Origin of the sequence: Cupriavidus pauculus (assembly GCF_008693385.1) — a bacterium.
Taxonomy (GTDB): domain Bacteria; phylum Pseudomonadota; class Gammaproteobacteria; order Burkholderiales; family Burkholderiaceae; genus Cupriavidus; species Cupriavidus pauculus_D.
On record NZ_CP044065.1, the window covers coordinates 1,481,826 to 1,538,610 of the forward strand.

Below are 56,785 nucleotides of genomic sequence, written 5' to 3' on the forward strand. Positions count from 1 at the left end.
GACCTCGTGGATGCGGCGCTGAGCGGCCTCGATCTGGGCGAACTCGTGACCATCCCGACGCTGCAGGACGACGCGGACTGGACGTCGTGGGAAGCCTATCGCCGTGCGCTGGCGCCGAAGTTCGCCAACGCCAGGCCCGCGCCCCGCTACGCCGTTGCGGCAGCCAAAGCCTGAACCCGGCCAACGCGCTGGCGCAAGCTGGCGCGGAAGTCGATACGGTGGCAAGCTTCCATGGCAACGTCATGGGGCAGCTTGACGCCTTATCGCCATGGATTCGAATCATCGGAGGAGACATGCCCTACCTGCAGCTGGACGTCAACGACCATTACTCGACCGAACAGAAAAAACGACTCGCGGCACGCATGAGCGAGACCTATGCGGCCATGATGTCGGTGGATATCCGCCGCATCTCGGTGGCCATTCGCGAGCTTGGCGAAGGGGGCGTATGGCGCATTCCCGAAGTCGGGCAGGAGCCGACGCCCGTCGCGCTCATGATGCTCGACATCCGGAAAGGCCGTCCGCCCGAACTTCGTATGGAAGTCGCCAAGGCACTCTGTGCGCACTGCATCGAGATTCTGGGCCTGCGTGAGGACCGACTCAATGTCGAATTCACCCAGCATTCCGGGGACGAGATGTACCACCCGACGCTGGGCGGCTATAGCCCCGACTGGCAGCCTGGCGAGGCGTGAGCCTTACCCCGCGCGCGCTCACCGACGCCGATATACGGTGTTCCCCTTTATTGGCCATCCTTGGGCGCGTATTGCATCTCGCCCCTGCCGAACGACCAGTCCTCGCGGGCAACGTCGATGAGGTTGATCCAGACGTCGTCGATACGCATGCCCGTCTTCGCGGCGATGCCCTCGGCCACGGCCTTGTAGAAGGCCTTTTTTACGTCGGTGCTCCGGCCCGCATTCCACGTGATCTGGATAAACACGATATTCGGCGTGTAGCTGACACCGAGATAGCCTTCCTGCGGGTAGATCAGTTCATCCTCGGCATGGCGCGTCACGATCTGAAACTTGTCGTGGGCGGGAACGTTGGCGACGGACGTCATGGCGTCGTAGATCACGTTGCCGATGGCGCGCACGGTGTCGGCGGATGCGGTTTTGGCGATGTTGATGCGGGCGAGAGGCATGATGGCTCCGGGATGATGAAAGTCACCGTACAGGTGGAGGTGAAACAGTAGGCCGGGCCATACGATTCCTCAAGCGAATGTTTTTCATCTTTAGTATGCTGATGGCGCATGACTAAAATCGATGCCATATGCTTGAAGAACTGAAGGCCTTTATCGCCGTCGTCGATCACACCTCGCTCACCAGGGCGGCGGAGAAGCTCTACCTCACGCAGTCCGCCGTCTCGCGCCGCGTCCAGCAGCTGGAAGACTTGCTGGGGACGACGCTGCTCGACCGGTCGAGCCGGCCACCGAGCGTCACCGCCGTGGGGCAGCGCGTCTATCAGTCCGGCGCCGCGATCCTGCGGGACCTCGACCGCCTGATGCGCATTACCAAAGATGACGAGGAGCCCAGCGGCACGTTCCGAATCGGCCTGCCGCAGGTCATTGCGGACGTTGCATTGTTCGAGATCGCAAGGCGCCTGAAGACGAGCTTCCCCCGGCTCGAACTGCGGTGCCGCACCGAATGGAGCGCAACGCTGCAGCAGGCAATCGCCGCCGGCGATCTCGATGCCGCGATACTGATGCTGCCGATCGGGACCATGCCGTTAGACGGCATGGAGGCCGAGCACATCGCGAGGTTCGACGTATTGATCGTGCAGAGCAAGGCCACGCCGCTCGTGACCAGCCCCGCGCGCATCGCCGAGCTCGCCGACCACGAGTGGATCCTGAATCCGCAGGGGTGTGGCTATCGTGCATTGCTGCAAGGCGCGATGGAGGGCGTGGGCAAACAGCTGCGCCTTGGCGTCGACGTCCATGGGACCGAGACACAGCTGCATCTGGTCGCGGCCGGCATGGGCCTGGGACTGGCACCGCGCAGCCTGCTCTCGGCCAGCAGCCATTTGCCGGCGCTGTCCGTCGTGGATGCCATCGACATCTCGCTCGTTTTCGACCTGTGGCTGGCGCATGCGAGAACGCTCGGCAATCTCGCGAAAGCGCTCGGCGTCCTTCATCAAGCGCTCGTCGATCCCGTGCAGCCGGCCTAGATTGCAAACTTGGCACGATCCGGATGGCATTCGCACGCCGGGTTCGTATCGCAACGTATCCCGCCGCCCTGCTCTGGCCACATGGGCCGCGAAATCGCTTACCGTTGTTCCGCTCCGGCCGAATCGGAGCGTATCGCCGCTTTCTCGGGACAATGGACAAGCCGCTTCTGACGTTGACTTACGACCAGCTCGATCAATGGATCGAGTCGTTACAACCCGCATTGCTTGCGGAATCGTTTACAGCAAGCATCGGCATTCTTCGCGGCGGTGCGCCGCTGGCGCTGATGGTGTCGCACGCCATTGGCGTGCCGGTGGCGTTCGTCGGCTATGAGCGTCAGGCACGCAAGGTCTCGTGGCAGTCGGCCACACCGATGCCACCGCCGGGCTCGAAGGTCCTGCTCTGCGAGGATATCGCCGGCCGGGGCTTTACGCTGGCCGACAGCAAGGCGTTTCTCGAGAGGCACGGTCTTGTCGTCAGGACATTGACGGGCGCGTTCGATGACATCAGCCGCCTCCGGCCGGACTATGCCAACGACGCACGGGGCTACTTTACGATCTTCCCGTGGGAGCGACAGGCTTATACCGCGGGATATCGCGCGGACTGGGAACGCATGGCATCAGGCGCGGCGGACAGGATGGCGGAAGACCACGAATACGCGGCCTATGCCATCGACCTCGACGGCATTCTGCTCCCCGACGTGCCGCTATCGCGCTACGACGACCTCGCTTCGGCATTGCGCGAGCGCGACGCCCTGCTTCCCTTCGAGGTGCTGCCCACCCGCCGCCTGAAGAACGTGCGGGCCGTGATCACGGGGCGTCCCGACATCGACCGGGACCGCACCGAAGCATGGCTGCGCCGGCACGGTTTCGACCATCTGGACCTCGTCATGCGACCCCGCGATCAGGACGACAGCCCCGCCAGCACCGCCGCGTACAAGGCCGCCGCCGCGCGCCGCTGCGGCGTGACGCACTTTATCGAAAGCGATCCGGTGCAGGCGCTGCTGATTGCAAAAGAGGAACCTCTTTTGCGCGTGGTCTGGTGGGACGCCGCAAACCGAAGCGGCATGCTGATCAATACCGTCGGATGGAACGCCACGGCCGTCCCTGCTTGATTACAGCGTCCAGCCCCCATCGATGGTCACGCTCGTACCTGTGACATAGCGCGCGTCGTCGCCCGCCAGATACGACACCAGTCCCGCGATTTCCGAGGGCTGGCCGACGCGCTTCATCGGGCTGATGCCCTTCAGGGCGTCGATGGCACCGGCATTCATATCGGTATCCGTCGGGCCCGGCTGGACATTGTTGACGGTGATCCCACGCGGCGCGAGGTCGAGCGCAATACCTTTGACCATGCCGGCCACGGCGGTCTTGGTCATCTGGTAGACGCTGGAGCCGGCGAAACCACGGGTGTGAATCGCGACATTGCTGCCGATGGTAATGACGCGCGCGCCATCGGCGAGGTGCGGCACCGTTGCCTGAATCGAGAGGAATACCCCGCGCACGTTCACGTCGAGCATCTGGTCGAGCTCTTCCAGCTTGACCGCATCGATCGCACCGACGCGGAGCAGTCCGGCATTGACCACCACGACGCTCAGTGTGCCGACCTGCGCCACCGCTTTCGCGACCGCATCGCGAATCTCGGTCGGGTCGGCACTGTCGGCGCGGATGGCAAACGCTTCGCCACCGTCCGCGGAAACGCGATCCACCAGGGCCTGCGCCTTGTCCGCGCTCGACATGTAGGTGAACGCCACCACGTATCCATCCTTCGCGAGGCGGGCGACAGTCGCCGCACCGATGCCGCGCGAGCCGCCGAACACGAGAGCGGCCTTGCGTGCCGCGGAAGTTGTCTGTTGCATTGTTTGCTCCTTTATTGACTATTCAGTCCAAAATAAACCAAAAAAAACGGCCACATCGCGGGGTGCGTGCCGATGCGTGCCGATGCGTTTTATGCCGCCGCCAGCCGGCCGACCACGAAGTCGGCAAGCTTGTGGAGATCCCCAACGCTGGCCCCCGCGCGCGCCGCGACCTGAAAGCCGGTCATCGTCGTCTGCACGAAGGCCGCGCCTTCGACGGGATCGACGTCTGGATCGATCTCGCCGCTGCGTTGCCCCTCTCGAATCCGTTCCGCGATATGCGCGCCGAGCGTCTGGGAAATCTTCTGCGCCAGCTGGCGCAGCACCGCCTCGCTCGTGCCGAACTCGCCCACCGCGCTGACGCCCAGGCAGCCGAGCCCGCGCAGCGCATCGTCCGCGGGTGCCAGTCCCCGCAGCAGTTCCCGAATGCCATCGAGCGGCGACGCCGGACCGTTCAGGCGCGTGAGATGCGCGCCCAGCATGTTCTGCTGGTAGGTCTGCAAGACCTCCAGATACAGCTTCCACTTGTCGCCGAACGCGTTGTACATGCTCTGCCGGCCGATACCCATGGCCTTGAGCAGCTCGTCCGTGGACGTCGCGGCAAAGCCTTTCTGCCGGAACAGGGTCATGGCGCTGGTCAGCGCGGCATCGCGATCGAATTCTCTTGGTCTCACCATGGAGGCAAGACTATACGTTGTAGACTGATTAGTCAAGAACGTTGAACTCGCGGGTCTCGGGCGAGCCGGGCATATCGGGCGCAGCGGACAAGCTCCTCCGCGTAAGGCGCGACGACCAGCACCAGGATGGCGACAAGCAAACCGGCGATCTCCGCGGCGGGTAAAGGTACCGCTTTCAATGCGAGCGAGTAATCGGGCGTTGCGGGTCCGGCTCCGAACAGTGCGAGGAACTGCTCCCAATGCACGCTGGCAATCAGCGCCACCGCGGCCAGCGGCAGGACTTCGAGCAGGCTGTGCATGTGCTGCTCGATCGGCCGGATGGTGCGGTGATTCGTGGCGTAGGCCACATCGATCCAGGCCGTGACGGCGTGAACGGCTGCGCCGGCGAGCATCGCGGCGAAGACCATGGCGTTGATTTCCAGAAAGAGCGCCATCAGCACCGGAATGCCGACCTCGATCATCATTGCGCTATGCATGGCCGACTCGCGCAGCCCGGCATTGCGTTCGATCGCGGTCCGCCGATGGCACCACCAGTCACCGAGGCCGGCCAGTATCCACAACGGCACGAGTCCGTACATCAGGATCGTGCGGACGGCGTCGACCATGGGTGCTCCTTCGCTGCGTTATCCGTCGTCTCTGGCACGCGCGGCCGGCACGACTTCCGCCCACATCTCGCGGGCCGTGGCGCGCAGCACGGCCCGGCTCTGCGAGTCTCGGCTGACCATCGCCTTCAGATAGTTGCGGACCGCCTCCGCCGGCATATGCGGCGGAACCGGCGGCACAGCCGGATCGGTGAGCACGTCGAGCACGACGGGCCGTTTGGCCGCCAGCGCATGCTCCCACACGGGGCCCAGCGCATCCGGCGTTTCCACGCGGATGCCTTCGAGCCCCAGCATTCGCGCGTAGGCCGCGTAATCGAACGGCGGCACCGTTTGCGACGTGTCGAAGCGCCGGTCGCCGGCGAGGGAGCGCTCCTCCCACGTGACCATGTTCAGATCGCCGTTGTTGAGCACGAGCACGATCAGCCTCGGGTCGGACCACTCGCGCCAGTAGGCCGCGACCGTGATGAGTTCGTTGATGCCGTTCATCTGCATGGCGCCGTCCCCTTCCAGCGCGAGCGCCGGACGATCGGGGAAGCAGAACTTCGCGGCAATCGCGTAAGGCAACGCCGGTGCCATGGTCGCGAGGCCACCGGACAACGAACCCTTCATCCCTCGCTGCATGCGGATATCGCGCGCATACCAGGTGGCGGCCGTGCCCGAATCCGCGCAGAGGATGGCATTCGCGGGCAGACGCGACGACAGTTCCCAGAACACCCGTTGCGGGTTGATCGGTACCGCATCGTCGAGCGCGCGCTTCTCCAGCACGCGCCACCAACGCTCGGTATTGGCTTCGACTTCCTCGCGCCAGGCGAAGTCGGTACGGATGTCCAGCAGCGGCAACAGCGCGGCGAGCGTCTCTTTTGCATCGCCGACCATCGGCACTTCCATCGGATACCGCATGCTCAGCTTGCGGCCATCGAGGTCGATCTGCACGCCGCGCGCCTGGCCCTCCTGAGGCAGGAATTCCGAGTACGGGAACGAAGAGCCGACCATCAGCAACGTATCGCACTCGCTCATCAGCTGCCAGCTGGCACGTGTCCCGAGCAGGCCGATACTGCCCGTGACATAAGGCAGGTCATCGGGCAAGACCGCCTTGCCGAGCAGCGCCTTGGCGACGCCCGCGCCAAGCCGCTCCGCCACGGCGATCACTTCGTCGGTGGCGCCGAGCGCGCCCGCCCCGACGAGCATCGCGACCTTCTTGCCGCCGTTGAGCACGGCCGCGGCGCGCGCGAGCGTCTCGGCATCGGGCACCACGCGCGGCTTGACGTAGCCGACGCCGCTATGCACGGTGCCATGCTCTGCCGGCGGCGTGGGTACGGCGTCCATCTCCTGCACATCGTTCGGCAGGATCACACAGGTGACGGTACGCTGGTCGAGTGCAATACGTAGCGCCCGATCGACGAGATGCCGGACCTGCCCCGGCGTCACGGCCATCTGCACATATTCGTGCGCGACATCCTTGAACAGCGACAGCAGGTCGACTTCCTGCTGATAATCGCCGCCCAGCGCGGCAAGGCGCTGTTGCCCGATCAGGCAAACCACGGGCTGGTGATCGGCCTTGGCGTCGTAGAGTCCATTGAGCAGGTGGATCGCGCCGGGCCCCGACGTGGCCATGCAGACGCCGACCTCCCCGGAAAATTTGGCGTGCGCGCAAGCCATCATGGCCGCGCTTTCCTCGTGACGCACCTGAATCAGCCTCGGCCCGTCTTTCCGCGCCCGGTCGAGCGCGCCGAGCATGCCGTTGATCCCATCGCCGGGATAGCCATAGATGCGTCCGATGCCCCAGGCACGCAGCCGCTCGAGAATGAAATCTGCCACGGTGGCCATGTGGAACCCCTCAGAAAAGCCGTCAGCGATGCGGAGATTGGTAGCGTGCGCGGGCGCTCTTTACACGCAGGGGGTAAAGATTGCCCGTCTCCGCCGCCGGCGGCCCGGCAGGGGAAGCGTCGCGGCGGCTCACCAACCGGATGCCGAACATCGGTGCGAAATGCATGCCATGTCCGGCCTGCGCTTCCGCCGCGTCGTGTAGACGCGTGCGTGGGGCGGGGCCTATGTGGCGGCCCAGCCGTGCACCTCGAGCACCGCATCGGCAAACGCTTCCGGCGCCTCCTGCGGCAGGTTGTGACCCGCGTTCTCGACCAGGCGGCGCTGATGGCGCCCCGTGAAGCGGCTCAGGTTGGCCTGATTGTTGGCCTGATCGTTGGCCTGATTGCCCGCGGGTGGCATGACGCCGTCGGCGCCACCGTCCATCGTGATCGCGGGTACCGTGATCGATGGGCTGGCCGCGAGGCGGCGCTCGATGTCGTCGTAGCGCGGGTCGCCTTCCACGAGGCCGAAGCGGTGACGGTAGGAATGCACGACGACGTCGACGAAATCGGGATTGTTGAACGACGCGGCCGAGCGCGCGAAGGTGTCTTCCGCGAAATGCCACGTGGGCGACCACAGGGACCAGAGCAGACGGCAGAACTCGCGCCGGTTCTCGCCGAGTCCGGCACGGCCCCGTTCGCCGTGGAGGTAGTACTGATACCAGAGCCGGTACTCCTGCTCCGGCTTCAGCGGCTGCATGGCGGTGGCCAGATGCTGGATGTTGTAGCCGTTGACCGAAACCAGCCCCTGCACGCGCGACGGATAGAGCGCCGCCACGATGCACGCCGCGCGGCCGCCCCAGTCGTATCCGCCCAGACAGGCCCGATCGATCCGCAATCCATCGAGCAGCGCAAGCAGGTCGGCGCCCAGCGCCGCCTGTTGGCCGGAACGTGGGGTGTCCGCCGAGAGGAAGCGCGTGGGGCCGTATCCGCGCAGGTATGGCCGGATGACTCTCGCGCCCTGACGCGTGAGGCGCGGCACCACATCGTCGTACGTGTGGATGTCGTACGGGAACCCATGTAGCAAGACGACCGGCCATCCGCCCGCATCGCCCTGTTCGTCATAAGCGATATCCAGCAGATCGGTTTGGATATGTCTGAGCATGACGCCTCCTGCTCGCGCGGCCCTCAGCCATGCATCGGGCACTGGTTGAAGCGCTCACGGAAGTCGGCGGAGGCCTCGTACACGTGCTTGCGCACGCGCATGATACCGCCGAGCGGGCGGTGCGCGGCCAGGCCATGCCACGGATTGAACGACATGCAGTCGTCGATCGCCGTGACGCGCGACTCGGCCCACGTATCCTGCGGCTGCGCGCGAATGCGTGCCACGGTCAGGTAGGGACTGGTGTCCTCATCCCACTCGACCGACGCATCCTCGATGGGCATCGCCTCCGCGCTGGTGGCCAGCTGCACGCGGACTTCCCATTCCGCGCCCTGCCGCGCGAAGAATGCGTGAACGGCCTCGCGCAAGGCGTCGGGATGATCGCGCAACGCGATGCGCGCATCGGCCAGCGCCGCAATCTCCGGAGACACCGGTGTCAGGCTGAGCTTTGCGTAATACGGGCCGTACAGCACCGGCACGCAGGTATAGAACGTTTCGCCGAGGATATGCGTGGGCGGATGGCCGCCCAGGCTTTTCAGCGTCGCGCTTTCGCCGCCGACCGCTTCGATCGCATGCTCGACGCCGCGCAGCATTGCCGAGAGCGCCTTTTTCGCGCGCGGTGCGCGGTCCGTCGTCTTGGCCAGCAGACTCAGGTTCGCGAGCAGCTTCGCCGGGGTCGCGGCGGAAAAAGCCGGTGCATTCACCATGACGAAGTTCTGCGTCGCCCTGCCCTCGCTGCCCGGCAACCGCTCACCGGACACATCGCTGACCTTGATGGCCAGTCCGCGCGGGGTCGAGACGCTGTCGTCGAGAATATCGCCGGGATTCGTGGAGAGCCGCATGACCACCGGATACAGGCCGGGCTTTGCAAACAGGCCGTGCGCGAGTTCGGGCGGCAGGCCCTCGAGGATCTCGATCTCGCCATCGAGCACGCCATGGCATTTCGCATGCACGCTGCGCACGGCGTACCCGTAGTCACGCGCGGTCGTCTGCTGGATCTCGTGCAGCACCTCCATCAGCTTGATCACCGTCGTAGCCTCGTCCTCCGGCACCTGTTCGAAGCTGGGGTCGAAGGGAAGCGGGCGGATGGGAAACGGGGCGGACATGGAGGCTCCAGGCGGAATCGGATCGTCACGGGAACGCAATCTTCATTCCAGCGGCGCGCGTTACCTGCCGCGGCGATGGCCGCCCCGCGCGCACGCAGCATTTACATCGGCCGATCGGGATTTGCCGGTACGTTTTGCTCGACCTGGCCACTGGCGCCTTCCCCTCCCCCGTTCCAGTTCGCGGAACATCCATGCGAATCCGCGCGCGTCGCCCAGAATCGTTTCAGGCCGCAATGACGGTCTGGCGATCGCTGTCTGGCGGTCCATGACAAGGAGACGACAATGACGATAACCCTGCGACGCGCGCTCGCTCGCGCACCGGCTGCTGCAGGCGCTGGTGGACGAGCGTTATGTCGTGCGGGTGCCGCCGGCCAGCTACACCGTGTCCATCAAGCTGTGGGAACTGGGATCGGCGGCTCTCTGGAGCTTCGACCTGCGGCGGCATGCCGACGCGCTGATGGAAGCGCTGATGCAATCCACGGGCGAGTCGGTGCACCTCTCCGTACTGGACGGACGCGAGGTCGTGTACGTCCACAAGGTGGAATGCCCGAACCCGATTCGCGCGTATAGCCAGATCGGCGGGCGCGCGCAGGCGCATTGCGTGGCGACGGGCAAGGCCATGCTGGCGTTTCGCAATCCGCAGTGGTTCGCCGAGATCGCGCATGACCTCACCGCCGCCACGCCGCGCACGATTACCGACCCCGACGGATTCCAGCAGGAAATGCAGCGCGTGCGCCGCGCGGGCTATGCGATCAACCGCGGGGAATGGCGCCCTGGCGTGAACGGCCTGGCGGCCCCCATCTTCGACGGCACCGGCGCCGTCATCGCCGCCATCGGTATCTCGGGGCCCGATACGCGGCTGCGCATGGCACGGTTGCGGGACCTGACGACGCCGGTGCGCGAAGCCGCGGAGCAACTCTCGACGGAGCTCGGCGAAATCGGCCCCCACGCGTCGTTGATGCGCGTCACCAACCATTGGGGCGCGCTGGGGTAATCGACGTAAGCCGTCGTGTCACCAGTCATGTTTGCAAATAAGAACAATTCTCGATATCATCCGTCGCTCAGCACCGCCCCGGGTTCACGGCCATGTCGACCACCATTCGCGTTCTGTACGAGGACAACCATGACTGGCTCTGCCAGTGGTTGCGTCGTCGGCTCGATTGCAGCGAAGAGGCGCTCGACCTGGCCCAGGACACCTTTCTGCGCCTGCTGCGCAAGCCCGACGACGTGCCCGGGATCAAGGAGCCGCGCGCGTTCCTGACGACCGTGGCGCGTGGGCTGCTCAACGACCACTGGCGGCGGCGTTCGCTCGAACAGGCGTGGCTGGAGGCCCTTGCGGCCTTGCCCGTCGAAGTCGCCATCTCCCCCGAGAATCTCGTGTCGATGCAGCAGGAGTTGCAGCAGCTGGACGCCATGCTTGCCACGCTCGCGCCGCAGGCACGCGAAGTCTTCGTGCTGTCGCAGCTGGAAGGCCTGACCTACGTGCAGATTGCCGAGCGCACCCGGCTCAGCGACCGGACCGTCAAGCGGTACATGGCGCAGGGCTTCGAGCTCTGCCTGACGCTCCTCCACTGATTGCCGCGGTACCGACCTGCCGTGTCCCCCTCCGATTCCTCTCCCGCGCTGGATCCCGCCATCATTCGCGAAGCGGCGAACTGGCTCGTGCGGCTGCATTCCGGCGAGGCAGGCCCCGCGGAGCTCGAAGCGTTCGAGCGCTGGCGCCGGACCGGGCCCGATCACGAACGGGCCTGGGAGCGCGCCGAGCGGCTCAGCGCCAAGTTCGGCGCGGTGTCGCCCGCGCTGGGCGTGCCCGTGCTGACGCGTCGCGATGCCACCCACCGCGCATCCAACCGCCGCGCGGTCCTGAAAACGCTGGCCGTGCTCGGCGTGCTGGCACCGGCCGGCTGGCTTGGCGCCCGCCTGTGGGCAGACGAAGCAGGCGACGTCTATCACGCCGCCGTGGGCGAGCATCGGCGCATCGCGCTTGCCGATCGCAGCGTCGTCCAGCTGAACACCGCGACCCACCTCGCCGTGCACTACGCCGACGACGCTCGGGTCCTGCATTTGCGGCAGGGCGAGATCTATATCGAGACGGCTCCGGACTTCCGCAGCCCCGCACGCCCGTTCCTCGTCGATACGCGGCAAGGGCGCCTGCGGGCGCTGGGGACGCGCTTTACGGTCAGGGCACTGGCGACCGGCGGCCAACCGGTGACCGCGCTGACCGTCCTCGAGCATCGTGTCGAGATCTCGCTCAAGGCCACGGGCGAACGCCGGATCGTCGGGGCGGGCGAGACGGCCCGCTTCTCCGACCGCGCGTTCGAGTCGGTGGAACGGACAAGCCCCGATGCCGGCCCGACGGCGCCGGTGTCTGCCGACGCGCCCGGCTGGACGCGGGGCATGCTGCAGGCGGACGACATGCGGCTGGACGCGTTCGTCGCCGAACTGTCGCGCTATCGCAGCGGCATCGTGCGCTGCGATCCGGAAGTGGCCGGGATCAAGGTGTCTGGCGTCTTCATGCTCGGGGACACCGACCATATCCTCGACATCATCGGGCAGACACTGCCGGTGCGCGTGGTCCGGCGGACCGGTTACTGGGTGACCGTGACAGCTGCTTCCTGAGGATTTTTTTCCTTTTTTGTTCGACGCCGTGTCCCCTTTTGCTGTCGTCGTTCGGCATATGGGGCATTGACGAAGGACATGAAGAGGAAACGAAGTGGTGCCGTCGGAATTTGAAGTCATCGAGAACACTGCCGGGCGCAAAACCGCCTGTCGCAACACTGCCGGTCGCAACACTGCCCGCCGTTTTGCCCTGACCGCCATCGCGGCCTGCATCACCGCCGGCGCCGCCACGCACGCGCCGCGTGCCCACGCGCAAGCCGCGGTACAGGAAGCGCGCGACTACCGGATTCCCGCCGGCCCCCTCGCCTCCGCCCTCTCCGCCTTCGCCCGCGACACCGGCGTCACGGTCGCGTTTCGCCCCGAAGATACGGCCGGCCTGACGACCGGGGGGCTGCAGGGCCGGTACACGGCGACGGAAGGCCTGACCGCGTTGCTGGCGGGTACGCGCCTGCGCGCGGTGCCGCAGGCGCGCGAAGGGTTTGTGATTCAGGGAAGCCCCTCATCCGCACCGTCAGCGGCAGCCACGCGCGCGCAGGTCGACATCGACAACGATCCGCTGCAGAACGCGCCCACGCTCGAAGCGATCACCGTCAGCGGCGACTGGCTCGGCACCGGGCTGGAGAACAGCGTCCAGACCTTCGGCGGCGCGCGGACGCTGGTCAAGCGGGACGAGATCCAGAACAGCGGCGCCACGAATATCGGCGACGTCCTGCGGCGCATTCCGGGCGTCCAGATCAGCGGCAGCACGAGCGCCACCGGCGCCTCGGTGGGCCTGCACGTGGGCATTCGCGGCCTGAATCCGCGCAATTCGTTCCGCTCGACGATGCTGATCGACGGCATTCCGCTGGCCATGGCGCCATATGGCCAGCCTAACCTCGTGATGTCGCCCGTCAGTTCGGGCAATCTGGATTCCATCGACGTGGTGCGCGGCGGCGGCGCGGTGCGCTACGGCCCGCAGAACGTCGGCGGCATCATCAACTTCAAGACGCGCGCGGTGCCGACCACACCGGGCCTGACCGCGGACGGTTCGCTGCGCTACAACGCCTATGGCCATGGCGGCACGAACCGGCAGTACAGCGCGTTTGCCGGCACGCAGACGGACTACGGCCTGGGCGTCGCGGTGCTGTATTCGGGTCTCGATGGCCAGCAATGGCGCGATGGCAGCCACGACAACTACAACGACCTCGCCGTGAAGTGGCGCTATGAGATCAGCCCGACGTCCGAGGTCTACGGCAAGTTCTCGCACTACGACGTCAAGTCGATGACGCCGGGCGGCCTGACCGTGGCCCAGTATCGGCAGAACCCGTTCCAGAACACGCATCCGACGGACTCGTGGCGCGGCGACCGCAATCAGGTCGATATCGGCTATGTGAATTCAATCTCGGACACGCAGGAGTTCGAGATCCGCAGCTACTATTACGAGAGTTCGCGCAAGAGTTCGCTGATCAATCCGGCGCAGGGCCGCAACGATTTTCAGCCGCGCGACAATCAGGTGGTGGGCGTGGAGCCGCGCTATACGCAGCGCCTGCAATGGGGCCCGACCACGCACGACGTGACGATCGGCTATCGGTATATCCACGAGTCGGGTACCGACACGCGCTATGCCACGTCGCTGACCACGGGCAATCAGATCGGCGTCTCGCAGATCTTCGACAACGGCACGAACGCGCACTCCATCTACCTCGATGACCGCATCGCGTATGACCGCTGGCGCATCACGCCCGGTATCCGCTACGAGAAGATCAACAGCGACCGGCAGCCGAGCGGCACCACCGACGACACGCCGTTCCACGTCGGCAACAGCCGCGCGCTGCCCTCGCTGAACGTCTCGTACCTCGTCAGCGACAAGTTCACGCTCTATACCTCGTACAGCACGTCGTTTGGCGCGGTCCAGTACACGCAGCTGAACTCGATGTCCGCGACGAATCCGCTGAAGCCCGAAGTGGCCAAGACCGTCGAGATCGGGGGCCGCTACAACGGCGATCAGCTGCATTCCGAACTGACGCTGTTCGATCTGCGCTTCGACAACCAGATTCTGTCGATTCCCGGCACGAATCCGGCCGTGTTCCGCAACCTCGGCGCGACGAACCACAATGGCGTGGAGTTCGCCGTCGACTACGACTTCGACCGGTCGGGCTTTCTGGCGGGCCTGAATCTCTACGCCAACTACACGTATGTGCGCGCGATCCAGAAGTCCGGGGAGTTCGATGGCAACGACGTGCCCTTCTACTCGCGGCAGACGGCGACGTGGGGGGGACGCTATACGCGCCAGAGCTGGACACTCAACGTGTTTGCCACGGTGCAGAGCAGCCAGTACTCGGACACCGCCAACACCGTGCAGGAATCGGCGGACGCGCTCAATGGCCGCGTGCCGGGGTTCAGTGTGTGGAACGCGCAGGTGAGCTACAAGATTCCGGGCCGCAAGAACAGCGACCTCGCGTTTGGCGTGAACAACCTGTTCGATCACCGCTACCACACGCGTAACGTCGATACCAATGGCGGCCGGATGGTCGGCGCGCCGCGGATGTTCTACGTGCAGGCGCGGCTCGCGTACTGATCAGGCCCGCGACACCTGCTGCCGGCGCTGCAGCCGCATGGCACTGAAACCGCAGCCCAGCAGCGCGGTGCCCCCGCCGATCCACAGTGCCATGACCGGGCCGCCCGCCGCCCATGTGTGAAAGCACTGCGCCACGAGCGCGGCGCCGATGGTTTGTCCCATCAACCGCGAGATGGCCACGATACCGCTCGCGCCGCCGCTGCGGCCCGGCGGCGCATTGCCCATGATCGCGCGCATATTGGGCGCCTGAAACAGCCCGAACCCCATGCCGCAGATGGCCAGCCGCAGCGCGATATCCGCTTCCGACGCGTGAACGGGCACCAGCGCCAGCGACCACATGCCGGCCGCGAGTACGGCGAGGCCCGCGCTGCAGAGTACCCCCGGCGAGAAGCGCCCGCCGTCGCTCAGCGGCGCGACGAGCGCCGCCATGATCGCCACGACGAGCGGCCATGCGGCGAGGACGAACCCCGTGCGAACCACGGTGATGCCGAGCGTGCCCTGCAGGAAGAACGGCAGCGACACCAGCGCGAGCGATTGCGTGGCGAAGGCGCAGACCGACGTCAGCGACGAGAAGCCGATCGACCGCATCGCCAGCAGATCCACGGCCAGAATCGGCGCGGGATGCCCGCGTTGCAGGCGTAGCAGCGAAAGCAGCAGCACACCTGCCGCCGCAACGAACAGCCATGCGAGGACCGGCGCGCCGCCATTCTCCACGAGGCAAAGCCCGAGCGTCAGCAGCCCCAGGAACGCCGTGCAGAGCATGGCCGGCGCCGCTTCGAAACGGTGCCCAGCCTGCACGCCGCCTGGCAGATAGCGCCACGCCAGCGCAATGGTCGGGATCGCGAGCGGCACGTTGATCAGGAACAGCCAGTGCCAGCTGGCGACGGACAGCACCGCCGATGCGACCACAGGCCCAAGCGTAAAGCCGATGGCGACGACCAGCGCATGCGCGCCCAGCCCCCGGCCCAGCATATGCGGCGGATAGATGTGCCGGACCACCGCCGCCGCCACGCTCGACATGGCTGCGGCACCCACGCCTTGCAACGCGCGCCCGAGTATCAGCACCCACAACGCCGGTGCGCCACCGCAAATGGCGGACGCGATGGCGAACAGCGCGACACCGCCCGCAAACACGGTCTTGTACCCGACGCGCTCGCCCAGCGAGGCAAACGGCAGCAGCATCGCGATCATCGCGATCTGGTAGGCGTTGGCGACCCAGATGATCGTGGCATCGCTGGCGCGGAGGCTTTCGGCGATCTGCGGAAGCGCGGTATTGGCGACGGTCGTATCCAGCGAGGCCAGGATCGATGCGCACATCAGCGCGGCCATGGCGATACGTCGTGCGCGGGCGGGAATCGGGGGGTCTTGTGGCGTCATGATGCGTCGATCATCCCGCCGGAGTAATATCTACGTCCAATATTGTTTTGACGATGATTGATACATCGCAGGTATCATGGATCTGCGCCGACTCCGCTATTTCGTCGTTCTGGCCGAGACGCTTCACTTCAGCCGCGCCGCGGCGCGGCTCAATATCGCCCAGCCGCCGCTGAGCCACCAGATCAAGGTGCTCGAGGAAGAGCTGGATGCGAAGCTGTTCGAGCGCAGCAACCGGCGCGTCGAGCTGACGCCCGCCGGCAAGGCGCTGCTGCCCGAAGCGCTCGCGCTGCTTGCGCAAGCCGACCGCGCTAGCGGCATCGCGGCCAGCGTGCAGCGTGGCGAGCTCGGCGAATTGCGTGTGGGCTTTACCAGCGGTGCGGCGCTCACGGACGTCATTCCGCGCCTCATCCTTGCCTTCCGGCAGCGGCGCCCCGGCGTGCGCGTGCGCATCGAGGAGATGACCACGCAGGCGCAGCTGGTGGCGATGCTCGAGCGGCGGATCGATATCGCATTTATCCGGAGCGCGCAGGCGCCCGACCTGCCGCCGACGCTCGGTGCCATGCGACTGTTCGAGGACGCGCTGGTCGTAGCGCTGCCGCCGAAGCATCCGCTTTCGGCCGGCAGCGGCCCGCTGTCCGTGAGCGCGCTGGCCAACGAGGAATTCGTGATATTCCCCCCCGAGAGCGGCACTGGCGTGTTCGAGCAGATCGTCTGGCTCTGCCGCCTGTCGGGCTTTGCGCCCCGCGTGGTGCAGGAAGCGCTGACCGCCGTCACCATCGTGGGCCTCGTCGCGGCGGGCCTCGGCATCGCATTGGTACCCGCGTCGTTCAGGCGCGTCGCGGTGACGGGCGTGTCCTATCGCCGGCTGCGCAACAAGGAAGCGAAGTCGGCGATGTGGATGGTCTTTCGGACCGGGACCGTATCGGAGCAGGAGCGGGCGTTCCGGGAACTCGCGGGGGCCTGATTGCCCGTCGGCGCCTCAGAAGAAGTGCCGTACCCCGACGCGCACCACCACCTGATCGGGACCCGATGCGACGTTCGCCGCGCCGGCCACGTACGCGGCGTCCAGCACGCTGTCCGTCTTGTCGCCGCTCACGTGCTGATACACGGTCTGCAGATACACGTCCGTGCGCCTGGAGAAGATATAGTCCGCCATCAGGCCGACCGAGTGATAGACCGGATGCTTCTCGCCCGACGTGGCATCGACCGTCGCGCGCGTGTAGGCGTACATGGCGCCGAACCAGTATGAACGGGTCGGCTGGTACTTGATGTTGGCCTCGACGTTCTGGAAGCGCAGTGCCGCGAGCGTGCCCGCGGCCGGCGCGATATCGCCGACATATGCGGAACCGCGCGGGTCGGCCACATCGGTTTGCGCGTACGAGACGCCGATCTGGAACTTGCCGATCTCGTAGGCCCCACCCGCGCCCCAGATCCTGAGCTTGCTGCCCGCGAGATTCTGGTCCGCGCCGTTGTCGAGCGCGCCATAGGATGTCGCCGATGGGCTGTCCGCCTGCAGGTACGCGGCGGCCAGCGTCAGGCCACCGGTCGCATACTGCGCGCCGCCGCTGAACACGCGGTTGTTCGAGAACTTCGCGTCCTCGCTGAGCCCGACCATGCCGCCGAACTTGAGGCCGCCCAGCGCCGGGCTTGTGTACTTCACCGCGTTGTTGACGCGGAACGTGTTGATGAGGTTGTCGTTGTCGTACGGGTGCGCGAACATGTAGCCGCCCCACGTACCGCCGGCCGTCGTTTGCGCGAGATAGTCCACCACCGAGTCGTACTGCCGCCCGAGCGTGACCGCGCCCCAGCGCGCGTCGTTCACGCCGACGAATGCCTGACGGCCGAACAATGCGCCGCCCTGGTACGCGCGGCCGTTGTCGACGTCGAAGCCATTCTCGAGCTGGAACAGCGCCTGCGTGCCGCCGCCCAGATCCTCGGTGCCCTTGAGGCCCCAGCGGCTGCCATGCGGGAACCCGCTGGCCATGGCCACCTGGCTGTGGCCGCCGACGTTGCTGGTGTAGTTGATGCCTTCATCGATCACGCCATAGAGCGTGACACCACTCTGCGCCGAGGCAGACGTCGTGGCAGTGAAAAGCGCTGCCATGCACAGCCATCGTGTGCGTGTGTCTCTCTCGGTAATCATGGGAACTTCCTGATCGGGGTACATGGCCCCGGCGCGGACTGCAGGTCGTCTGGCTCGAACGTGTCGATGTCAGTGCGGCAGCGCGGCCGACAATGCGGCCGATGGCACCGGGATGAAGCGCGGCACGCGGGTCACCGCCGCCACGTTTCCGCGCGGGATGCCGGCATTGCGCGCCGCTTGACCGAAGCCCACTATCCGCGCGGTTTGCGCGGGGGTTCACGCCGTTGACGGCTCAGTGGCGCGCCGGGCGTGAACAGGAACTTCGTCCCGCGGCAAGGGTGCCGCGAGAATGCAAAAGAGCTGCACAAGGCAGCCCCGAAGGTGAGGGAGTATACCAAAGAGGCACGGAACAGCCCCATCATGTGCCCAGATGACTCGCAAGATAATCGATCAGCGCCCGTACCTTCGAAGGCAAAAAACGGTTGGGCGGATAGAGCAGCCACACCGGGCCCATATACGCGCGTGCCTCGAACGTCCAGTCGTCGAGCACCTGCACGAGCTGGCCATCGCGCAACGCATCGGCCATCGCAAAATCCGGCAGGGCGGCTATGCCGATGTCGTGCAGCGCCGCATCGAGCCGCGCGCTGACGTCGTTGGCGATATAACGCCCTTTCACCTCCACCGACTGCGTCTCGGTTCCGCGCCGGAAGGTCCATCGATTGTCGTCCACGGTTTCGCCGAGGAACAGGCATTCGTGATGCCGCAGATCCTGCGGCGCGGACGGTGTGCCCCGCGCCGCGAGATAGGCCGGCGATGCGCATAGCAGCCAGCGCGCGACGCCGAGTTGCCGCGCGGCCAGGCCCAGCGGCGGCGTATCCGTCAATCGGATCACGAGGTCCACGTCCTCCCGTAACGGATCGATCTCGCGGTCCACGAACATCAGTTGCACGTCGATCTCCGGCCAGCGGCGCAGAAACCCGGGCAGCAGCGGATGAATGACCGACCTTGCATACGAGATCGGCGCGCTGAGGCTCACCCTGCCCTGCGGCGCGCTCACGAGATTGCCCGCGACATCCACCGCGCCGGACGCCGCGCCGAGCATGTCGCGGCAATGGCGATACACCTGCGCGCCCGCGTCCGTCAGCCGCACGCTGCGCGTGGAGCGCTCGAGTAGTCGCATGCCAAGCGCTTGCTCCAGCCGCTTGATTTGCCGGCTGATCGTCGATGGCGTGCTGCCGAGCTGCCTGGCGGCCTCGGAAAAGTTACCGGCTTCGACGACGCGGGCGAACGTGGCCATATCGGGGAGCAACGCAAAAAACTCGCTGGGATGCATGATGGGGCGCTTTATTTGTGCATCGGGAGCATAGATGCTTTTCCGAATGACCCGATTATATTTCTCCGCGCAATACCCCACAATCCGGGCGTTCGATCGTCAAGCCGAGGCCCGCCATGTCCGCCCCCAACCGTCTGCTCTGGATTTCCGACCTGATGCTGCTCGCCGTCGCCGTGGTCTGGGGTACCAGCTATGGCGTCGCCAAAATCGCGCTCGCGTTCTATCCCGTGCTGGGATTGCTGGCGCTGCGGTTCGGCATCACGTTTATCGTGCTGTCGCCGGCGTTGCGCGCGCTGCGGGGCGTGACCCCTTCCACGATCGCGGGCGCGATCCTGTGCGGCGTCCTGCTGCTGGGCATCTTTCTGGCGGAGACCTATGGCGTGGCCAACACGCACGCCTCGAATGCCGCGTTCCTGATCAGCCTGTGCGTCGTGCTGACGCCGCTCGTCGAATGGGCGATGCTGCGCCGGCGGCCCACCGCGATGGACTGGATCGCCGTGGCACTGTCGCTCGCCGGGGCCGCGATGGTCACCGGCGGCGTGCTCGTGCCGACCGGCGGCGATGCGCTGATCCTGCTCGCGGCCATGCTCCGCGCCATCGTGGTCTGCGTGACCAAGCGCGTGATGCGCGATTCGACGCTCGCGCCATTGACGGTCACCGCGATCCAGGCCGGCACGGTGGCCCTCGGCAGTCTCGTCGTCGCACTGGCGATCGTCCGGCAACCGTTGCCACCGCTGCCCGCGTTTGCTGGCCATGGCGCGTTCTGGCTCGCCATCGCCTATCTGGTCATTGCCTGCACGCTGTTCGCGTTCTTCGCGCAGAACTATGCGGTCAAGCGCAGCAGCCCGACGCGCGTGGCGCTGCTGATGGGCGGCGAACCGGCGTTCGGCGCGTTGTTCGCCTACCTCTGGCTCGGCGAGCAGTTGTCGGGCTGGGCATGGTGCGGCGGCGGGCTGATGGTGCTCGCCTCGTTGCTGGCCACGGTGCAATGGCCGGCCCCGGCTAACGCTTCGACGGCTAGTGCGTCGAAGGCTAGTGCGTCAAAGGCTAATGCGTCAACACATCGACCGCGCCAGGCGTGACCATCTCGATAAAGGCGCGCATATACCCGCGGATGAAATGGTCGCCGCGCAGGCTGAAATGCGCCTGCGACGGCGGAAACACATCGCCCATGTCGATGATCGCCAGATCCGTATCGCGCGCGGGATCCACAGCCACGCGCTGCACGATCGCCACGCCGAGCCCCGCCGCCACATAGGCCTTGATGACATTGACGTCGGTCGCGCGCACCACCACGCGCGGTTCCAGCCCCTGCCGCTGGAACGCGCGCTGCACGACCCATCCCGAGTTGAACGATTCGTCGTACGTCACGAGCGGATACTGCGCGATGTCCTCGATCTTCACGCGTCGCCTGCGCAGCAGCGGATGGCCGAGCGGCACGATCAGGCAGCGTGAGAACGCATAGGCCTCGGCGGTAACCAGCCCCTCCGGCGTCGCGCGCGGCAGCGTCGAGAGTCCCAGATCGACGGCGCCCTCGATGACCCATCGCACGATCTCGCCCGGCGGCCCCTGCATGACCTCGAGGTTCACGGCCGGGTACTCGGCCGTGAAGCGCCGCACGACATCGAGCAGCGCATAGCGCGCGTGGATATGCGTGGTGCCCACGCGCAGCGTGCCGCTGTTGGCCTCGCGATCCGCCTGCGCCAGCGTGGTCATGGCCTGCGTGTCGTTGAGCACGCGACGGGACAGCACCGCCGCCTCCCTGCCCCCATCGGTCAGCCCCACGAGACGGTTCCCGCGCCGCACGAACAGATCGACCCCCAGTTCCATCTCGAGCGAGCGAATGAGCTTGCTCACGGCCGGCTGCGTCGTATGCAGGGCCTCTGCCGCGCGCGACACGCTGAGCTGATGGTTCAGCACCGCCTGCAGGCAGCGCAATTGCTGCAACGTCATATCATGCCTTTTTGGTAATGATTGTCTACAAACATGTCATTTTACAGAATGATCGGGGATGGCCAGAATGGCTCGCATCGATAACGATCTCCGCCCCTCCCCGCCATGACCTCCAGCGTGTTCGACCAGCCGCTCCAGCAACACATGTGGACCACCGATGCGATGCATGCGGTGTTCGCTGAAACGAACCGCATCCAGAAGTGGCTCGACCTCGAGGCCGCGCTCGCAATCGAGCAGGCCGCGCTCGGCATCATTCCCGAATCCGCCGCGCGCGAAATCGCGCGCCAGGCCGACGTGGCCAATATCGACCTGCGTGCACTGGCCGGCGAGATGCGCCGGACGCGGCATCCGGTCGTCCCCGCGGTGCGCGCCTTGCAGCAATGCTGCGCCGAGGGCCACGGCGAGTTCGTGCATTTCGGCCCCACGTCGCAGGACGTGTACGACACCGGCATGGTGTTGCAGGTCCGGCAGGCACACGACCTGCTGATGCGCGATCTGATCGCCGTGGGCCGCGAGCTGTATCGGCTGGCGCGTGCCCATCGCGATACCGCGATGGCGGGCCGGACGCATTCCGTGCAGGCGCTGCCCATCACGTTCGGCCACAAATGCGCGATCTGGCTGTCCGAGGTGGAGCGGCATCACGACCGGATGCGCGCGCTGGAAGCCCGCACGTTCGTGGGCCAGCTCGTGGGTGCGGTAGGCACGCAGGCATCGTTCGGCCCGCACGCGGCCGTCCTGCAGCGCAGGGTGATGGCACGGCTCGGCCTCGGCGTCGCGGACATCAGCTGGCAGCCCGCACGCGACCGGCTCTGCGAATACGTGAGCGTGCTCGGCATGATCGGCGGCACGCTCGGCAAGATCGCCAACGAGATCATGAACCTCTCGGGCGATGAAGTGGGCGAACTCGCGGAGCCGTTCCACGACGGCAAGGTGGGCTCCTCGACGATGCCGCACAAGCGAAACCCCGCCGTGGTGGAGACCGTGGTGACACTGAGCCGCGCGATCCGCTGCAGCGTGGCCATGATGCTCGATGCGCAGATGGGCGAGCACGAGCGCGATGTCTCCGCCGTGCGGCTCGAATGGAAGGCCTTGCCCGAGGCCTGCATGATGGCCCATGCGATGCTCGAGATGATGCGCGAGGCACTGTCCGGCCTCGGCGTGGACCGCGAACGCATGCGCGGCAACCTCGACCTGCTCGGCGGCTTTCTGATGTCCGAACGCGTGATGTTCGCGCTCGCCGAAGCCGTCGGCAAGCAGACCGCGCACGAGCGCGTGTATGCGGCCGCGATGGCGGGCGTGGAAGGCGGCCGCACGTTCGAGCAGGCCCTCAACGACGACCCCGTCATTCGCGATGCGCTGACGCCCGCACGCCTGGCGGCGTTGCTCGACCCCACGACGTATGTCGGCCATGCGCCGGACATCGTCGATGCCCTGCTCGCCAAGACAGACGAGCGCCGCTGGCTGGAATGAACGCGGCACGGCCGCAACATAACGACAAAGGAGACCCCCACCATGAAACGCATCACCGCGCTGTTTGCCGGCACATTGGCCGCCACGCTGCTAGGCGCGCTGCCGCTGGCGGCGCACTCGGAGACCTATCCCGACAAGCCCATTCGCCTCGTCGTGCCCTACCCCGTGGGCGGCGGCGGCGACACGCTTGCGCGGCCGCTGGCCCTGTATCTGTCGCAGCGCCTCGGCCAGCAGGTGGTCGTCGACAACCGCGGCGGCGCCAACGGCAATATCGGCATGGACATGGTGGCCAAGGCGCCCAGCGACGGCTACACGCTGGAACTCGCGCTCACGTCGCAACTGGCCGTGAACCAGAGCCTGTATCGGCAACTGCCCTACGACCCGATCAAGGATTTCGCGCCGATCTCGCTGGTGGCGTCGGCGCCGTACTTCCTCGTCGTCCATCCTTCGGTGCCGGCGAAGACTCTCAAGGAGTTCATCGCGCTGGCCAAGGCGAATCCGGGCAAGTACACATACGGTTCCTCCGGCAACGGCAGCGGCCCGCATCTGTCGATGGAACTGCTGAAGTCGATGGCCGGCATCGACCTCATGCACGTGCCGTTCCGTGGCACGGGCCCGGCGTTGCCGGCATTGCTGTCCGGACAGGTCAGCGTGATGTTCGTGAGCTATGGCGTGGGCGCGCAGCAGATCAAGGCGGGCAAGCTGCGCGTGCTGGCGGTCTCCACGGACAAGCGCGCGGCCTCGATGCCCGAGGTGCCGACGATCGCCGAGGCCGGGCTGCCCGGATATGCGTCGGGCGTCTGATATGCGCTGCTCGCGCCGCGCGGCACGCCGCAGTCGATTGTCGACCGCCTGGCGACCGAGTTGTCCAACTCTGGCAATAGCGCCGATTTCCGCAAGCGGCTGCAGAGCGACGGCATCGTGCCCATCGGTTCTTCGCCAGCCGATCTCGCTGCGTATATCCAATCCGAAAGCGTGAAGTGGGCGGAGATCGTCAAGCGCTCGGGTACCCATATCGACTGATCCGTTCCCCTTACACGACTCACGACCCACGACCCACGACCCACGACACCATGAAGATCGAACGCATCGAAGCCATCGCGATCAGCATTCCGCTCAACAAGACGTTCTCCGGGAGTTCCTATCAGGTGACCCATCGCGCCACGGTGGTCACGCGCATCCATACGGAGAGCGGCCTGGTCAGCGAGATCTACAACGGCGACGAGCGCGAGCACGGCGCGGAGATCGCCCGCATTATCGAGGAGGAGATGGCGCCGCTGCTCGTCGGCGACTCCATCTTCGCGTGGGAACGCAGCTGGGAGAAACTGTTCCGCATGACCATCCGCGCGGCCCACCGGCCGCTCGTGATGCAGGCAATTGCCTGTGTGGACGCGGCGATCTGGGACCTGATGGGCAAGGCGCTCGGCGTCAACGTCTGCCGCCTGCTTGGCGGCTATCGCGAAGAGGTGCCCATCATTGCCATCGCCGGCTACTACCTGCCCGGCAAGACGCCGCGCGATCTCGCGCCCGAGATGGAATGGCTGCGCTCGGTCGGCATGGCCGGCTGCAAGGTCAAGGTCGGTGGCGCCACGCCCGAGGTCGATGCCGAGCGCGTGCGTTATGCCCGCGAAGGCGGCGGCGCGGACTTTCTGATCGCGGTGGACGCCAATCGGGGCTGGAGCGTCGAAGAGGCGAGCCGCTTCGCGCGGCTGGTCGAACCGTACGACATCGCGTGGTTCGAGGAACCGTGCCACTGGCATGACGACGCGCGTGGCATGGCGCAGGTACGGCGGGCCACGTCGATTCCGATCAACGCCGGGCAGAGCGAGGTCAGCGGCGCGGGCATTCGCCGCCTGCTCGACGCGAGCGCGGTCGATATCGTGAACTTCGACGCATCCGAGGGGGGCGGCATTACCGAGTGGCGCCGCGTGGCTGCGGCGTGCGCGCTACAGGGCGTACGCATGGCCCATCACGAGGAGCCGCAGATCGCCTCCCATATGATCGGCGCGGTGCCGCACGGCATCTGCGTGGAGTGCTTCCCCGACCCCGACCGCGACCCGATCTTCCCCGGCATGTGGGTCAATCCGCCGAAGATCCACGAAGGCATTCTGTCGATTCCGCAGGGGCCGGGGTTCGACGTGCGGCTCGACTGGGACATGATTCGTCGCTATCGGATCAACTGAACCGTCAGTGGGTCCGCGCCAGCTGATCGGCGAGAAAACGCGCGGTCTGGCTGTCCGCGCTTTTCACAATTTTCGCTGGCGGTCCGCACACCACGATCCTGCCGCCCGCATCGCCCGCGCCGGGGCCGATGTCGAGTACCCAGTCGGCCTGGGCGGCCACACGCATGTCGTGCTCCACGACGACCACGGTATTGCCGTTGTCCACGAGACCCTGCAACTGCACGAGCAGCCGGTCCACGTCGGCCGGGTGGAGCCCGTTCGTCGGCTCGTCGAGCACGTACAGCGTGTCGCCGCGATGCGCGCGCTGCAGTTCGGTGGCGAGCTTGATCCGCTGGGCTTCGCCGCCCGAGAGCTCGGTGGCCGGCTGGCCCAGCCGCAGATAGCCAAGCCCGATATCGCGCAGCACGGCCAGCGACTTCATCGCCTGCGCCTCGTCCGCGAAGACCTCGCAGGCCGCATCGACGGTCAGGTCGAGGACCTGCGCGATATTGCGCCCCTGCCATTCGATCTCGATCGTCTGCGGCTTGTAGCGCGTGCCGTGGCACGTCGAGCATGGCGCATAGACACTCGGCAGAAACAGCAACTCCACGCTGACGAAGCCCTCGCCCTCGCAGGTCGGGCAGCGTCCCTGCGCGACGTTGAACGAGAAGCGACCGGGCGTGTAGCGTCGCTTGCGTGCCGCGGGCGTCTCGGCGAACAGCTTGCGCACGACGTCGAACAGGCCGGTGTACGTGGCCAGATTCGATCGCGGCGTACGGCCGATTGGCTTCTGGTCGACGCGCACGAGGCGCCGGATGTTTTCCATGCCCTCGGCGATATGGCCGTGCGTCGGCACCTCGGCCGCGGGCAGCAGGCCGCCCTCGCCCGCCTGTTCCTCGTCCTCCGCGGGATCGACAATCTTGCCGAGGTATCGGCCGACAAGTTCGGGCAATGCCTGACTGATGAGGCTCGATTTGCCCGAGCCCGACAGGCCCGTCACCACGGTGAAGCAGCCGAGCGGGATGGCCGCATCGACGTTGTGCAGGTTGTTGCGCGAGACGCGCGCCAGCTTGAGCCACGCACTGGCGGCCCGCGGCTCGCGCGCAACGGGTGCTTGCTCGTCGAACAGATAGCGGGCCGTGTGCGAGGCGGCAATGTTGGCCAGACCGTCGGGCGTGCCGCTGTAGAGTACGCAACCGCCGCCCTCGCCCGCGGCCGGTCCGACATCGACGATCCAGTCCGCGCTGCGCACGGTCTGCATATCGTGCTCGACCACGAACAGCGAGTTGCCGCTGGCCTTCAGGCGCTGCAGCGCGCGCAGCAACGCCTCGCCATCGGCCGGATGCAGCCCCGCCGACGGTTCGTCGAGCACATACACCACGCCGAAGAGTTGCGACGATAGCTGCGTGGCCAGCCGCAGGCGCTGCAGTTCGCCCGACGATAGCGTCGGCGTGCTACGGTCGAGCGACAGGTAGCCCAGGCCGAGATCGGTCAGCGCGGACAGGCGTTCGAGCAGTTCCTCCGCAATGCGCTGCGCCGCGAGACGCTTCTCTTCGGTGCCCGTCGCGGCATGCGTGCCCGTGGCGACTCCCTCCATGATTTCGGCCACGCGAGCGAGCGGCAGATGCGAGAACGCGGCGATATCGAGTCCGGCGAACGTGACGGTCAGCGCGGCCGGCTTGAGCCGCTTGCCATGGCAGAGCGGACAGTCGCTACCCACCATGTATTGCGCCACGCGCTTCTTCATCAGCGCGCTCTGGGTATTCGCGAAGGTCTGCAGCACATAGCGCCGCGCGCCCGTGAACGTGCCCTGATAGCTCGGCTCCATCTTCTGCTTCAGCGCCGCGCGCACCTCTTTCGGGGTAAAGCCGGCGTAGACGGGAACCGTGGGCTGCTCGTCGGTGAAGAGGATCCAGTCGCGGTCCTTCTTCGGCAGATCCCGCCAGGGCTTGTCGATGTCATAGCCAAGCGTGACGAGAATATCGCGCAGGTTCTGGCCGTGCCATGCGGGCGGCCATGCGGCAATGGCGCGGTCGCGGATCGACAGCGAATCGTCGGGCACCATCGATTGCTCGGTCACGTCGTAGACGCGGCCCAGGCCGTGGCATTGCGGACACGCGCCCTGTGGCGTGTTCGGCGAGAAATCCTCGGCGTACAGCATCGGCTGCTTCGCGGGATACTTGCCGACGCGCGAGTACAGCATGCGGATGTGGCTGGACAGCGTGGTGATGCTGCCCACGGTGGAGCGCGCGTTCGGCGTGCCGCGCTGCTGCTGCAGGGCGACGGCGGGCGGCAGTCCTTCGATGGCATCGACATCGGGCACGCCGACCTGATCGATCAGCCGGCGCGCATACGGCGCGACCGATTCGAAGTAGCGCCGCTGCGCCTCGGCGTACAGCGTGCCGAAGGCCAGCGACGACTTGCCCGAGCCGGACACGCCGGTGAATACGACGAGCGCGTCGCGTGGAATATCCACATCCACGTTCTTCAGATTGTGCTCGCGCGCGCCGCGCACGCGCACCATGCCCGCGGCGCCTGCCGCGATGGCCGTTCTGGAAGGAAGGGGACGGGTCATGGCTGCGGGCTCGGTGATGGGTGCGCCTTGGCCTTGCGGGCCTCCATCATGCCACGGATGTTCAATGCAGCGAGCGCAAATTGCAACGTGACCAACGCATAGGCGGACGTATGCAATCCCCACACGACCCACATCAGGTTACTGGCCAGAAATACCCAGAAGCCGATCCTGCGCCGCCCCGCCCCGCGCGAGCCGACAAGCCACGTCGCCGCCACGGTCACGGCCATTGCCGGCCACTGGATGATGTTTAGCCAGTCCAAGACCTCTCCCTTCAGCCGGCATCGATGCCGATAGCCTTCAGGGAAGCAATGTCCGTTCCAGTCGCGTGGGCTGCCAGCGCACTGTTGGTGGATTCGACGTGCTGACCGCCTTGCCGCACGCGTCGGCATCAGGCTGATGTCGATCACATGCAGCCGGTCCGGCAGCAATTGCAGATAGAGACGCCCGGCCGGCTCGCCATCGTGCAGGGCCAGCAGGAACCGCGCATCGGGGTACGCGAGGTAGGCACGTTGCTGCGCGGCGAACTGCGATTGCAGGAAGATCGATTGCTGAGCCGCGCTCCAGCCCGTCATGCGCATCTCCGCCTCGCGCGTCGAGGCATATAGCCGCGCGAGGAACGGGCGATCGTCGTCGGCGATCGCCCGCAACGTGATGCCAGGGAATGCGGCGGCCATCAGCTCCTTGGCGGGAAGTTGCCCGACAGCGCGATGCAGAAGCGCAGGGCAAGGTTGGGCTGACGGTTCTCGTGCGCCATGCTGGCGCCCGTCGCGGCGATCATCGTCGGGGCGAGCGTCGTCATGACCGGTGCCGGCGAATCCGTCACCGACAGATACGCCCGGTTGTTGCGCACCTGGAAGCGCGCAGGCAGGCGCCCCGCCGGCTCCGGCGTGGACGGGCGCACGTTGTCTACGTTGGCCGGGTGCGTGTGCACGGGCATCTCGTCAGGCAGCAGCGTCACGCTGTTCGTGCCGCGCGGGTCGTTCAGCTGGCTCGCGACAGGACCCGACACCGCGCAGCGGCCGCCGCCCGCATTGCCGCATTCCATCGCGTGCAGCGCGAACGCGGAGCCCTGCGGCGCATTCGCATAGAGCGGCTGGCCCGGACCGGTGACTGTCATTTCCGGCAAATTCACTGTCGGCTAAATCGCACGGTCGCCATCCTTCGGTAGGGTTCCGCTGCTGTTTTACGTGCGCGCACGCGTGTTTTCGTCTATGTTTCCGCTCTGTAAGCAGAAGCGCACAAAAAGATAAATATCAAAAATGTAATTTCTTCGACCGCGTGGGCCATACGGGGGCTCACCGAAGAAAAAAGACGGGCAGCCTGCCTGCGAGCGGGCATTAGGGAGAATCGGGTTGGTTACGCTAGTCAAATTTGCGGACAGGACGCTTGCCGTCCGTCGCTTTCTACTGGGCGCGCTCGCGCTGTTTCTGGCCCTGCTGGCACCGCAGGCTTACGCCAAGCCCTGCACGATCAACGTCAGCGCGCAGTCCTCACCGACAAAGACGGTCTACGAGTTCAACGCCACCGATAACTCGACGTGCGACAACGGGCTCGGCGACGGCGCGTACTGGGGCATCGCGGACAGCTCGGCGGGATTTGCCAACAATGGTTCCGAAGACACGTACGTGACGACGACCAATAACGGCAGGCTCTACATCTTCAGTGGCACGATTCCGGGCAGCTCGAACCCCGGCAAGATCCAGTCGGGCTTCGTCTACTACCCGCCGGCCGGCTTTGTCGGCACCGACAGCGGTACCTTCTACACGCAGAACACGGCCGGTGGACCCTGGATCCCCAACGGCGTGGTCAACTTCATCGTGCCGGCCGGCGCGAGCGCGCCAACCGTAACCAACGTCTCGCCGAACTCCGGTGCGTCGGCCGGCGGCACGGCGATCACGGTGACGGGCACGAACTTCACCGGGGCCACGAGCGTGACTGTCGGTGGTGTCAATGCATCGGCGCTGTCCGTCGTCAATGCCAGCACCATCACGGCCACCACGCCTTCCGGCGCGGCCGGCACGGTCGACGTGCGCGTCACCACGCCGAGCGGTACCAGTGCCATCAATGCGGGCGCGAAGTTCACCTACATCGCCTCCAATCCCCCGATTGCTTCGTCGTCGTCCGCCAGCGTGGCGTACAACAGCGGCGCCAACCCGATCACGCTCGCGCTGTCGGGCGGTGCCGCGACGCAGATCAATCTGATCAGTCCCGCGAGCCATGGCACGCTCATCGTCTCGGGTACCAACGTCACCTATCAACCGAACACCGGTTACGCGGGCCCGGACAGCTTTATCTATACGGCCAGCAACGGGGCGGGCATATCGAGTCCCGCCACCGTGTCGATCACCGTGGGCACGGCGACGATCACGTACGCACCGTCCAGTCCGACGATGGCCACGGCCGGTGTCGCCTACAGCGGCAGTGTCGCCGGTGCCAGTGGCGGCGCGACACCCTACAGGTACACGATCGCCTCGGGCGCCTTGCCGAGCGGGCTCGTGCTGAACACGAACGGGTCCATCACGGGCACGCCGCGGGCCATCGGCAGCTTTACGTTCCAGGTCACGGTCACCGACAGCAGCACCGGGGTCGGTCCGTTCTCCGTGACGAGCGGTACGCTGACGCTGAACGTCGCGGCGCCGACGCTGTCGATGTCGCCTGCCCCCGGCCCCATGGCCGGGTCCGTCGGCGTCGCCTTCTCGCAGACATTCTCGCCGTCGGGCGGCACATCGCCCTATTCGTTTTCGCTGAGCGTGACGGGCGGCACGATGCCGTCAGGCATGACCTTCAATACGGCCACGGGCGTCCTGTCCGGTACGCCGACCTCGGCAGGCACCATGTCGTTCAATATCAGGGCCACCGACAGCACCGGCGGCGGCAGCTTCAGCATCACGAACAGCTACGCGCTGACGGTCACGGCGCCCACGGTCATCGTCTCGCCGCCCTCGCTGACGAATCCGCAGGCGGGCGTGTCGAACACCCAGACGGTGACCGCAAGCGGCGGCACGGCGCCTTACTCCTTCGTCGTCTCCAGCGGCGCGCTGCCACCGGGCATGACGCTGAATGGCAGCGGCCAGTTGTCCGGCACGCCGACGGCGGTCGGCACGTTCAACTTCTCGATCCGCGCGGCCGACAACAACGGGTTCACCGGCGATCAGTCCTACTCGCTTACGGTCTCCGCGCCCGCGCTGGGCCTCGCACCGGGCTCCCTCGGCAACGGCGTCGCGGGCACCGCATACAGCCAGACCTTCACCGGATCCGGCGGCACCGCGCCGTACACGTTCGCGATGACGGGCACGCTGCCGGCAGGCATGTCGATGAACACCGCCGGGGTGTTGTCGGGCACGCCGACGGCCACGGGGTCGTACCCGATCTCGGTCTCCGCAACGGATTCCACCACCGGTACCGGCGCGCCATACGCAGTGACCCGCAACTACACGCTGGTCGTCGTGGCGGGCGGCGTGACCATCAGCCCGGGCTCTCTGACGAACCCGTCCGTGGGCGTCGGCTATAGCCAGACCGTCACGGCGGCTGGCGGCATTGCCCCGTACACGTATGCGATCTCCGCGGGCGCGCTGCCCGCTGGCCTGTCGCTGAGCACCGGCGGGGTGTTGTCCGGCACGCCCACCGCGGGCGGCACGTTCAACTTCACGGTGCAGGCGACGGACAGCACCACGGGTGGCGGACCCGCCGTCGGCACTCAGGCCTACACGCTCAACGTCGGCGCGCCGACGATCGCCATCGCGCCCGCGACGCTGCCGGCGCCCACGATCGGCACCGCGTATTCGCAGACCGTTACCGCGAGCGGTAGCGTGGCGCCCTATCACTTCTCCATCAGCAGCGGCACGCTGCCGGTGGGGCTCGTGCTGAGTCCGGGCGGCGTCATCTCCGGGAGCACCAGTGCGGCGGGCAGCTACAGCTTCACGGTCCGTGCGACGGACAGCTCGACCGGATCGGGTCCTTACAGCAACACGCAGATTTATACGTTCACGATCGGCGCGCCGACCATCGCCCTGAATCCGGCCACGCTGCCCGACCCGGCCGTGGGCATCGCCTACAACCAGACGATGACGGCCAGCGGCGGCATCGGGCCCTACACGTACTCGGTATCGTCCGGCACGCTGCCGGCCGGGTTGTCGCTCAATGCGAGCACCGGGGCGATCACCGGCACGCCGACGGCAATGGGTACGAGCACATTCTCGATCAAGGCGACCGACAGCAGCACCGGCACGGGCGCACCGTTCAGCGCGACGCGCAACTTCACGCTGAACACGACGCAGACCGTGCCTACCGCCCCGCCGGTTTCGGCCACGACGGGTTCCAACGCGCCGGTCACGATCGCGGCCGCCGCCAACGCGACCAACGGGCCGTTCACGGGCGTGTCCATCGTCTCGCCGCCGGCCACGGGCACGGCGCGGGTCGAGGGCCTCAATATCGTCTACACGCCGGCGGCATCGAGCGCGGGCGTGGTGACCTTCAGCTACGCGCTGCTCAACGCCGCGGGCGCGTCGGCACCGGTGCTGGTGAGCATCACGGTGACGCCGGTGCCGATTCCGATCGCGCAACGCCAGGCCATTACCGCGTCTGGCAAGGAAGTGGTCATCGATCTCACGGAAGGCGCGACGGGCGGTCCGTTCATCGGCGCGGCGATCATTTCGGTGTCGCCGTCCAATGCCGGCACGGCCGTGCTCGCCGCGGCCGCGCCCAAGCAGACCGCATCGGCCTCCGCGGAAGGCTCGGCCAGGCAGTTGTCGGCGGGCCAGACCTATACCGTCACGTACACGCCGGCGGCCGCGTTCGCGGGCACGGCGGTCATCACCTACACGATCAGCAACGCCTCGGCGACCTCCTCGCCGGCCGCGCTGCAGATCTCGGTGGCACCGCGGCGCGATCCCTCGACGGACCCCGATGTCTCGGGCCTGATCAACGCGCAGATCCAGGCCGCGCGGCGTTTCGCGACGGCGCAGATCGCGAACTACAACCAACGTCTGGAACGTCTGCATGCCAATGGGCGCGCGGCCTTCACGAACAACCTCACCATCGTGATGCCTTCCGCGCAGGGCAACGCACAGCAGCAATGCCAGGACCTGCAGAGCCTGTCCGCGCGCGATGCCTGCCAGCGTGGCGTGTCCACGCAGACCACGAGCCGCAACAACCGCGGATCGGGCGGCAGCGCGTTCGGCACGAGCGGTCTTGCGGCGGGTACGACGAGCGCATCGGATACCTCGGGATCGGCGGACAGCGCCGCGGCGGGCAATGCGGGCAGCGGCACGGCCGAAGGCGGCCTCGGCAGGCTGGCCGCGGGCACGCTGCTGGCCGCGCTGCCGGGCTCGCCCGATGGACTCGCGGGCCTCTCCGGTGCGCCCGATCTTCCCGGCGCGGACGCCACGGGACCGAACCCCGACGACGCGCGGCTCGCGTTCTGGACCGCGGGCAGTGTGGACTTCGGCTTCGCCAATATCGGCACGCAGCGCTCGGGCTTCCGCTTCACCACGGGCGGCGTGACGGTGGGCGCGGATTACCGCGTGTCCGACCAGCTGACGGTCGGCGCGGGCTTTGGCTATGGACGTGACGGCACCGATATCGGTTCGTTCGGCACGCATAGCAGCGGCGATTCGTACAGCATCGCGCTCTACGGCAGCTATCGTCCCACGCCGTCGTACTTCGTTGACGGTGTGGCGGGCGCGGGCCTGTTGCGCTTCGACTCGCGCCGCTGGGTGACCGACGAGGCCGCGTTCGCGAATGGCCAGCGCGACGGCCATCAGCTGTTCGCCTCGCTGTCCACGGGTTACGAGTACCGGACCGACACGTGGCTGTTCTCGCCGTACGCGCGGATGCTGGTTGCGGAGAGCAAGCTCGATCCGTTCTCGGAGTCGGGCGCGGGCCTCGGCGCCCTCACGTACTTCGGGCAGACCGTGACCACCGTGTCCGGCGCGCTGGGCCTGCGCACGGAGTTCGCGAAGGAAACGCGCTACGGCATCTTCCTGCCGTTCGCGCGCGTCGAGTACCAGCACGACTTCGAAGGCCAGAGCGCGGCCAACCTCGCGTATGCCGACCTGGCCAGCGCGGGACCCGCGTACACGGTCTACGGCACACCGTTCGGCCGCGATCGCATCCAGGTCGGGCTCGGGGCCAAGCTGCGGACCAAGACGCTGACGTTCGGCCTCGACTACAACGTGCTGTTCGGCATGAGCGGGCTGCAGCAAGGCGTGCGCCTGACGTTCACCGCGCCGTTCTGACGCGACCTGCCTCGCTGCCTGCCTCGCTGCCTGCGTCGCTTTCGGCGATACTCTCTGCCTGAACAGCAGAGAGTATTGGCCGGACGGCAGATGGAAGAACAGGGTTCGAGTTGGGAGTTCTCCGCGCACATGCACGCGGAGGTCACGCAGACGATCGTCAGCCACGCGCTGCCTTACGCGCCCATCGGCATCTCGCGGGTCCGTAGCACGCGGCGCAACTCCGGCCTGACGGACCCGTACGAGCGCGAACCCTCGTACCTCGTCGTCCTGCAACTGCGTCCGTTCGGCGAGCAGAACCTGTGGCTCGCCGGCCGGGCCGCGCCGCACGTGCCGTTCGACGCCGGGTCGCTGGCCATCTACGATCTCGAGCGCAACTGGGTGGCGGACCTCATCGGCGAGTACGACTGCATGCAGTTCTATATCCCGCAGTCCGCGCTCGACGAAACCGCGAACGATCTCGGCACCCGTCCCGTTCAGCGCCTGCACTGCCCGCCTCATCTGGCGACGCCCGATCCCGTCGTCCACCACCTGAGCCGGGCATTGCTGCCCGCGCTCGCGCATCCGGAGCAGGCCTCGACGCTGTTCGTCGATCATATGGCGCTCGCGCTGCGGGCCCATCTGGTCCAGTCGTACGGCGGCGTGCACGTGCCGTCACGCCGCGTCTACCCGGGCCTGTCGCCGTGGCAGGAGCGGACGGCGAAAGAGCTGATCCTGGCCAACCTCCACGGCGAGATCTCGCTCGACACGCTCGCGCGCGCCTGCCGGTTGTCCCGGGCGCACTTCGCCAAGGCCTTCCGCGCCTCCATGGGCATGCCGCCCCATCGCTGGATGGTGCTGCAGCGGGTCGAGCTGGCAAAGCACTACCTCGCCAGAGGGACGATGCCGCTTGGGGAGATCGCCCAGATGTGCGGTTTCGCCGACCAGAGCCATTTCACGCGGACGTTCGGACGGGTCGTGGGCGCGGCGCCCGCGGCATGGCGGCGGGTCAATCGCTGACATTTGCGCGGGCGATCGGAATTAACCCGAATGGAATAAATTGCGACCACAAATCCAGTCGCAATGAAGTCGCAAAAACCCTAATTGTTGTCCACCCCACGCGAGTTGTAACGCCAGTCTACGTTGCGGGTGCGCCACTTCAACCCCCGTTCATATTCATCGAACGTCGCTTATCTTCCGAATCGTCGGTGCCCTGTGAACGTTGGTGCATCGAGGGCTGGCGGTTTTCGTCATATTTAGACAAGCATTTTTGCCACAGTAACAACATTTTCGACTTTGGCACGGTGTCGATTGAGTAAAATGGCGCCCCACGCTTCCGCCATAACCCCTTGTTCCACCGTTATTTGCCGTTGATTCGCATCATGATTCGCTGCGGAAACCGTCCGTTCCAGGGGTGCCACCCACAATGACGCCGCAGTTCGCCATTCGCGGCTGGTCGGCATGGGCCGGCGGGCTGGATACCCCCGAGGCATGGCGCGCGTGGAGCCAGGCGCCGGTCCTGCCGCCGGCGGCCCCGCAGGTGCCGGCGCTCGCGGAAGTCGCGCCGATGCTGCGGCGGCGCGTGCCGCCGCTTGGGCGCGTGGCGCTCGCGCCCGTTTATGCCGTGGATGAAGCACGCGAGGTGGGCGAAGCAGGCCCCGTGCCGGCCGTCTTCTGTTCGCGGCACGGCGATACGCAACGGCTGGTGCCGATGCTGAACGAACTGGCGGCGGCAGCGCCGCTGTCGCCGACCGCGTTCGGCCTGTCCGTCCACAACGCGATTGGCGCGATCCGCTCGATCGACCTGGCGGACCGCACCAACCTGCTCGCGCTTTCCGCGGGACGCGATACGGTGGAGACGGCGGTGTTCGAGTGCTGCAGCCTGCTGGCGGATGGCGCCGCCGAGGTGCTGCTGGCGTATTACGAAGCGCCGCTGGCCGCGCCCTACGCGCCGTTCGTGGACGAACCGGAGGCGTTGTACGCGTGGTGCTGGCGCCTTGCCCTGCCCGCCGAAGGCGAGCCGCACTACACGCTGGCGCCGACGGACGAGGCGCCGGTCGAAACGGCCTCAGGCCTGCCGCATGGGCTCGACGTGCTGCGGTTCGTGCTGGCCGGTGACGATTCGCTGACCCATCGCGGCGAAAACACGATGTGGAAGTGGAAATTTCATGACTGAGCATCTGATGCCGCTAGAACGTGCGTGGCGTACCTGTGCCACGGGCCTGTGCTTCTCCAGCTTCGGGCTCGGTGGACTGCTGCTGCGCGTGCTCGTGTTTCCGGTGCTCGCGCTGCTACCGTGGAGCGCCACGCGCCGCAAGCGCATCTGCAAGGATGTGGTGCATTACGCATTCCGGCTGTTCGTCTGGCTGATGTGCACGTCCGGCGTCATCCGCTGCGAAGTGCGCAATGCCGAGCGCCTGCGTCGGCAAGGCCTGCTGATCGTGGCCAACCATCCATCGCTCGTGGATGTGGTGCTGCTGATCGCGCTGACGCGCCGCACCGATTGCGTGGTCAAGGCCGCGCTGGCGGACAACCCGTTCACGCGCGGACCGGTCAGGGCGACGGGCTACGTGCTCAACGATTCGGGCGTGACGATGGTGCAGGGTTGCATCGACTCGCTGCGCGCGGGCAACAACCTGCTCATCTTCCCCGAGGGCACACGCACGCCCGCCGACGGCCAGATCCGGCTGCAGCGCGGCGTGGCGAACATCGCCGTGCGCGGCGGGTTCGATCTGACACCGGTGGTGATCCGTTGCGCGCCACCGCTGCTTCGCAAGGGCGACAAGTGGTATCGCGTCCCGGTGCGCCGGCCGCGGTTCGTGGTCGACGTGCAGGAGGATCTCGATCCCACTCAGTTTTTCGCCGCCGGCGCCGATGATGCAATGGCGGTGCGCGCCGTGACGCACGCACTGACAGAATATTTTTCCAGGGAGGTACGCCGTGGAGGCGCTTGAACAAGAAATCAAGGAACTGATCGTGACGTCGCTGGCGCTTGAGGAAGTCGCCCCGGCGGACATCGATACGCATGCACCATTGTTCATTGAAGGGCTCGGGCTCGATTCGATCGATGCGCTGGAACTGGGACTGGCGCTGCAGAAGCGTTTCGGCGTGACGATGAGCGGCGACAAGGACGAGGTCCGCGCGCGCTTCGCGAGCGTGGCGGCCCTTGCCGCCTTTGTGAGCGCCCATCGCAACGAACGCTCCGAGAGCCAGGCGGCCTGAACCGCCCGGCACCCCCGACACTATCCAGCTGGCAGGCATGGCCATGACTCACGACGAAATCTTCGCGCGGATCTCCGCGGTGCTCCAGGACTCCTTCGAGATCGATGCGGACCGCATCCGACCCGACGCGCGCCTGTATGAAGACCTCGACATCGACAGCATCGACGCGGTGGACCTTCTGGTGAAACTGAAACCGATGCTCGACAAGCCCCTGAAGCCCGAGCACTTCAAGTCCGTCCGTACCATTCAGGACGTGGTGGAAGCGCTTGCGCTGCTGATCGACTCCGATACTTCCGCGACGGCCTGATGTCGTGGCGCAAGATCGGCCTGGTAGCGATGACGCTCTGCTACCCGGTTGTCGTCTATGTGGGGCTCCAGTACTGGCCGCCCCGCATCGTGGCGCTCTTCCTGATCGCCATGCTGGTGCTGCGCCTCGCCACCGGCAGGCAGGCCGGCGCGCGCGCGATGGCGCTGGCCGCCGGCGCCGTGGCGCTCGTGGTGTTCGCCTCGGGCGACGCGATGCCGCTCAAGCTCTATCCCGTCTTTATCAATGCGCTGATGCTCGCGCTCTTCGGCTGGAGCCTGTGGCATCCGCCGACCGTGGTCGAACGTATCGCACGTCTGCGGGAACCGGATTTGCCGCCGGCCGGCGTGGCCTACACGCGCAAGGTCACGGTTGCGTGGTGCGTGTTCTTCTGCTGCAACGGCGCCATGGCGCTGCTGACTGCGCTGTTTGCCGATGACGCCACGTGGGCGCTCTATAACGGCGCGATCGCCTATGTGCTGATCGGCACCATGTTCGGTGGCGAGTGGCTCGTGCGGCGCCGCGTCATGGCGGGGAACGGGCAAAGGAATGGACATGCCTGAGGTGCGAACGACGGACGGCGCGTGGCGCGGTGTGCGCGGCGCGATGGGCGCGCTCGCACGGCGGACCGCTCACGGCCACGCGCAAGACCCGACGCAAGACCCGACGCAAGACCCGACGCAATCCGCCTCGCTCCTCGCGAGCACGGCCGCGTGGCGCGCGGTATTCGCCGCGGCGCCGGGCCGCCGGTGGGCCCTGTACATCGAGTCGCCGCAAGAATTTGCCGCGGCCCTGTTCGGCGCATGGCACGCAGGCAAGCACGTCGTACTGCCGGGCGACCTCCGCGCCGATACGCTCGATGCGCTGCGCGCGCATACCGATGGCTGGGCCGGCGAGATGCCGGGCGGCCTTGTGCCCTCCCCCTCGACGGCGTCGCCGGCATATGGCTACCCCCCGCTGGACTGGCCCCCGCTGCCCGAGGACGCGGGCATCACGCTGTTTACGTCGGGCTCCACCGGCACGCCGACCGCGATCGAGAAGCGGCTTGCACAGCTGGACGCCGAGACGGCCACGCTGCAAGCCGCATTCGGCGCGCGCCTCGCCGCCGACGCGCAAGTGCTCGCCACCGTTTCGCATCAGCATATCTATGGGCTGCTGTTCTGCGTGCTGTGGCCGCTTGCCGCGGGCAGGCCGCTGCCCGATGACCGATTGGCGTTCAACGAGGAACTCGTGACGCGCTGCGGTGCGATGCCGCGGACGGCCGTGCTTGTCACGAGCCCCGCCCATCTGCGCCGGTTGCCCGAAGGGCTCGACTGGGGACCCGTGCGCGAGCGCGTCGGCGCGGTGTTCTCTTCCGGCGGGCCACTGCCGCCCGCCGCGGCCGACGACGCGCTGCGGCAACTGGGCCAGTCGCCGATCGAAGTCTTCGGCAGTTCCGAGACCGGCGGCATCGCGTGGCGCCAGCGCGCCGCGCATGGCGACCGCTGGGCGCCGCTGCCGGGCGTCGCATGGCGCATCGAGGAGCGCTTCCTCGCGGTACGTTCTCCGCATCTGCCCGACGACGGCTGGTACGTCTGCCCGGACCTCGCCTACGCCGACGCGGACGACAGCTTCGTGCTGCAGGGCCGCGCCGATCGCGTCGCGAAGATCGAGGAAAAGCGTATCTCGCTGACCGCCATCGAGCAGGCGCTCGTGGCATCTCCATGGGTACGCGACGCGCGCGTGCTGCTGATGGACCTGCCCGTCGGCACGCGCGTGGCCGCGGCACTTGCATTGACCGACGAAGGCGATGCCGCGCTGGCGGAACGCGGCCGCGCGGCATGGATTGCCGCGCTCAAGGCATCGCTGGCCGGCAGCGTCGACCCGCTCGCCGTGCCGCGCCGCTGGCATGCCACGCGCGACGACCTGCCCGCCAATACCCAGGGCAAGACGACCGACGCCGCGTTGCGGGACCTGTTCCGGCAGACGCTGCCGTCCGTGACCTGGATCGAACGCGAACCCTGCAAGGCCGCGGCGATGCTCGACGTGCATGCGCATCTGGCCGTGTTCGACGGGCACTTTCCCGGCGCGCCGATCGTGCCCGGTGTCGCCCAGGTCGACTGGGTCATGACACTGGCCCCGCAGGCGCTGCCCGTGCCGTCGCGCACCGCGTTCATGCGGCTCGACGTGCTGAAGTTCCAGGGCATCATTCGCCCGGGCATGCAGGTACGGATGGACCTCGAATGGCATGCGGACAAGCATGCGCTGGCCTTCCGCCTGACCTCCGACGCGGGCCCGCACGCGAGCGGGCGCGTCGCATTCCGGAGCCCCGCATGACCGCCGCAGCCGACTTCCGCCCCGTGGTGCTGGTGCCCGTGTACAACCACGAACGCGCGATCGGTGCGATGGTCGATGCCATCCTCGCGCATCCCGTGCCGTGCCTGCTGATCGACGATGGCAGCAGCGCATCCTGCGCGGCGGTGCTGCGCGACCTCGCGGCACGCGCCGACGGCCGTGTGACGCTGATTCGCCTCCCGCGCAACCAGGGCAAGGGCGCGGCCGTGATGGCAGGCTTCGATGCCGCATGGCAGGCGGGCTATACGCACGCCCTGCAGATCGACGCCGATGGCCAGCACGATGCCGACTGCATTCCGGCGTTCTTCGACCTCGCGCGGCGCCACCCCGAGGCGATCGTATGCGGCACGCCGCTCTACGACGCATCGGTGCCGCGCGGACGGCTGATCGGCCGGTATGTCACGCACGTCTGGGTCTGGGTGCATACGCTCTCTTTCGCCATCCGCGATTCGATGTGCGGGCTGCGTGTCTATCCGCTTGCCGCGGTGGTGCCGCTCACGCGCACGACGCGCATCGGCCCGCGCATGGAGTTCGACACCGAGGTGCTCGTGCATCTGGTGTGGCGCGGCATCTCCGTGCTGAATATCGCCACGCCCGTGACCTATCCGAGCGATGGCGTTTCGCACTTCCGCATGTGGCGCGACAACGTGCGCATCTCGTGGATGCATACGCGACTGTTCTTCGGCATGCTCGGCAGGCTGCCGATGCTGCTCGCGCGCAAGCTCGCCTGAGCACACGGAGACGACGGCCATGCGATCCCTTGCCCCCGACAACCTCGCTGCCTCGCGGGATGGCGCGCGCCATTGGAGCCGCATTGGGGAAGCGACGTGCGTATGGGGTATCTGGTGGCTCTATGCCGTGCATCGCGTGCTGGGCCGCTCGGTCTTCCGCGTGGCCCTCTATCCGGTGGTGATGTACTACTGGCTGGCACGGCCGGTGGCGCGACGCGCGTCGCTGGACTATCTGCGCCGGCTGCATCGGACTGCGGGCGACCACGTCGTACCCGGGGCGCGGCATACGTTGCGGCACCTGTACGCGTTCGCCGAGACGCTGCTCGACAAGCTGCTGGCCATCAGCGGCCGCTATCCGTTCGAGAACGTCGCGCGCGAAGGGGTCGAGGTGCTCGAGCGCCAGCTGGACACCGGGCGTGGCGGCATCATCGTCACCGCGCATATGGGGTGCCTCGAACTCTGCCGCGCGCTCGCGCAGAAGCGCGCGGGACTGCGGCTGACCGTGCTCGTGCACACCGCGCATGCGCAGCGGTTCAACCGCATGCTGTCGCGGCTCGATGCCGACAGCACGCTGCAGTTGCTGCAGATCGACGACATCACGCCGGCGACCGCGCAGCAACTGGCCGATCGTGTGAACGCGGGCGAGTTTGTGGCCATCGCGGGCGATCGTATTCCCGTCCACGGTGGACGCACGGTCACCGTGCCGTTTCTCGGCGCGCCCGCGCAGTTTCCGATCGGTCCATACGTGCTGGCCGCGCTGCTCGACTGCCCGTTGTTCGCGATGGGATGCATCCGGCAGGGCGACGGCCATCTGCTCCGCTTTACCGAACTGGCGCGCGAAGTGGCCCTGCCCCGCGCGCGGCGCACCGAAGCCCTGGCCCATCATGCGAGCGCCTATGCCGCATGGCTGGAGGGGCTGCTGGTGCAGTCGCCATACGACTGGTTCAACTTCTACGACTTCTGGGCAAGCCCGAACCCATGAACCCAGTACTGAGTCACGACATTACGCTGAGCCCCGCGTTCCACGACCTCGATCCGATGAACGTGGTGTGGCACGGCAACTATGCCCGCTACGTCGAGCTGGCGCGTACCGCCCTGCTCCAGAAGTTCGGGTATGACTACCCCGCCATGCGCGACTCGGGCTATGCATGGCCCGTGGTCGACCTGCGTCTGCGCTATGTGCGGCCGATCGTCTATGGCCAGAGCGTCACGGTTCGCGCGACGATCGTCGAATGGGAGCATCGGCTCAAGATCGATTACCTGCTGCGCGATGCCGCCACGGGCGAGCGCCTGACCAAGGGCTACTCGGTGCAGGTCGCCGTCGATATGCAGACCGGCGAGATGTGCTACGAGTGCCCGCCGGTGCTGTGGGAGCGGCTGGGAGTGAAGCCATGAGCCGGATCGTCGACCGCCGCGCGATCGTGCTGGCGATGACCGCGTGCGTTGCTTTCGCGGGGACGGGCACGCTCGCCGTGGCAGCGGAGAAGACGTCCGGAAAAGGCCCCGACACGCTGCACGACATCACCGCGCGGCTCTCGGATGCACCGGTCATTCGCGGCCGCTTCGAGCAACGGCGGCAGTTGGCGGGATTCGCCACGCCCCTCGTATCGAAGGGCGACTTCGTGCTCGCGCGCGAGCACGGGCTCGCGTGGACCACGCGCGAACCGGTGGCGTCGAGCCTCGTCGTCACCCCGACGCAGCTCGTCGTGCGCGGTGCCGATGGACAGGTGCAGCAGCGCATGGCGGCCGACAATCAGCCCGCAATGCGGATTCTGGGCGAATCGATGGTCGCGCTGCTGCGCGGCGACTTTTCGTCGCTGCTGCCGCGCTTCAGTGTGGACGCGCGCAAGACGGGCAAGGACGGCTGGGCCTTGACGCTCACGCCGACGGATGCGGGAATCCGCCGCGCGTTCACGCGCATCGACCTGTCCGGCGACCGCTTCGTGCGCAGCATCCGCATGGATGAGGCCGGCGGCGATACCACGCAGATCCGGCTGATCGATCCCACCGCGTCACCGCAACTTTCCGCGGCGGAGGCACAGCGTTTTGAGTAAGCCGATTCACCACGCCTCCGCCGGTGTTGCCGATACCGGGGCAAGTGCCCTGGTGCCGATGTCCCCGTTCGCGCGGGTGCTCGCGGTCCTCTGGCTGCTGGCCGTGCTCGCGCTCGGCTGGCATCAGGCGAATTTCTGGCGCGACGGGCGCGTCGATACCGACATCATGGCCCTGCTGCCGTCGAGCGAGCGCACGGCCACGGCGGACCGCGTGCTGCGGCAGCTCGCCGAGGATGTCTCGCGCGAGGTCGTGGTGCTCGTCGGGGCCCCGGACTGGCAGGCGGCACGCCACGCGGCGGACGGCATTCGCGCGGTCACGGGCGCGCATCCCGAACTGCTCAAGCCCATCGACAAGCTCGGCACGTTCGACCTCGATGCGGCGCTGGCGTTCTATCGGCCATGGCGCGGCCGGCTGCTGACCGACGCGCAACGCGCGCAACTGACCCACGCCGATGCCGATGCGTTGTCGCAGCAGGCACTGGCCCGCCTCTATCAGATTTCTTCGGGCTCCGCGCTCACGGGCTGGGCTGCGGATCCGCTCGGCCTCTGGCAGGACTGGTGGCTTGCGCGCGCGGACGTGACGCGCGTGCGCGAGCGCGACGGGCTGCCTTCGTTCACCGCCGACGGCATGCAGTGGATTCTGCTCACGTACCGCATTGGCAAGCCCGCGTTTTCGGTCGGGGGCGACACCGACTATGGCGACCTCCTTGCCGCGGCGGAAGCCCGCGCGCGGCGGGACAACGCGGGCGTTCGCGTGGTATCGGCCGGCATTCCGCTGCATGCGGAAGCGGCGGCGGCGCGCGCGAGCTTCGAGATCAACGTGATCGGTTTCGGTTCGCTGGCCGCGGTGCTGCTGCTGGTCTGGCTGGCATTTCGTTCGATGCGCCCGATCGTGCTGGTGGCGCTGTCGCTCGCCATTGGCACCGCGGCCGCGATTTCGGTGACGGCCATCGTGTTCGATCGCGTGCATCTGATCACGCTCGTGTTCGGTGCCAGCCTGGTCGGAGTGGCGGAAGACTACGGCATTCATTACTTCGTGACGCGGCAGGCCAATGGCAACCGCTCGCCGGCCAGCACGATGCGGCTGCTGCTGCCGGGCATGGCGCTCGCGCTTTCGACGAGCGTCGTAGCCTATCTGGCGCTCGGCGTGGCGCCGTTCCCCGGCCTGCGGCAGATGGCGCTGTTCTCGGCGGTCGGTCTCGTTGCCGCGTTCCTGACCGTGGTGCTCTGGTTTCCGCTCCTCGACCGCGGCCGCCTGCGCCCGACGCGGATGTCCGAATGGCTGACGCGCGGGCTTGCGCGCTGGCCGCGCGCTCGCATGGACCGGCCCACGCTTATCGCCGGGGCGGCGCTGGTGGTCTTTATCGTGAGCGGCCTGCTGCAGGTGCGCGTGGTGGACGATGTGCGGCAGTTGCAGAACTCGCCCGCGCATCTGGTCGATGCGCAGCGCACGGTCGGCCGTCTGCTCGGCAGCCCGAGTCCGACGCAGTTTCTGCTGGTGCGCGGTGCTTCGCCCGATCAGGTGCTCGAGCGCGAAGAAGCCGTGAAATCGCGGCTGCGCGGGCTGGTTGCGCAGGGTCGTCTCGATGGTGTCATCGCCTTGTCCGACTGGGTGCCCTCGGCTGCCACGCAGCGTGCCGATGCCGCGCTGACGGGGCCGCTCGAGGAAGCGGTGCGCGAGCGGGTGGCCAAGGCCTTGCGCACGACGCGCGTGGCCATGCCGTCGGACGATGCGCAGCCGAACGATGTCCTGACGCTGTCGGCCTGGCTGGCGAGCCCGGTGTCGGCGGCGCTGCGGCATCTGTGGCTGGGCCGTGAAGGTCATTCGACAGGGCCCTATGCCAGCGTGGTGCTGCTGCGCGGTCTGGCGGACCCGGCTGCCGCGAGCGCGGTGGAGGCGGCGGTGTCGGGGTCGCCCGGGGTCGAGTATGCCGATCGCATTGCCGATCTCACCGGTCTGCTCCATCACTATCGGGTGCTGATGACGTGGCTGCTGCTGGCCGGGGCGGTCGCGGTGTCGGTGCTGCTTGCGTGGCGTTATGGCCGGGCCTCGTGGCGCGCGCTTGTGCCGACGTTGCTGGCGGGCCTGTGCAGTGTGGCGTTGCTCGGGTGGCTGCAGGTGCCGCTTCAGCTGTTTCCTGTACTGGCGCTTGCGTTGCTGCTTGGCGTGGGGGTGGACTATGGCATCTTCCTGCTGGAGCATCCGGGGGATGGGGTGTCGTGGACGGCGATCGTGCTTGGCGCGGCGAGCACGCTGCTGGCTTTCGGGCTGCTTGCGCTGTCCTCGACGCCCGCGCTGCACGCGTTCGGCGTGACCATGCTTGCGGGGGTGGGGGCGGTGTGGGCGTTGTCACCGTGGTTCCGGCCATGAGGCGGGCGACGCTGCTTGCCCTCCTCGTCCCGGCATGGCTGGCCGCTTGCGCGGGCCCGGCCGGACCGGGCTCGGCCGCGCCCATGGCCTCGACACCTGGCGCACCCCCTGGGGCTCCCATGCCCGTGCCGCTGCTGCGGTTGCCGCCCGCCTCGCTGGGCCGTGCGCTGACGCTGCAGCAATCGATCTCCGCGGACTTCATGCACGCAGGCCGGCGCGAGCATCGCGAGCTGCAGGTTCTGCTCGAAGCCAACGCCCGGCACACGCGGCTTGCCGCGATAGGCGGTGGGCAGGTGCTCGCGCGCCTCGACTGGGATGGCGCGGATCTGCGCATCACGCGCTCCCCGTGGACGCCCGATACCGTGCAACCCGAGCGCATCCTCAGCGACCTCCAGCTATCCGTATGGCCCGCCGAGGCGATTCGTGGCGCGCTGCCGCAGGGCTGGACCCTCGACGACGCGCCCGCGCAGCGGCGTCTGCGCCAGGGCGACGAGGTCGTGGTGGACATTCGCTATCCCGACCCCGCCACCACGTTGATCGAGCAGCGCCGCGATGGCTATCGGCTGACCATCCGCACGTTGCCCGCTGCCATTTCCGGAGCCGACCAATGACCGCTTTTCTCGATACCGTCGGCGTGACCTGCGCACTGGGCCGCGGCCGCGACGCCGTGCGCGATGCGATGTGGAAGACCGACCTCGCCGGCATCGGCGAAGTCACCGACCGCTACAGCACGGGGCGGCCACTGCTGCTTGGCACGGTGCCAGACCTCTCTGACGACGCTTCGCTTGCGAGCGCGCTGCCCGATGCGTATCGCAGCCGCAACAACATGATGCTGCTCGACGCGCTGTCGCAGATCCGCGAAACCGTGGACGCCGCCATCGCGCGTGTCGGCCCCGCGCGCGTCGCCGTGATCATCGGCACCAGCACCTCCGGCATCCACGAAGGGGAACGCGCGATCCAGCATCTGTCCCGGCACGGCACGCTGCCCGCTTCCTATCACTATGGACAGCAGGAACTTGGCTCGCCGGCCCTGCTGCTGGCAAAGGTCCTCGGCACGCGCGGCCCCGCCTATGCGATCTCCACCGCGTGCTCCTCCGGCGCCAAGGCCATGGCCGCCGGCGCGCGGCTGCTGCGCCACGGCCTGGCCGACATCGTGCTGGCCGGCGGCGTCGACACGCTGTGCGCGTTCACGGTGGCCGGCTTCTCGGCGCTGGAATCGGTCAGCGCCGCACGCTGCAACCCGCTGTCCGCGAACCGCAACGGCATCAACCTCGGCGAAGGCGCGGCCCTGTTCCTCATGTCGCGCGAGGCAGGCCCGGTACGGCTGGCCGGATGGGGCGAATCGTCGGACGCCCACCATGTCTCCGCGCCCGACCCGCAAGGCGAAGGCGCGCGCCTCGCGATGCGGCAGGCGATCGCCACCGCCGGCATCGAGCCGAACGCCATCGACTACGTGAATCTGCACGGCACCGCGACGCCCGCCAACGACGTCATGGAAGCGCATGCGGTCGCCGACCTGCTCGGCACCGATGTGCCCGTCAGCTCGACCAAACCGCTGACCGGCCATACGCTGGCGGCGGCCGGCGCCGTCGAGGCGGCCCTGATGTGGCTGACGATAGCGGGAAATCCGCGCGGGCAGTTGCCCCCGCACTGGTGGGATGGCGCCGCCGACGGCGCGCTGCCGGCGCTGCACGTCGCGGAACCCGGTGGCACGCTCGGCCGCGCGCCGCGCTACGTGCTGAGCAACTCGTTCGCGTTCGGCGGCAGCAATTGCACGCTGGTCATGGGTGCCGCATGATGACGTCGAACCTTCCACCGCCCAACGCGCTACCCCCGGTGCGCGAGGTCGTCCCGCACGGCGGGGCCATGCTGCTGCTCGACGCGCTGGTGTTCGCCGATGACGCGCAATGCATCGCGCGCGCCGAAGTCCGCGCCACGCAGCTGTTCGCCGACGCCGGCGGCATGCCGGCATGGGTCGGCATCGAGTACATGGCGCAAACTATCGCCGCATGGTCCGGCATGCGGGACCGGCGCGACGGCAAGCCGCCCGGCATGGGCTTCCTGCTCGGTTCCCGCCGCTATGAATGCGACCTGTCGCACTTTCCCGTGGGCTGCACGCTGACCGTCAGCGTACGGCCCGAACTGATCGGCGACAACGGTCTTGGCCAGTTTGCGTGCCGCATCGACATGGACGGCCGCGAAGTGGCGCGCGCGAACGTTTCCGTTTTCCAGCCTGCGGATGCGCGGGCGTTTCTGCAAGGACAAGAGGTATGAGCAATCCCACGGTTCTGGTCACGGGATCGTCGCGCGGCATCGGCCGCGCCATCGCGCTGCGCCTGGCCCGCGAAGGCTACGACGTGGCCATCCACTGCCGTTCGCGCCGCGATGAAGCGGAATCGGTGGCCGACGCGGCGCGCGCGTGCGGCCGCAAGGCTCGCGTGCTGAGCTTCGATGTTTCGCAGCGCGAGGAAACCTCGCGCGTGCTGCTGGCCGACATCGAGGCGCACGGCATGTACTACGGCGTGGTCTGCAATGCGGGCATCGCGCGCGACGCGGCGTTTCCGGCGATGACGGGCGAGGAATGGGACGATGTGGTCCACACCAACCTCGACGCGTTCTACAACGTGCTGAACCCGCTGGTCATGCCGATGGTCCAGCGCCGCCAGCCTGGCCGCATCGTCACGCTGTCCTCGGTGTCGGGCCTCGTGGGCAATCGCGGCCAGACCAACTACAGCGCGGCCAAGGCCGGCATCATCGGCGCCACCAAGGCACTCGCGATCGAACTGGCCAAGCGCGACATCACGGTGAACTGCGTGGCGCCGGGCCTGATCGACACCGATATGGTGGAGCCGCACGTGCGCGAGGAAGCGTTGCGCATGATCCCGGCGCGCCGGCTCGGCTCGCCCGACGAGGTGGCGGCGACGGTCGCCTTCCTGATGTCGCGCGACGCGGGCTACATCACGCGCCAGGTGATCTCGGTCAACGGGGGGATGTTCGGATGAAGCGCGTCGTCGTGACAGGTGCGGGCGCCATCTCGGCGCTCGGCAATGACTGGGCCGCGGTGCGCCAGTCGCTCGCCTCCGGCCGCAACACCGTGGTGCGCATGGCCGACTGGGATGACATCAAGGGCCTCAACACGCGGCTGGGCGCGCCGGTACCGGAACTCACGCTGCCGCCCCACTACACGCGCAAGGCCACGCGCTCGATGGGCAAGGTGGCCTTGATGTCCGTGCTGGCGAGCGAAACCGCGCTGCGGGAAGCGGGGCTGCTCGGCCATCCGCTGGTATCGGGCGGCAAGCTTGGCATCGCCTACGGCTCGTCCACGGGCACGCCCGAGGCCGTTGCCGATTTCGGCCGCATGCGCACGGAGCGCACGACCGAGGACATCAGCGCGACGACGTATATCCGCATGATGCCGCATACCACGGCCGTGAACATCGGCGTGTTCTTCGGCATTACCGGACGCATCGTCACCACGTCGAGCGCATGCACGTCGGGCAGCCAGGGCATCGGCTACGCATACGAGGCGATTCGCAGCGGGCGGCAGATCGCCATGCTGGCCGGCGGCGCCGAGGAACTCGATGCCACGGAAGCCGCGGTCTTCGACACGCTCTTCGCCACGAGCACGCGCAACGATGCGCCCGAGACCACGCCGCGCCCGTTCGATAGCGAACGCGACGGGCTCGTGCTAGGCGAAGGCGCCGCCACGCTGGTGCTCGAGGAACTCGAGCATGCACGCGCACGCGGCGCGCGCATCCTGGCCGAGATCGTCGGCTTCGGCACCAATAGCGACGGTGCCCATGTGACCCAGCCCAAGGCCGACACGATGGCCGTGGCGATGCGCCTGGCGCTGGAAGACGCCGCGCTCGACGCGGGTCGCATCGGGTATATCAACGCGCATGGCACCGCCACCGACCATGGAGACATTGCCGAGTCGCACGCCACCCACGCGGTGTTCGGCGCGGGCGTGCCCGTGAGCACGCTCAAGAGCTATATCGGCCATACGCTCGGCGCCTGCGGCGCGCTGGAAGCGTGGATGACCATCGAGATGATGCGCGACGGATGGTTCGCGCCGAACCTCAACCTGCGCACGCCCGACCCGCGCTGCGCGGAACTCGACTACATCATGCATGCGCCGCGCGAACTCGACACCGAGTACGTGATGAGCAACAACTTCGCATTCGGCGGCATCAACACGTCGCTGATCTTCCGCCGCTGGAACGAAGATACCGAGTGAAATCCCATATCAACCAATAACAAGGTCCATCGATGAAACTCACGGCTTCCCTGCTCACCGCCGCAACCTGTGCCGCCGCACTGCTGGCCTCGCCCGCTCACGCGCGCGACACCAGGTACATGCTGCCGCTCAAGGACGTACTGTCGATGCCCGAGGCAAAAGACAAGCTGGACCCGTCGTTCCGCTTCTTCCTGGCGGGTCAGACCACGCCGCCCGTGCTCGAGCGCTTCGACTCCGGCGTGACGAACCGCAAGACCAACGGCGTGGGCAAGAGCGACGAGGATGGCTGCCGCTGGGCCGCGCTGTCCGCGCTGGTCGCGCTGCAGGACACCGCCAAGTCCAAGGGCGCCAACGCAGTGATCGATATCGTCAGCTACTACAAGAAGAACGAGGTGACGAATCCCGCGGAGTACGAATGCCATGCCGGCGCGGTCGTGGTCGGCGTCGCGCTCAAGGGCACGTACGCGAAACTGGGACAGTAATGACCATCCGGATCCGCCATGGGAGCGTGGCGGCGCTTGCCGAGCAGGCGCCGTCGCCTTCCACATGGATGTCCGAGAGCGAATGCGCGCGGGTGCGGTCGACCCATGCCGCAACGCGCCGCGCGCAGTTCATCGCGGGGCGATGGCTGGCGCGCGTGCTGCTGTCGGAGGCCATGGGCGGATCATGGCACGACTGGACGCTGACGGCCGAAGACGATGCGCCGCCGCGCGTGTCGGGTCCCGCCACCGCTTCCGCCTTTCCCTCCGCCACGCTGTCGCTGTCGCACAGCGGCGACCTCGTCGCGTGCGCGCTCGGCACCGCGCCGCTCGGTATCGACGTGGAGGCCTGCACGCCGCGCAAGGGGCTCGATGCGCTCTACGATGCCGTCACGACCGCAGACGAGCGGCGGGCCCTGGCCGCGCATCTGGGCACCGACACGCTGCAATGCTTCCTCCACGCATGGACGCTCAAGGAGGCCGGTCTCAAGCGCGAAGGCGACGGCCTCTTCGCCACCATGCTGGGCCACGCCCTGCAGCTCGAGGCGGCCACCGATCCCCCGCGGGCCAATGCCTGCACGTGGCAACTGGACGGTCACGTACTCGCCCTCAGCGCCGAGGCGCTGGGCACCTGCACCCTCCCCGGCTTTCCCCCGCCGCGCTACTGGAAGCTCGCGCGGCACACGTCTTCCCGCTGAATCATGTCTGAAATCACCGTACCCGACCTTCCCGACAACACCGTCACGCCTTCGCAGGTCGTCTTCGACGGTACACCGCTCGCGATCGAGGCGATCGTCGCGCTCGCGCGCCGCGAGGCCACGGCCGTGCTGTCCGATGCGCCGGACTTCCGCGCGCGCATCACGCGCGGTATGGCGTTTCTCGATCAGCTGCTCGAGGAAGATGGCCGCATCTATGGCGTGACGACGGGCTACGGGGACTCGTGCGAAACCGCGGTGCCCGTGGACCGCGCATGGGAACTACCCGTGCATCTGTACACGTTCCACGGCTGCGGGCTCGGGCGGCTGCTGGAAGCGGACGAGACGCGCGCCGTGCTCGCGGCACGGCTGGCGTCGCTGTGTCAGGGTTATTCGGCGGTCAGCCCGGCGCTGCTCGAACAACTCGCCGCGTTCCTCGCGCATGACGTGCTGCCCTGCATTCCGGCCGAAGGCTCGGTGGGCGCAAGCGGCGACCTCACGCCGCTGTCGTACGTCGCGGCCGCGTTGTGCGGCGAGCGCGAGGTCGTCTACGCGGGACGGCGCCAGCCGGCGGCCGAGGCGCTTGCGGCAATCGGCCGCGCGCCGCTGCGGCTGCGGCCCAAGGAAGCGCTGGCGATCATGAACGGCACCGCCGTGATGACGGGCCTGGCCTGCCTCGCATGGTCGCGCGCCGCGCATCTTGCCGCGCTCTCCGCCACGCTGACCGCCGGTGCGGTCGCGGCGGTCGATGGCAATCCCTATCACTATGACGAGACGCTGTTCCGTGCCAAGCCGCATCCCGGGCAGTTGCGCGCCGCCGCGCGTATCCGCACGCTGCTCGGCGATTCGCGCGCGCCGCGCCATGCGAGCCGTCTGCAGGACCGCTATTCGCTGCGGTGCGCGCCGCATGTCATCGGCGTGCTCGAAGACGCGCTCGACTGGTCGCGCCGATGGATCGAAACCGAGCTGAACAGCGCGAACGACAATCCGCTAGTGGATCCGGACGAGCAGCGCGTGCTGCATGGCGGCCATTTCTACGGCGGCCATGTCGCGCTGGCCATGGATGCGCTCAAGACGGCGGTGGCCAGCGTGGCGGATCTGATGGACCGCCAGTTGGCGACGCTCGTCGATACGCGCTACAACAATGGCCTGCCCGCGAACCTGTCGGGCGCCACCGGCGACGAGGCGCCGCTGAACCATGGGCTGAAGGCCGTGCAGATCGGCGCGTCCGCGTGGACGGCGGAGGCGTTGAAGCTGACCATGCCGGCGACCGCGTTCTCGCGCTCGACCGAGTGCCACAACCAGGACAAGGTCAGCATGGGCACGATCGCGAGCCGCGATTGCCTGCGGGTGCTGGAGCTGACGGAACAGGTGGCGGCCGCGATGCTTGTGGCCGTGCGTCAGGGCATCGGGCTACGCCTGAAGATGGGTGGTGCGCTGCCGCAGCCGCTGCAGCCGTTCTTCTCGCGGCTCGAGGCCGCGATTCCGCTGCTGACGCGGGACCGGGCCCTCGAATCCGAGCTTCGCGCGCTGCTGGCGCAGATGCGCGCGGGCCGCTGGCAGGACGCTTAATCCTCGCGGCAACTGCCGTCGGCACAGCCGTCGCGCGACTCGCGCGGCGGATAGAGCGGATAGCGCAGCGCCGCATAGATCAGGACGACGACGCCCGCGGCGGTGATCCAGTCGAGCAGATCCTTCATGATGCCGGCTCCATGAGGGTGTGCCTTCAGTCTAGGCGCTCGCGGACATCGCGGGAACGATCGATTCCGCGAGAGCTTATGCGGATCGGGATCAGAACGCCGGCAGAATCGCGCCCTTGAACTGCCTGTCGAGGAAATCCTTCACTTCCTGCGACTGATACGCCGCAACCAGCGGCTTGACCCATGGCTTGTCCTTGTCCTGCGCGCGCACCGCGATCAGGTTCGCATACGGGCCGCGCAGGTCCTCGATCGCGATGGCATCGCGCGTCGGCGACAGGTTGGCCTTGACCGCGTAATCGGTATTGATCGATGCCGCGGCGAGGTCGCTCAGCGAACGCGGCAGGATCGCCGAGTCCAGTTCGACGAACTTGAGCTTCTTCGGATTCGAGGCGATATCGAGCGGCGTGGCGTTCTTGCCCGCGGCGGTTTTCAGCGTGATCACGCCCTTGGCCTGCAGCAGCCGCAGCGCGCGATTACCGTTCGACGGATCGTTCTGGATACCGACCTTCGCGCCTTCCGGCAGGTCCGACAGCGACTTGTACTTGCTCGAGTAGAAACCCATCGGCGCTACGTAGGTCAGGCCCACATTGACGATCTTGTAGCGGCGCGCCTCGATCTGGCTGTCGAGGAACGGCTGGTGCTGAAAGCCGTTGGCGTCGAGATCGCCGGCATCGAGCGCGGCGTTCGGCTGCGCATAGTCGTTGAACTCGACGATGCGGATGTCCAACCCATTGCGCTTGGCCACCGTACGCACGACCTCCCAGATCTGCGCGTCCGGCCCGCTCATCGTGCCGAGGCGGACGACCTGGTCGGCGGCGAGGGCCTGCGTGGCGGTCAGCGCCGCCAGCGCGGAAACAGCGGCGGCGGTGAACAGTTGGAACAAACGGCGGCGATGCATGATGGCTCCTGTAGGGCGTTGTATTGGCTCGCCCCCGCGCGGGTGGCACGAGGGCGTCACGGATGGTAAGGACGCTTACGCCATCAGGGAATGAATAAGTTCGGCTATCGATATGCGCCGTTTGTCATGCGTCGATGAACGACACGAACTCTTCCAGTTCGAGCTTCGCCAGCCGCATATTGTTCTCGGGCACGCTGTTGTCGGCGTACCCCAGCGACATTCCCGCAATCACCATCTCTCCCTCGGGAATGCCGAGCTCCCGATGGAGCACCGTCGATTGCAGCGACCAGATCTGCTGGGGACAGGTGTCCAGCCCTTCGGACCGGGCGGCGAGCATGATGTTCTGCAGGAAGCAGCCGTAGCAGAGAAAGCTCGCCCACTCCAGCCGGCGATCCATGGTGAAGATCAGTCCGACCGGCGCATCGAAGAACCGGAACTGACGCTCGACATCGCGTCGCCGCCCGGCGATATCGCTGCGAGGCACGCCCTGCGCATCGCCGAGCATCCCCCGGAACGTACTGAAGCGCGCATCGAACGGCGCCGGCAGGTTCGTGGGAAAGAACGGGTACTGCAGCGGCAGCGTCTCCGGATTCTCCCGATAGGCGGAGACCGCCGCCTCGGTGACGCGTTCACGAGCATGCCCCGTGACCACGTAGCAACGCCAGGGCTGCGTATTGCTCGAGCTCGGCGCATGACTCGCCGCCGACAGGATGCCCCGTACCGTGGCCAGCGGGACGGGAGTATCGAGAAAGGCCCGCTTGCTGCGGCGCTCGCGCATCGTCGCCGCCACCAGTGCCGCCACGAGTGCCGCCGCATTGCCTGCCGACGCGACCGCCCCAATCTGCTTGTCCATCTCCATCATCTCCATGGCATTACTCTCCAGTCGTGGTTGTCAGTGTGGTTGTGATTTCGCTTGTGCGTCTGGAGAAAAATCATAGACACATGGCACGCGCTGAACAGATGGCAATGCTTGCATCCTGCGTCCAACATCCCTGAACGATGCACCGCCCCTGTGCCTGATGACGAGTGTAGTCGCGGCGTCCAGATTCCTGAACGATATGTTCGCGAAAGCGGCGCGCACGGCCGAATCGGGATGCCCTATCTTGTCTCCGACACACATGGCACGAGGAGACGCCAAGATGGACCAGTTGAAATGCCTGCCGCAGGATCATGTCGTGTGGGGACACGACATCCTGCGGCCCGTGGCCGCGTCGCTCGGCGACTATGGCCTGCGCCGCCCGATCGTCCTGACCGTGAACTTTTTGGAGGCGCTGCATCGCGCGTATCTCGCGCCCGCCATCGCGGACTGCGTCGGCGTATTCACGGGATTGCCCGCCCATGTGCCCGACTTTGCCGTGGACGCGGCGTTGCGCGCATGCCGCGACGCGCGCGCGGAGTCCATCGTCGCGCTCGGGGGTGGCTCCGTGCTCGACGCCGCAAAGGCAGTGTCGGCGCGCCACTTCGCGGAGACGGGCCACCATCTGCCCATTGCCGCATTTCCGACGACGCTGTCCGGCTCCGAGTTCTCGCATTACTTCGGCGTGACGGAGACGGACGGCCCGCGCAAGTTCAAGCGCAGCTACGCCGTGCGGGAGACCGTGCCGAAGCTCGTCACGATCGACCCCCAGTTGATCGTCGACACCCCGCGCGAACTGCTGCTGAGCTCGGCGATCAAGGGCATCGATCATGCGATGGAAGGCATGCGCCGCGTCGGCACCGATCATCCGCACGCGATGCTCGCGGCGCGCGGCGTGGCGCGCTTTCTGGGCGTGCTGGAGCGATGGCCGAAACGCCTCGACACGCGCGCGGCGCTCGAGGCCGGCAACGTCTCGATGGACGATCTGCTGCAGCTCCAGCTCGGCGCCTGGCAGTGCTACTTCTATCCGGCGTCGGTCATCTACGGGCTCAGCCATCGCATCGGGCATATCCTCGGTGGCACGTTCGGCCTGCCCCATAGCGTGACGTCCTGCATCACGCTCGCCCCGGTGATTCGCGCATGCGCGGAAATCTACGGCGACAAGCTCGATATCTTCCGCACTTCGGCGACCGGGGCGACCCGCGATACTACGGCGGAATGGCTGGCCGACCTCATCGCCGGACTGGTCGATACGCTCGATCTGCCAAGCCGGCTGCGCGGCTTCGAGATCCCGCGCGGCACGCTGCGCGAGGTCGCCTCGATGCTGGCGGAACACTACCCGGCGGAAGTGGGCGATCTTGGCGACGACGCCGCGCGCAAGCTGGAAGCGCTGCTGGAGGGCATGTGGTGATGCGCGCGAACCCTGCATTGCCCGCCCCGGCCGACAGTCTGCGCGGGCTCCGCCACGCGCTCGTCACGCGCGAGATCACGGCCGTGGCACTGACGGAGCGTACGCTGCAAGCCGCGGAGGCGAGCCGGCAGGCCGTCAACGCGTTCGCCGCCATCGACTGGGACCGCGCGCTGCGGGCGGCCGCTGAAAGCGATCGCCGCTATGCCAATGGCACCGCGCGCGCGCTCGAAGGCCTGCCCATCGCGGTGAAGGATCTGATCGATACGCGCGGGATCGACACCTGCTACGGCTCGTCCGCATACCTCGGTCATCGTCCCGCTGTCGATGCCGATGTCGTCCACGCGCTCGTGGACCGCGGCGCCATCGTCGTGGGCAAGACCACCACGCACGAGTTCGCATGGGGCGTCACCACGTCGAGCGCGTACTTCGGCGACACGCGCAACCCGCTGGATCCGTCTCGTATTCCCGGCGGATCGAGCGGCGGCGCGGCCGCCGCCATCGCGCACGGCGCCGTGCCGGCGGGCCTGGGCACGGACACCGGCGGCTCCGTGCGTATTCCGGCCGCACTATGCGGCGTGGCCGGATTCAAGCCGACACACGATGCCCTGTCGACACGCGGCGTTTTTCCGCTCGCGCCCAGCTGCGACCACCTCGGCCTGCTCGGCCGCCACGTGGACGATGTGCTCTGGCTCGCCAACGCGCTCCATATCGACGTGCCGGAAAGCGATGCATGGCTGTCCGCGCGGATCGGCGTCGTGCGCGAGATCGCGCCCGTGCCGCTCGCCCCCGACGTCGCCACGGCGTTCGATGCGGCCATGCAACGCCTCGCGCGCACGTTCGCCTGCATCGATATCGGCGCGCCCCGGCTGTTCGCGGGCGTCTTCGACGCCTTCGCGGCCATCGTGCTCGTGGAAGGCGGCATCGAACACTTCCGGCGCAACGGGTGGGATCGCATTGCAGCGCACTACGGTGCGGAAACGATGGACCGCCTTCGCCGCGCGGAGCGTACGGACCTGCGCACGTATGGCGTCGCGCAGGACGTCCGCCGAGCCTTCACGGCACGCCTTCGCGACGCGATGGCCGGGGTGGACTACCTCGTACTGCCGACGTGTCCCTGCACGGCGCCGTCGCTTGGCGCCAGCGACGTGCGCATCGGCGAGTGGACCGGCACGGTCCGGGAGGCCCTCATGACATACACGGCGCCATTCAATATCGCGGGATTCCCCGCGATCTCCGTGCCGTTGCCGGCCGCAACCGGTGTGCTGCCGGCGGCATTACAGATCGTCGCGCGGCCTGGCGACGACGGCGCGCTGCTCCAGATTGCCCAGCAGATCGAAACGCTGCTGGGCGAACGCATCGCCGCATGACCACACCCCACCAGAGAGGAGAGCACGATGAGCGAATCCGCATCCCCCGGCATCACACCGTCGGGACAGACCCCATACAGCGCGTGGATACAGACCGACGTGCTGCACACGCTGCAGACGCCCGTCAGCGACCATCCCGGCGAGCATGCATGGATTACCTCCGTACAGGTGTCCGAGCTTTACTGGATGCTGATCGTCCGCGAAATCCAGACCGCCCAGCAGCAACTGCGGCGCAACCAACTGTCCGGCGCCATCGAGACCCTGCGGCGCATCGTGGCCCACCACGAGCCGCTCAATACGACGTGGAAGTCCATCGCATGGATGACGCCGGCCGATCTGCTGGCGATCCTGTCGCGCGCGGTGGCGAAGTATGGCAAGGACACGGCCTTGCAGGGATGGACGTATCGACAGATGGTGTATTTG

Annotated in this window: 53 protein-coding genes and 1 pseudogene (2 of these 54 only partly in view); 37 read left to right on the forward strand and 17 right to left on the reverse strand. The window is 67.2% G+C overall.

Features of this window, described 5'->3' with window-relative positions; all coding sequences use genetic code 11:
* On the forward strand, nt 1-174 hold the 3' end of the coding sequence (locus tag FOB72_RS06765; protein ID WP_150371823.1) for an SDR family NAD(P)-dependent oxidoreductase. 657 nt of this gene lie to the left of the window's left edge; 174 of the gene's 831 nt are visible here — the last part of the coding sequence; its start codon lies off the left edge, out of view; its stop codon occupies nt 172-174.
* A gap of 119 nt (nt 175-293) precedes the next feature.
* On the forward strand, nt 294-689 hold the full coding sequence (locus FOB72_RS06770; protein WP_150371824.1) for a tautomerase family protein: 396 nt from the start codon (nt 294-296) through the stop codon (nt 687-689).
* Between the two features lie 47 nt (nt 690-736).
* Here the strand turns inward: FOB72_RS06770 and FOB72_RS06775 are convergent, their stop codons facing one another.
* Nucleotides 737-1,135 carry a tautomerase family protein gene (locus FOB72_RS06775; protein ID WP_150371825.1) on the reverse strand — a complete coding sequence of 133 codons (399 nt, stop codon included), beginning with the start codon at nt 1,133-1,135 and terminating at the stop codon, nt 737-739.
* A 128-nt stretch (nt 1,136-1,263) separates the two neighbouring features.
* Between FOB72_RS06775 and FOB72_RS06780 the strand changes: the two genes are divergently transcribed.
* Both FOB72_RS06780 and FOB72_RS06785 read left to right on the forward strand, forming a co-directional pair.
* Nucleotides 1,264-2,157, forward strand: coding sequence for a LysR family transcriptional regulator (locus tag FOB72_RS06780; RefSeq protein ID WP_150371826.1), 894 nt, complete (start codon nt 1,264-1,266; stop codon nt 2,155-2,157).
* Between the two features lie 152 nt (nt 2,158-2,309).
* Entirely contained in the window at nt 2,310-3,269 is a 960-nt protein-coding gene (locus FOB72_RS06785; protein ID WP_150371827.1) for a phosphoribosyltransferase, read from the forward strand.
* Here the strand turns inward: FOB72_RS06785 and FOB72_RS06790 are convergent, their stop codons facing one another.
* The 6 genes from FOB72_RS06790 to FOB72_RS06815 form a co-directional block, all read right to left on the reverse strand.
* Nucleotides 3,270-4,013, reverse strand: coding sequence for an SDR family oxidoreductase (locus FOB72_RS06790; RefSeq protein WP_150371828.1), 744 nt, complete (start codon nt 4,011-4,013; stop codon nt 3,270-3,272).
* Nucleotides 4,014-4,102: 89 nt separating this feature from the next.
* Complete coding sequence (locus FOB72_RS06795) at nt 4,103-4,687, reverse strand: TetR/AcrR family transcriptional regulator (RefSeq protein WP_150371829.1); 585 nt, start codon at nt 4,685-4,687, stop codon at nt 4,103-4,105.
* 32 nt (nt 4,688-4,719) lie between these two features.
* Entirely contained in the window at nt 4,720-5,292 is a 573-nt protein-coding gene (locus FOB72_RS06800; protein WP_150371830.1) for a diguanylate cyclase, read from the reverse strand.
* A gap of 18 nt (nt 5,293-5,310) precedes the next feature.
* Nucleotides 5,311-7,116: a thiamine pyrophosphate-requiring protein gene (locus FOB72_RS06805; RefSeq protein ID WP_150371831.1), complete on the reverse strand. Its 1,806-nt coding sequence runs from the start codon at nt 7,114-7,116 to the stop codon at nt 5,311-5,313.
* Nucleotides 7,117-7,338: 222 nt separating this feature from the next.
* A complete protein-coding gene (locus FOB72_RS06810) occupies nt 7,339-8,259 on the reverse strand; it encodes an alpha/beta fold hydrolase (protein WP_150371832.1) in 921 nt (306 codons plus the stop codon).
* A 23-nt stretch (nt 8,260-8,282) separates the two neighbouring features.
* Nucleotides 8,283-9,362 (reverse strand): catalase family protein, encoded by a 1,080-nt coding sequence (locus FOB72_RS06815; RefSeq protein WP_150371833.1) that lies wholly within the window; start codon nt 9,360-9,362, stop codon nt 8,283-8,285.
* A 337-nt stretch (nt 9,363-9,699) separates the two neighbouring features.
* Here FOB72_RS06815 and FOB72_RS06820 point away from each other — a divergent pair, with 337 nt between their 5' ends.
* The 4 genes from FOB72_RS06820 (at nt 9,700) to FOB72_RS06835 (ending at nt 14,538) form a co-directional block, all read left to right on the forward strand.
* Nucleotides 9,700-10,356, forward strand: a complete 657-nt coding sequence (locus FOB72_RS06820; RefSeq protein ID WP_150371834.1) for an IclR family transcriptional regulator — start codon at nt 9,700-9,702, stop codon at nt 10,354-10,356.
* 92 nt (nt 10,357-10,448) lie between these two features.
* Nucleotides 10,449-10,937 carry a sigma-70 family RNA polymerase sigma factor gene (locus tag FOB72_RS06825; RefSeq protein WP_150371835.1) on the forward strand — a complete coding sequence of 163 codons (489 nt, stop codon included), beginning with the start codon at nt 10,449-10,451 and terminating at the stop codon, nt 10,935-10,937.
* A gap of 21 nt (nt 10,938-10,958) precedes the next feature.
* On the forward strand, nt 10,959-11,981 hold the full coding sequence (locus tag FOB72_RS06830; protein WP_150371836.1) for a DUF4880 domain-containing protein: 1,023 nt from the start codon (nt 10,959-10,961) through the stop codon (nt 11,979-11,981).
* A gap of 190 nt (nt 11,982-12,171) precedes the next feature.
* The gene (locus FOB72_RS06835; RefSeq protein ID WP_150373776.1) at nt 12,172-14,538 is read left to right on the forward strand and encodes a TonB-dependent siderophore receptor; all 2,367 of its coding nucleotides are present in this window, start codon (nt 12,172-12,174) and stop codon (nt 14,536-14,538) included.
* On the opposite strand, the gene FOB72_RS06840 is transcribed toward FOB72_RS06835, so the two are convergent.
* Nucleotides 14,539-15,915: an MFS transporter gene (locus tag FOB72_RS06840; protein WP_150371837.1), complete on the reverse strand. Its 1,377-nt coding sequence runs from the start codon at nt 15,913-15,915 to the stop codon at nt 14,539-14,541.
* A gap of 76 nt (nt 15,916-15,991) precedes the next feature.
* Between FOB72_RS06840 and FOB72_RS06845 the strand changes: the two genes are divergently transcribed.
* Nucleotides 15,992-16,879, forward strand: coding sequence for a LysR family transcriptional regulator (locus tag FOB72_RS06845; RefSeq protein ID WP_150371838.1), 888 nt, complete (start codon nt 15,992-15,994; stop codon nt 16,877-16,879).
* 15 nt (nt 16,880-16,894) lie between these two features.
* Here the strand turns inward: FOB72_RS06845 and FOB72_RS06850 are convergent, their stop codons facing one another.
* Both FOB72_RS06850 and FOB72_RS06855 read right to left on the reverse strand, forming a co-directional pair.
* Nucleotides 16,895-18,019: a porin gene (locus FOB72_RS06850; protein WP_150371839.1), complete on the reverse strand. Its 1,125-nt coding sequence runs from the start codon at nt 18,017-18,019 to the stop codon at nt 16,895-16,897.
* Between the two features lie 397 nt (nt 18,020-18,416).
* A complete protein-coding gene (locus tag FOB72_RS06855; RefSeq protein ID WP_150371840.1) occupies nt 18,417-19,331 on the reverse strand; it encodes a LysR family transcriptional regulator in 915 nt (304 codons plus the stop codon).
* Nucleotides 19,332-19,447: 116 nt separating this feature from the next.
* Between FOB72_RS06855 and FOB72_RS06860 the strand changes: the two genes are divergently transcribed.
* Nucleotides 19,448-20,413 (forward strand): DMT family transporter, encoded by a 966-nt coding sequence (locus tag FOB72_RS06860; protein ID WP_150371841.1) that lies wholly within the window; start codon nt 19,448-19,450, stop codon nt 20,411-20,413.
* Here the strand turns inward: FOB72_RS06860 and FOB72_RS06865 are convergent.
* Nucleotides 20,379-21,284, reverse strand: coding sequence for a LysR substrate-binding domain-containing protein (locus tag FOB72_RS06865; protein WP_150371842.1), 906 nt, complete (start codon nt 21,282-21,284; stop codon nt 20,379-20,381). The two genes, FOB72_RS06860 and FOB72_RS06865, sit on opposite strands and share 35 nt — an antisense overlap.
* Nucleotides 21,285-21,389: 105 nt before the next feature.
* Between FOB72_RS06865 and purB the strand changes: the two genes are divergently transcribed.
* The 3 genes and pseudogenes from purB (at nt 21,390) to FOB72_RS06880 (ending at nt 24,937) form a co-directional block, all read left to right on the forward strand.
* Entirely contained in the window at nt 21,390-22,754 is a 1,365-nt protein-coding gene (gene purB / locus FOB72_RS06870) for an adenylosuccinate lyase (RefSeq protein WP_150371843.1), read from the forward strand.
* A gap of 42 nt (nt 22,755-22,796) precedes the next feature.
* Nucleotides 22,797-23,777, forward strand: a pseudogene (locus tag FOB72_RS06875) (Bug family tripartite tricarboxylate transporter substrate binding protein).
* 50 nt (nt 23,778-23,827) lie between these two features.
* The gene (locus FOB72_RS06880; protein WP_150371844.1) at nt 23,828-24,937 is read left to right on the forward strand and encodes a mandelate racemase/muconate lactonizing enzyme family protein; all 1,110 of its coding nucleotides are present in this window, start codon (nt 23,828-23,830) and stop codon (nt 24,935-24,937) included.
* A gap of 4 nt (nt 24,938-24,941) precedes the next feature.
* Here FOB72_RS06880 and FOB72_RS06885 read toward each other — a convergent pair whose 3' ends face one another.
* Genes FOB72_RS06885 through FOB72_RS06895 form a run of 3 tightly spaced genes read right to left on the reverse strand, consistent with a single transcriptional unit; the run spans nt 24,942 to nt 28,608 of the window.
* Nucleotides 24,942-27,491 (reverse strand): excinuclease ABC subunit UvrA, encoded by a 2,550-nt coding sequence (locus tag FOB72_RS06885; protein ID WP_150371845.1) that lies wholly within the window; start codon nt 27,489-27,491, stop codon nt 24,942-24,944.
* Nucleotides 27,488-28,165, reverse strand: coding sequence for a hypothetical protein (locus FOB72_RS32430; RefSeq protein WP_223851445.1), 678 nt, complete (start codon nt 28,163-28,165; stop codon nt 27,488-27,490). Before FOB72_RS32430 ends, FOB72_RS06885 begins: the two co-directional genes overlap by 4 nt.
* Complete coding sequence (locus tag FOB72_RS06895) at nt 28,165-28,608, reverse strand: phage tail protein (protein WP_150371846.1); 444 nt, start codon at nt 28,606-28,608, stop codon at nt 28,165-28,167. Before FOB72_RS06895 ends, FOB72_RS32430 begins: the two co-directional genes overlap by 1 nt.
* A gap of 235 nt (nt 28,609-28,843) precedes the next feature.
* Here FOB72_RS06895 and FOB72_RS06900 point away from each other — a divergent pair, with 235 nt between their 5' ends.
* The 21 genes from FOB72_RS06900 to hutH all read left to right on the forward strand — a co-directional run bounded on the left by FOB72_RS06900 (nt 28,844) and on the right by hutH (nt 51,702).
* Entirely contained in the window at nt 28,844-33,727 is a 4,884-nt protein-coding gene (locus FOB72_RS06900) for a putative Ig domain-containing protein (protein WP_150371847.1), read from the forward strand.
* 90 nt (nt 33,728-33,817) lie between these two features.
* Entirely contained in the window at nt 33,818-34,723 is a 906-nt protein-coding gene (locus tag FOB72_RS06905; protein WP_150371848.1) for a helix-turn-helix domain-containing protein, read from the forward strand.
* A 406-nt stretch (nt 34,724-35,129) separates the two neighbouring features.
* Nucleotides 35,130-35,879 carry a beta-ketoacyl synthase chain length factor gene (locus FOB72_RS06910; RefSeq protein WP_150371849.1) on the forward strand — a complete coding sequence of 250 codons (750 nt, stop codon included), beginning with the start codon at nt 35,130-35,132 and terminating at the stop codon, nt 35,877-35,879.
* Nucleotides 35,872-36,657, forward strand: coding sequence for a lysophospholipid acyltransferase family protein (locus FOB72_RS06915; protein WP_150371850.1), 786 nt, complete (start codon nt 35,872-35,874; stop codon nt 36,655-36,657). Before FOB72_RS06910 ends, FOB72_RS06915 begins: the two co-directional genes overlap by 8 nt.
* Nucleotides 36,644-36,925 carry a phosphopantetheine-binding protein gene (locus tag FOB72_RS06920; RefSeq protein WP_150371851.1) on the forward strand — a complete coding sequence of 94 codons (282 nt, stop codon included), beginning with the start codon at nt 36,644-36,646 and terminating at the stop codon, nt 36,923-36,925. The genes FOB72_RS06915 and FOB72_RS06920 overlap by 14 nt, the downstream gene beginning before the upstream one ends.
* A gap of 43 nt (nt 36,926-36,968) precedes the next feature.
* Nucleotides 36,969-37,232, forward strand: coding sequence for an acyl carrier protein (locus FOB72_RS06925; protein ID WP_109582665.1), 264 nt, complete (start codon nt 36,969-36,971; stop codon nt 37,230-37,232).
* Nucleotides 37,232-37,792: a hypothetical protein gene (locus tag FOB72_RS06930; RefSeq protein ID WP_150371852.1), complete on the forward strand. Its 561-nt coding sequence runs from the start codon at nt 37,232-37,234 to the stop codon at nt 37,790-37,792. Before FOB72_RS06925 ends, FOB72_RS06930 begins: the two co-directional genes overlap by 1 nt.
* A complete protein-coding gene (locus FOB72_RS06935) occupies nt 37,785-39,545 on the forward strand; it encodes an AMP-binding protein (protein ID WP_223851446.1) in 1,761 nt (586 codons plus the stop codon). Before FOB72_RS06930 ends, FOB72_RS06935 begins: the two co-directional genes overlap by 8 nt.
* Nucleotides 39,542-40,294, forward strand: a complete 753-nt coding sequence (locus FOB72_RS06940) for a glycosyltransferase family 2 protein (protein ID WP_150371853.1) — start codon at nt 39,542-39,544, stop codon at nt 40,292-40,294. The genes FOB72_RS06935 and FOB72_RS06940 overlap by 4 nt, the downstream gene beginning before the upstream one ends.
* Before the next feature lie 19 nt (nt 40,295-40,313).
* The gene (locus FOB72_RS06945; protein WP_150371854.1) at nt 40,314-41,276 is read left to right on the forward strand and encodes an acyltransferase; all 963 of its coding nucleotides are present in this window, start codon (nt 40,314-40,316) and stop codon (nt 41,274-41,276) included.
* Nucleotides 41,273-41,689, forward strand: a complete 417-nt coding sequence (locus FOB72_RS06950; protein WP_150371855.1) for an acyl-CoA thioesterase — start codon at nt 41,273-41,275, stop codon at nt 41,687-41,689. The genes FOB72_RS06945 and FOB72_RS06950 overlap by 4 nt, the downstream gene beginning before the upstream one ends.
* Nucleotides 41,686-42,348, forward strand: coding sequence for an outer membrane lipoprotein carrier protein LolA (locus FOB72_RS06955; protein ID WP_223851447.1), 663 nt, complete (start codon nt 41,686-41,688; stop codon nt 42,346-42,348). Before FOB72_RS06950 ends, FOB72_RS06955 begins: the two co-directional genes overlap by 4 nt.
* Nucleotides 42,341-44,719, forward strand: coding sequence for an MMPL family transporter (locus FOB72_RS06960; protein WP_223851448.1), 2,379 nt, complete (start codon nt 42,341-42,343; stop codon nt 44,717-44,719). The genes FOB72_RS06955 and FOB72_RS06960 overlap by 8 nt, the downstream gene beginning before the upstream one ends.
* A 119-nt stretch (nt 44,720-44,838) precedes the next feature.
* Complete coding sequence (locus FOB72_RS06965; RefSeq protein WP_223851449.1) at nt 44,839-45,330, forward strand: DUF3261 domain-containing protein; 492 nt, start codon at nt 44,839-44,841, stop codon at nt 45,328-45,330.
* Complete coding sequence (locus FOB72_RS06970) at nt 45,327-46,517, forward strand: beta-ketoacyl-ACP synthase (RefSeq protein ID WP_150371857.1); 1,191 nt, start codon at nt 45,327-45,329, stop codon at nt 46,515-46,517. The genes FOB72_RS06965 and FOB72_RS06970 overlap by 4 nt, the downstream gene beginning before the upstream one ends.
* The gene (locus FOB72_RS06975) at nt 46,514-46,993 is read left to right on the forward strand and encodes a hotdog family protein (RefSeq protein ID WP_223851450.1); all 480 of its coding nucleotides are present in this window, start codon (nt 46,514-46,516) and stop codon (nt 46,991-46,993) included. The genes FOB72_RS06970 and FOB72_RS06975 overlap by 4 nt, the downstream gene beginning before the upstream one ends.
* Nucleotides 46,990-47,721, forward strand: coding sequence for a 3-oxoacyl-ACP reductase FabG (fabG, locus tag FOB72_RS06980; RefSeq protein WP_150371858.1), 732 nt, complete (start codon nt 46,990-46,992; stop codon nt 47,719-47,721). The genes FOB72_RS06975 and fabG overlap by 4 nt, the downstream gene beginning before the upstream one ends.
* On the forward strand, nt 47,718-48,956 hold the full coding sequence (locus tag FOB72_RS06985) for a beta-ketoacyl-ACP synthase (RefSeq protein WP_150371859.1): 1,239 nt from the start codon (nt 47,718-47,720) through the stop codon (nt 48,954-48,956). Before fabG ends, FOB72_RS06985 begins: the two co-directional genes overlap by 4 nt.
* A 32-nt stretch (nt 48,957-48,988) precedes the next feature.
* Nucleotides 48,989-49,438 (forward strand): excinuclease ATPase subunit, encoded by a 450-nt coding sequence (locus FOB72_RS06990; protein WP_150371860.1) that lies wholly within the window; start codon nt 48,989-48,991, stop codon nt 49,436-49,438.
* On the forward strand, nt 49,438-50,133 hold the full coding sequence (locus FOB72_RS06995; protein WP_191002215.1) for a 4'-phosphopantetheinyl transferase family protein: 696 nt from the start codon (nt 49,438-49,440) through the stop codon (nt 50,131-50,133). The genes FOB72_RS06990 and FOB72_RS06995 overlap by 1 nt, the downstream gene beginning before the upstream one ends.
* Before the next feature lie 3 nt (nt 50,134-50,136).
* Nucleotides 50,137-51,702 (forward strand): histidine ammonia-lyase, encoded by a 1,566-nt coding sequence (gene hutH / locus FOB72_RS07000; RefSeq protein WP_150371862.1) that lies wholly within the window; start codon nt 50,137-50,139, stop codon nt 51,700-51,702.
* On the opposite strand, the gene FOB72_RS32785 is transcribed toward hutH, so the two are convergent.
* From FOB72_RS32785 to FOB72_RS07010, 3 genes are all read right to left on the reverse strand, one after another.
* Nucleotides 51,699-51,830 carry a hypothetical protein gene (locus tag FOB72_RS32785; RefSeq protein ID WP_263364759.1) on the reverse strand — a complete coding sequence of 44 codons (132 nt, stop codon included), beginning with the start codon at nt 51,828-51,830 and terminating at the stop codon, nt 51,699-51,701. The two genes, hutH and FOB72_RS32785, sit on opposite strands and share 4 nt — an antisense overlap.
* A gap of 91 nt (nt 51,831-51,921) precedes the next feature.
* Entirely contained in the window at nt 51,922-52,728 is an 807-nt protein-coding gene (locus tag FOB72_RS07005) for a MetQ/NlpA family ABC transporter substrate-binding protein (protein WP_150371863.1), read from the reverse strand.
* A 124-nt stretch (nt 52,729-52,852) separates the two neighbouring features.
* Complete coding sequence (locus FOB72_RS07010; protein ID WP_150373782.1) at nt 52,853-53,506, reverse strand: nitroreductase; 654 nt, start codon at nt 53,504-53,506, stop codon at nt 52,853-52,855.
* Nucleotides 53,507-53,867: 361 nt separating this feature from the next.
* On the opposite strand from FOB72_RS07010, the gene FOB72_RS07015 reads away from it, so the two are divergent.
* The 3 genes in view from FOB72_RS07015 to FOB72_RS07025 are tightly spaced (at most 27 nt apart) and all read left to right on the forward strand, a layout consistent with a single transcriptional unit that may run on beyond the window.
* Complete coding sequence (locus tag FOB72_RS07015; RefSeq protein WP_150371864.1) at nt 53,868-54,995, forward strand: iron-containing alcohol dehydrogenase; 1,128 nt, start codon at nt 53,868-53,870, stop codon at nt 54,993-54,995.
* Nucleotides 54,995-56,362 carry an amidase gene (locus FOB72_RS07020; RefSeq protein WP_150371865.1) on the forward strand — a complete coding sequence of 456 codons (1,368 nt, stop codon included), beginning with the start codon at nt 54,995-54,997 and terminating at the stop codon, nt 56,360-56,362. The genes FOB72_RS07015 and FOB72_RS07020 overlap by 1 nt, the downstream gene beginning before the upstream one ends.
* Nucleotides 56,363-56,389: 27 nt before the next feature.
* Nucleotides 56,390-56,785: the 5' portion of a tryptophan 2,3-dioxygenase gene (locus tag FOB72_RS07025; protein ID WP_150371866.1), read on the forward strand. Its footprint extends 486 nt past the window's final position; 396 of the gene's 882 nt are visible here — the first part of the coding sequence; it begins with the start codon at nt 56,390-56,392; its stop codon lies beyond the right edge, outside the window.

Excerpts from the sequence above, each read along its gene's own strand:
- FOB72_RS06770 (WP_150371824.1), top strand. The coding sequence starts at position 294 with ATGCCCTACCTGCAGCTGGACGTCAACGACCATTACTCGACCGAACAG.
- FOB72_RS06775 (WP_150371825.1), bottom strand. The coding sequence starts at position 1,135 with ATGCCTCTCGCCCGCATCAACATCGCCAAAACCGCATCCGCCGACACC.
- FOB72_RS06780 (WP_150371826.1), top strand. The coding sequence starts at position 1,264 with ATGCTTGAAGAACTGAAGGCCTTTATCGCCGTCGTCGATCACACCTCG.
- FOB72_RS06785 (WP_150371827.1), top strand. The coding sequence starts at position 2,310 with ATGGACAAGCCGCTTCTGACGTTGACTTACGACCAGCTCGATCAATGG.
- FOB72_RS06790 (WP_150371828.1), bottom strand. The coding sequence starts at position 4,013 with ATGCAACAGACAACTTCCGCGGCACGCAAGGCCGCTCTCGTGTTCGGC.
- FOB72_RS06795 (WP_150371829.1), bottom strand. The coding sequence starts at position 4,687 with ATGGTGAGACCAAGAGAATTCGATCGCGATGCCGCGCTGACCAGCGCC.
- FOB72_RS06800 (WP_150371830.1), bottom strand. The coding sequence starts at position 5,292 with ATGGTCGACGCCGTCCGCACGATCCTGATGTACGGACTCGTGCCGTTG.
- FOB72_RS06805 (WP_150371831.1), bottom strand. The coding sequence starts at position 7,116 with ATGGCCACCGTGGCAGATTTCATTCTCGAGCGGCTGCGTGCCTGGGGC.
- FOB72_RS06810 (WP_150371832.1), bottom strand. The coding sequence starts at position 8,259 with ATGCTCAGACATATCCAAACCGATCTGCTGGATATCGCTTATGACGAA.
- FOB72_RS06815 (WP_150371833.1), bottom strand. The coding sequence starts at position 9,362 with ATGTCCGCCCCGTTTCCCATCCGCCCGCTTCCCTTCGACCCCAGCTTC.
- FOB72_RS06825 (WP_150371835.1), top strand. The coding sequence starts at position 10,449 with ATGTCGACCACCATTCGCGTTCTGTACGAGGACAACCATGACTGGCTC.
- FOB72_RS06840 (WP_150371837.1), bottom strand. The coding sequence starts at position 15,915 with ATGACGCCACAAGACCCCCCGATTCCCGCCCGCGCACGACGTATCGCC.
- FOB72_RS06845 (WP_150371838.1), top strand. The coding sequence starts at position 15,992 with ATGGATCTGCGCCGACTCCGCTATTTCGTCGTTCTGGCCGAGACGCTT.
- FOB72_RS06850 (WP_150371839.1), bottom strand. The coding sequence starts at position 18,019 with ATGGCAGCGCTTTTCACTGCCACGACGTCTGCCTCGGCGCAGAGTGGT.
- FOB72_RS06855 (WP_150371840.1), bottom strand. The coding sequence starts at position 19,331 with ATGCATCCCAGCGAGTTTTTTGCGTTGCTCCCCGATATGGCCACGTTC.
- FOB72_RS06860 (WP_150371841.1), top strand. The coding sequence starts at position 19,448 with ATGTCCGCCCCCAACCGTCTGCTCTGGATTTCCGACCTGATGCTGCTC.
- FOB72_RS06865 (WP_150371842.1), bottom strand. The coding sequence starts at position 21,284 with ATGACGTTGCAGCAATTGCGCTGCCTGCAGGCGGTGCTGAACCATCAG.
- purB (WP_150371843.1), top strand. The coding sequence starts at position 21,390 with ATGACCTCCAGCGTGTTCGACCAGCCGCTCCAGCAACACATGTGGACC.
- FOB72_RS06880 (WP_150371844.1), top strand. The coding sequence starts at position 23,828 with ATGAAGATCGAACGCATCGAAGCCATCGCGATCAGCATTCCGCTCAAC.
- FOB72_RS06885 (WP_150371845.1), bottom strand. The coding sequence starts at position 27,491 with ATGACCCGTCCCCTTCCTTCCAGAACGGCCATCGCGGCAGGCGCCGCG.
- FOB72_RS32430 (WP_223851445.1), bottom strand. The coding sequence starts at position 28,165 with ATGGCCGCCGCATTCCCTGGCATCACGTTGCGGGCGATCGCCGACGAC.
- FOB72_RS06895 (WP_150371846.1), bottom strand. The coding sequence starts at position 28,608 with ATGACAGTCACCGGTCCGGGCCAGCCGCTCTATGCGAATGCGCCGCAG.
- FOB72_RS06905 (WP_150371848.1), top strand. The coding sequence starts at position 33,818 with ATGGAAGAACAGGGTTCGAGTTGGGAGTTCTCCGCGCACATGCACGCG.
- FOB72_RS06910 (WP_150371849.1), top strand. The coding sequence starts at position 35,130 with ATGACGCCGCAGTTCGCCATTCGCGGCTGGTCGGCATGGGCCGGCGGG.
- FOB72_RS06915 (WP_150371850.1), top strand. The coding sequence starts at position 35,872 with ATGACTGAGCATCTGATGCCGCTAGAACGTGCGTGGCGTACCTGTGCC.
- FOB72_RS06925 (WP_109582665.1), top strand. The coding sequence starts at position 36,969 with ATGACTCACGACGAAATCTTCGCGCGGATCTCCGCGGTGCTCCAGGAC.
- FOB72_RS06930 (WP_150371852.1), top strand. The coding sequence starts at position 37,232 with ATGTCGTGGCGCAAGATCGGCCTGGTAGCGATGACGCTCTGCTACCCG.
- FOB72_RS06935 (WP_223851446.1), top strand. The coding sequence starts at position 37,785 with ATGCCTGAGGTGCGAACGACGGACGGCGCGTGGCGCGGTGTGCGCGGC.
- FOB72_RS06940 (WP_150371853.1), top strand. The coding sequence starts at position 39,542 with ATGACCGCCGCAGCCGACTTCCGCCCCGTGGTGCTGGTGCCCGTGTAC.
- FOB72_RS06945 (WP_150371854.1), top strand. The coding sequence starts at position 40,314 with ATGCGATCCCTTGCCCCCGACAACCTCGCTGCCTCGCGGGATGGCGCG.
- FOB72_RS06950 (WP_150371855.1), top strand. The coding sequence starts at position 41,273 with ATGAACCCAGTACTGAGTCACGACATTACGCTGAGCCCCGCGTTCCAC.
- FOB72_RS06955 (WP_223851447.1), top strand. The coding sequence starts at position 41,686 with ATGAGCCGGATCGTCGACCGCCGCGCGATCGTGCTGGCGATGACCGCG.
- FOB72_RS06965 (WP_223851449.1), top strand. The coding sequence starts at position 44,839 with ATGCCCGTGCCGCTGCTGCGGTTGCCGCCCGCCTCGCTGGGCCGTGCG.
- FOB72_RS06970 (WP_150371857.1), top strand. The coding sequence starts at position 45,327 with ATGACCGCTTTTCTCGATACCGTCGGCGTGACCTGCGCACTGGGCCGC.
- FOB72_RS06975 (WP_223851450.1), top strand. The coding sequence starts at position 46,514 with ATGATGACGTCGAACCTTCCACCGCCCAACGCGCTACCCCCGGTGCGC.
- fabG (WP_150371858.1), top strand. The coding sequence starts at position 46,990 with ATGAGCAATCCCACGGTTCTGGTCACGGGATCGTCGCGCGGCATCGGC.
- FOB72_RS06985 (WP_150371859.1), top strand. The coding sequence starts at position 47,718 with ATGAAGCGCGTCGTCGTGACAGGTGCGGGCGCCATCTCGGCGCTCGGC.
- FOB72_RS06990 (WP_150371860.1), top strand. The coding sequence starts at position 48,989 with ATGAAACTCACGGCTTCCCTGCTCACCGCCGCAACCTGTGCCGCCGCA.
- FOB72_RS06995 (WP_191002215.1), top strand. The coding sequence starts at position 49,438 with ATGACCATCCGGATCCGCCATGGGAGCGTGGCGGCGCTTGCCGAGCAG.
- hutH (WP_150371862.1), top strand. The coding sequence starts at position 50,137 with ATGTCTGAAATCACCGTACCCGACCTTCCCGACAACACCGTCACGCCT.
- FOB72_RS32785 (WP_263364759.1), bottom strand. The coding sequence starts at position 51,830 with ATGAAGGATCTGCTCGACTGGATCACCGCCGCGGGCGTCGTCGTCCTG.
- FOB72_RS07005 (WP_150371863.1), bottom strand. The coding sequence starts at position 52,728 with ATGCATCGCCGCCGTTTGTTCCAACTGTTCACCGCCGCCGCTGTTTCC.
- FOB72_RS07010 (WP_150373782.1), bottom strand. The coding sequence starts at position 53,506 with ATGCGCGAGCGCCGCAGCAAGCGGGCCTTTCTCGATACTCCCGTCCCG.
- FOB72_RS07015 (WP_150371864.1), top strand. The coding sequence starts at position 53,868 with ATGGACCAGTTGAAATGCCTGCCGCAGGATCATGTCGTGTGGGGACAC.
- FOB72_RS07020 (WP_150371865.1), top strand. The coding sequence starts at position 54,995 with ATGCGCGCGAACCCTGCATTGCCCGCCCCGGCCGACAGTCTGCGCGGG.